This window comes from Kitasatospora sp. NPDC058444, assembly GCF_042721415.1.
Classification (GTDB): domain Bacteria; phylum Actinomycetota; class Actinomycetes; order Streptomycetales; family Streptomycetaceae; genus Kitasatospora.
Genome location: NZ_JBHXLL010000061.1, coordinates 1 through 44,819 on the forward strand (window position 1 = coordinate 1; position 44,819 = coordinate 44,819).

Sequence of the window (44,819 nt, forward strand, 5' to 3'; positions counted from 1 at the left end):
TTGGGGTGGCGGGCATGGTCCGGCGGCCGGCCCCCCCGGTGGGGGGCCCCACCGGGTGGGGGGGGGGGGGGGGGCGGGGCCCCCCCCCCCCCCCCCGCCACGATGTAGTCCAGACCCCTGGAGCGCAGGGCATGGCGGAAGGCCGCCGACTGGCCGTAGCCCGCGTCGGCGACCACGACCTGCGAGGCGAGCCCCCAGGCGATCAGTTCGTCCAACATGCCGATGGCCAGCCGCCATTTCTCGACGTGCCCGACCTCCGACGGCAGGCCGGTACGTCGCCGGCGCTCGTCGTCGCGGTCGTCCCAGTCCGGCGGGACGAACAGCCGCCAGGACAACGGGCTGGAAGCCTGGTCGGTGACGGCGTGGACGCTCACCCCGACCTGGCAGAGCGAGCGCTTGCCCAGCGCGCCGCAGTACTGCCGCGACGTGGCTACGGACTGGTCGCCGGCCTTGGGGAACGAGGTGTCGTCGATCACCCATGCTTCCGGTGCGAGGGCGGAGGTCATCTTCCGGGCGATCTGTCGCAGCACCGGCGTGTGGTCCCATGGCGACTGGCTGACGAACTGCCGCAGGGCCTGCATGTTCCCGTCCGGCAGGCGCTCGGCCATGGGCTGGATCGACTTGCGCCGCCCGTCCAGCATCAGCCCGCGCAGGTAGCAATCCCCCTGTCGGCGCTGGTCCTTGCGCGCCAGGGACGCGAACACCTCGGCGACGAACTCGCCGAGGTGTTCGCGGAGCCTCTCCACTTCACCAAGATCCACAGACCGCAGCATGCACTGCTGTGGCCACCAAGATCAAATAAATCTAACGAAGTACTACTAGTACCAACGCCGTTCAGTTAGGACGGTTGGGGCTGCGTCAAGGGTCGGTTGTGAGCATTCTGCACACACACGCAACTGGCCGTGTTCACCATGCACGCGGGGCCCACCAGGTACTCCTGGGCGACGACCTCGCTGACCGTCTCCGGCACCGTGCGGAGGCTGCGGGCAACGGCCGGGGCGGGAAGGACCGCGAGCAGTGGTCCTCGCCGCCCCGGCCGGATTCGGCTGCCGGCCGTCAGGACGCGCGGATCAGCCAGTGCTGGCTGGTGCTGCCGGTGTCGGTCTGCTGCTGGATGGCGGCGGAGTCGGAGGTGGAGTCGCCGTCGACGCCGAGGACGAGGCCACTGCGGACGCCGACGATCTTGACATAGCCGCCGCCGGCGTCGACCAGTCGCCACTGTTGGTTGGTGCTGTGGCCGGGCGTCCACTGGATGATCGGGGTGTCGGGCGCCGTCGAGCCTCCCCGGACGTCCATGGCCAGGCCGGAGTGAACGTTGGTGAACTCCCAGATGCCCGAGCCGACCGGGGCCGGCCGCCAGCGCTGGTTGTCGCCGCTGTGGGAGGTGTACTGGATCAGGGCGACGTCGAGGGCCGTGGACGCGTCGGGGACGTCGACGGCCTTGCCGCTGCGGCGGTTGACGAACTGGCAGACGGTCGGCATCGGGTCGGGGGTGAGGGTGACCGAGCCACCGGACGGGATGGTGACGTCCTTGCTCCAGCCGCCGGTACGGAGGGTGGTGGTGGTCCCGCCGACGCTGTGCAGGGTCAGCGTGGTCACCTGGCCGGCGGTCCAGGAAAAGTCGATGGTGAAGCCGCCGCGGACACCGACACCGGTGACCGAGCCGACGGCGGACCAGGCGGAGGGCAGGGCGGGCAGCAGGTCGACCAGGCCTGGCCGCGAGTGCACCAGCATCTCGATCATGGCCGTGGGCGTGCCGAAGTTGGCGTCGATCTGGAAGGTGGACCTGGAACCCATGCCGTACATGTCGAACATGTTGACGCCGGTGCCGTTGCTGTGGTCGACCGAGGGCTTCATGACGGTGGTGACCAGCTGGTAGGCCTTGTCGGCGTGACCGAGACGGGCCCAGCACAGGGCTCGCCAGGCGCAGGCCCAGCCGAAGCTCTGCATGCCGCGGGCGGTGAGTAGATTGCTGGCGCCGGCGACCAGGTCGGCGGGGCTGGTGCGGGGGTCGATGCGATCGCCGGGGAAGAGGCCGATGAGCGGTGAGAGGTGGCGGTGGCCGGTCTCGCCGAGGTTGGCGTCGGTCATCCACTCCTCCAGCCAGCCGGTGGTCCGGCTGATCTGCGGCAGGTAGAGGCGGTTCTGCAGGTCGGCGACGGTGGCGGCGAAGGCGCTGTCGAGGCCGAGGGTGGCTGCGGCGGTCCGGTAGTTCTGGAAGAGCTGCCAGACGAGTTCCTGGGAGTACGTGATACCGAGTGCGTCGGTGGGGCCGTGCTCGGGAGACCAGTCGTGGTCGTCGACGAGCACCTGTCGGGTGGTTCCGGTGGCGGGGTCGGTGACGGTGGTGATGACCAGGCGCGCCTGCCAGAATTCGCAGGCGCCCTTGAGCAGAGGGTAGATCCGCGCCAGGTAGGCCTGGTCGACGGTGTAGTCGTAGTGCTCGAACAACGAGTTGCAGATCCAGGCGTTGCCGGCCGGGTGCCACCACCAGCCGTTGCCGCCCCACGGATTGGTCGAGATGGCCAGCGTCCAGCCGGCGACCCTTCCGGAGGTGTTGCGGAAGCCGTTGCGGGAGTCCTGGAAGAGCTTCAGGGTGGTGTCCTGCCAGGACGGGAACTGGCGTACGCAGTAGTCCGCGAAGGCGTCGAAGCACTCCGACAGCCCGGCCCGGTCGGCCAGCCAGTAGTTCATCTGGATGTTGATGTCGGTGTGGTAGTCGCCCATCCAGTCCGGGTCGTTGCGGTCCACCCACAGCCCCTGGAGGTTGGCGGGCAGGCTGCTGCGGGAGCCGGTGATGGCCAGGTAGCGGCCGAACTGCAGGTAGGAGGCCTCCAGTTCGGGGTCGGGAGCGGCGCCGGCGGCGGCGCGGGCGGCCAGTCGGGTGGGGGTGTCCATGGCCTTCTGGCTGGCGGTGGAGGCGCCCAGGTTCACGGTCATGGACTGCTGGAGGCGCTGGTAGTCGGCGACATGGGTGGCCAGCAGCGAACCCGCGGGCACGGTGGCGGCGCCGCCGACGACGGCGCGGGCGACGGCCAGCGGATCACGGGCGGAGTCCTTGAAGCCGGTGGCGGCAGCGCCGGCCGCGTAGTTGGTGCCGCCACTGATCACCAGCAGCACCTCGGAGCAGTTCCGGAAGGTGACGCGGCTGCCGGTGGCCGTGACGGTGCCACCGGTGCCCACCGCCTTGAGGACGGTCGCGTACTTCAGGCCGTTGGGCAGGGCGGCGGTGAAGGAGACCGTGGCGCCCTTCGGATCGGCGGTGACGGCCTCACCGCGGGTGCCGGCCAGGGCGAGGCTGCCGGTGTAGCTGCCGTGGCCGCTCTGGCTCAGCCGCACCACGATCACATCGTCGGGGTGGCTGGCGTAGACCTCACGCCGGTAGGTCACCTTGCCGACCTGGTAGGTGGCGGTGACCAGGCCGTTGGACAGGTCGAGGTGGCGCTGGTAGCCGCTGATCGCCGAGGCGGAATGGGCGGGGATGTCCAGGTAGGCCTTGGCGAGCAGGCCGAATGTGCCGAAGTCGTCGGCGCCGTACGGGAACTGGCCGTCGGACCCGAGCGTGGCGTTGAGCCCGCCGGTCCACAGGGTGGCGTCGGTGAGGTAGTACGCGTCGTGTGAGGGGTCGCCGGTGGTCAGGGCGCCGAGCCTGCCATTGCCGATCGGCAGGCCCTGCTCGATGATCACCGCCTCGGTGCCCGGCGAAGAGTAACTGAGCGTGACGGCCTGGGCGTCCGGCACCAGCGAGGCCGAGGCGGGTCGGGCGGCCGCCGCGCGTGCGGTGAACTCCGGTAGCGAGGAGGCGGCCAGCACGGTGCCGAGGGACAGGGCGGCCCGCATGACGCCGCGGCGGGACGGGATGGAGGGGGTCTCGGGGTGGGGGCGGCTCACGATGGTCCTTTCATCGGAGATCGGTCGGCTGGACGTGCCATGCTTGCGGGTGTCTTCGCCGCACCGGCCGCGCAGCCGCTGTCGACCCGGCACCGATCGCGTACGTGCTGCGCTTCTGAAGGGGCGGCTACGAAGGTTCGCGACTGGCTCGACTGGGCGGCCGGGGGGCTTGCGGGAATCTAGCTATCATCGGATGTATCGTCAATGGTTCGCGCGACCCGTTGGGAGATTCTCGTGCCGCGCGGGTGTCGGGCGGGGGATCGGACGGTGCTGCGCGTCGCTCGGGCGACTGTCCTGTCCAGGGAGTTTCCCGGCCGGAGGCAGTACCTATCGCTGCTGATGCCGTCCTGGAGGCGCCGGCCGACCGGGGGAGGACACCCCGGCGGATCTGACGAGATATCCGATGTATTCCTGCCGAAGGTGGGGGTGGAGCGCTGCGTGCCGGGCGCACAGGGCTGGAGAACCGAGGCCTCGCGCGTTACGCGGTACCGGTGTCGAGGCCGGGGGAGTCGGTCAGGATTCCGGTGGCCAGCCAGTCCTCGACGGTGGCCACGTGCACGGCCTGGGCGCTCTGGTCGAGGATGGCGCGCAGCTCGGCCAGGCGTTGCTCGGTGATCCGGTAGGCCGCGAGCGCGGTGGCCTGGGGTTCCAGCAGCCTTCGTACCTGGAGGAGCTGTCCAGCGGTGTGGCCTCGGGAGGCGTCGGCGGCGAAGGCGAGCGATTCCAGGAGGAGGTGGGGTTCGAGGCCGGAGACGTAGGTGCCGTCGCCCTGCTTGGGCACGAGGATCCGCATCGCGGTGAGTGCGCGGACGGCCTCGCGCAGGGAGTTGCGGGACAGCCCGAGCTGGTCCGCCAGTTCGGCCTCGTTGGGCAGCCGGGCGCCGGGCTGGAGAGCGCCGGAGAGGATCATCTCCTTGATCCGCTCGATGGCCTGATCGGTTACCGACATGTCTGATCCCCTCTGGTGCGGAACGTACGGGCCTGTGGAGCGGCTGTCCTGGCGGTCACGGAACAGGAGGCCGGAGCGGCGCGACCAGTGCCCGACCGGCTGGTGGCGCCGCTCCGGCGGCTCGGGGTCGTCGGACCCGCTACTCCTGCTTCTCGCCGGAGGCGAAGCGCGAGATGATCAGCGCGACGATGATGATCGCGCCGTTGAGGAACTGGTTCCACAGCGGCGGTACGCCGGCCAGGGTCATCACGTTGACCACCAGCTGGAGGGTCAGCACGCCGGTGAGGGCTCCGAAGAGGGTGCCACGGCCCCCGTTGAGGCTGACGCCGCCGATGACGGTGGCGGCGAAGACCTGGAAGATCCAGCCGTTGCCCTGGTCGGCGGAGATGGAGCCGTAGTGGCCGGTGTAGAGGATGCCGGCGAAGGCGGCGAGCATGCTGCCGAGGGTCAGCACGGCCCAGGTGATCCGGTCGACCCGGATTCCGGCGGCCCGGGAGGCCTCGGCGTTGCCGCCGATCGCGTACAGCGCGCGACCGTGGCGCAGCCAGGCGAGTGCGCTGCCGCCGGCCAGGAACAGCAGCGCGCAGATCCAGATCGCCGCGGGGACGCCGAGCCAGCTGGTGCGGCCGAGGTAGGTGAACGAGCCGGGCAGGTCGACGATCGACTGGCCCTGGGAAATCGCGACCTGGAGGCCGCGCAGCAGGGTGAGCGCGCCGAGCGTGACGATGAAGCCGTTGAGGCGCAGCTTGAGGATGAGGAAGCCGTTGATCGCGCCGATGAGGGCGCCGACCAGCAAGCACAGCGGGATGGCCGCCCAGGTGGGGAAGAGCCCGAGGCCGAGGAAGCGCGCCCCGTGGTCGGGCAGGACCAGCCAGACGGCGATGACCGGAGCGACGCCGATCGTGGACTCCAGGGAGAGGTCCATCCGGCCGGCGATCAGGATCAGCGCCTCGGCCAGGACGAGCAGGCTCAGTTCGGTGGCCTGCTGGCCGACGCCGAGGAGGTTGTCGGAGGTGAGGAAGGCGGGTGAGACCGCGAAGCCGATGATGCCCAGGACGAGCAGGACCGGGACGAGTGACAGGTCGCGGTAGCGAGCCAGGTCGATGCGGAGGCGGGCGGGCGCCGGGACGGCGGCGGCCGGGTTCGCGCTGACCTCAGTGGTGGGAGTCATTGTCTTCCTTCGTGTCGGTCGGGCCGGCCATGCCCTCCATGGCTGCGACCAGTTGTTCGTCGCTCCAGCCGTGCTCGAACTCGGCGACGACACGGCCGTGGAACATGGCCAGGACGCGGTCGCAGACCCGCAGGTCGTCGAGTTCGTCGGACACGATCAGGGCGCTCTTGCCGGCGTCGGCGACCTCGCGGACGGTGCCGAGCAGGGATTCCTTCGACTTGATGTCGACGCCGTTGGTGGGCCGGATGGCGACCAGGACGCGCGGCTCCGTGGCGAGCGCGCGGGCGATGACGACCTTCTGCTGGTTGCCACCGGACAGGGCGGCCACCGGGGTCGAGGGGCCGGGTGTCTTGATGTCGAGGTCGTTGATCATCCGCTGGGCGAAGGTGCGGGTCCGTGAGGGCAACACCGTGCCGAAGGGGCCGAGCTGGTCGGTGACGGTCAAGGTGGCGTTCTCCGCGACGCTGCGTTCGGGAATGAGGCCCTGGATGTGGCGGTCCTCGGGAACGAAGCCGATGCCGGCGGCGAGAGCGGCGGGAACCCTGCCGGTGCGGACCTGGTGGCCCGCGACGGTGATCGTGCCGGCCTGGGGGCGGTGCAGGCCGGCGATGGTCTCGCCGAGCCGGACGTTTCCGCTGGCGGCCGCGCCAGCGAGCCCGACGACCTCGCCGGCCCGGGCGATGAGGGAGAAATCCTGGTAGGCGCCGGTCAGGCTCAGCCCGGAGACGTCCAGCAGCGGGGCACCCCCGGAGGAAGTCCTGCCGGTCACTGACCATGTGGGCTCGCTGCCCCGGGCGCGCTCACCGGTCATCGCCTCCACCAGGGCCTGCTGGCCGAGTTCGGCCACCGGCGCGGTGACGATGTGCCGGGCGTCGCGGTAGACGGTGACAGTGGTGCAGAGGTCGTAGACCTCCTGCAGGTGGTGGGAGATGAACAGGAAAGCGACGCCCTGTTGTTGGAGGGCGCGAAGCTTCTCGAAGAGCTTCTCGATGCCGCGGGCGTCGAGCTTGGCGGTGGGTTCGTCGAGGATGATGAACCGGGCGCCGAGCGAGAGCGCGCGGGCGATCTCCACGAACTGCCGCTGTTCGACCGTGAGGTCCTCGGCGCGCGCGGTCGGGTCGACGTCCACGCCGTATTCCGCGAGCAGGTCGCTCGCACGCCGACGCAACTGCCTCCAGCGAACCGGGCGTAGCGCCCCGGTGCTCTGCCGGTCGAGGCTGTGTCTGTTCAAGAACAGGTTCTCGGCGACGGTCAGTGCCGGGATGATGGTGGAGCGTTGGTAGACGCAGGCGACCCGTGAACGCCAGGCGTCGGTGTCGCCGGGGGCGGGGGCGGGTTCGCCGTTCAGACGCAGGGTGCCGGTGTCGGGGCTCTGGAGGCCGGTGAGGATCGAGACGAGTGTGGACTTGCCCGCGCCGTTGCGGCCGACCAGGGCGTGTGATTCACCCGGTGCGACCGAGATGCGGGCGTCGCTGAGGGCGACGGTGGCGCCGAAGCGCTTGCTGATTCCGTCGGCCTCGACGACGGGGCCCTGGTTGGGGCTGGGGTCCGCCATGGCGGGGGTGTCCTTTCCGCTGGGTCTCCTGAGCGGCGGCCCGGGACGGGATGTCCGCCGGGCCGCCGCTCACGGGGTGTCGAAGGGATTACTTGCCGACGTTGTTGCCCCAGAGGCTCTTGTCGTCGACGTTGTCCTTGGTGACCAGCGGCGCGGGAAGCTGGTCCTCCATGCCGTTGGGCAGCTGGATGATCGTCGACTGGTGGTCGGTGGGACCGGGCTGGAAGGTCTTGCCCTCGGCGCCGGCCTGCGCGTAGAAGAGCGCGTACTTGGCGTAGAGGTCGGCAGGCTGGGAGACGGTGGCGTCGATGTCACCCTTGCGGATCGCGTCGAACTCCTGCGGGATGCCGTCGTTGGAGACGATCGCGATGTGGCCGCTCTGCCCGGCGGGCTTGAGCAGGCCCTTCTGCTGGAGCAGGGCGAGGGTCGGCTGCAGGAACACGCCGCCGGCCTGCAGGTAGATGCCGCCCAGGTCCGGGTTGGCGGCCAGGGTGGACTGGAGCTTTGCGGAGGCGACGTCGCCCTTCCAATCGGTCGCCAGCTCGATCACCTGGATGCCGGGGAACTTCTCCTTCATGCACGCGGCGAACGCCTCGGAGCGGTCGCGGCCGTTGATGGAGCTCAGCGCGCCCTGGAGCTCGGCGACCTTGCCCTTGCCGCCCAGCTGCCGGCCGAGGAACTCGCAGGCCTTGGTGCCGTACGCCTTGTTGTCGGCGCGGACCACCATGTACACGTTGCCCTTGTCGGGGCGGGTGTCGACGCTGACCACCGGGATCTTCTTGGCGGACAGCTGGTCGAGGGTGGAGGCGATCGCACCGGTGTCCTGCGGAGCCATCACGACGGCCTTGGCGCCGGTGTTCTGGAAGACCTGGACGTTGGCGACGAGCTTGGTGACGTCGTTCTGGGAGTTGCTCACCGGCAGGGTGTGCAGGCCCTGGGACGAGGCGTCCTGCTTGACGTACTGCGCGTAGGAGTTCCAGAAGTCGGAGTCCGCGCGGGGCAGGTCGACGCCGATGGCCGGCTTGCCGCCGGAGGCGGACACGTTCGAGTCGCTGCCGCGGTTGCAGCCGGTGGCGAGCCCCGCCAGGACGACCACGGCGGCGGCGGTGGCCGCGACTCTGGAGGAGCGAGTGTTCATGGTGCTGATCTCCTTGGCTGGGGTGGCAGGCGCGCCTGAGGCGATGGGTTCGCGACCGTGCAGCCCGGCGCAGTGGGGGTGGCCGGCCCGCGGTTGTGGCGGTCCGTCACGCCTGGCAGCGGAGCTTTCAGCCTGCAGTCATCGGATGGCTTGTGGCAGTGAGGACCTTACGAGCCTGACATCTGACTGACAAGAGGAGACCTCGGATGACTTCCAACCGTGACATCCGGGCCTCCCGGGCGAACGCAACGGCCCTGAACTGAGCGACCTGAGCTGTGAATATGGGGAACGCGGCCGGATCTGCCGATAATCATCGGAGGACTTCTTGCGGTGGCGCGGTCGCTGCTCGTATGGTCAGGGCACCGCAGAATCATCCGATGTGTTGGTGGCTGCGAAGCCTCCGTCCTCGGCGCGACGACAGGAGAGAAGACATGAGACTAGGGCGCATCGGCGCACCGGGAGCCGAGACTCCGGTCGTCACCGACCGGACAGGCGCCACGTTCGCGCTCACGGCCCTGACCGCCGACATCGACGGGGCGTTCCTCGCCTCCGGAGGGATCGACCGGGTCCGGGAGGCGCTGGCCGAAGGCTCGCTCCCGACCGTCGACACCGACGGGCTGCGCGTCGGCGCCCCGGTCGCACGACCGGGGAAGGTGGTGTGCGTCGGGCTCAACTACCGTGACCACGCGGAGGAGACCGGCGCGGCCGTCCCGGAGCGGCCGGTGGTGTTCATGAAGGACCCGTCCACCGTGGTCGGTCCGTACGACCGGGTGCTGATCCCGCGCGGCTCGGTGAAGACCGACTGGGAGGTCGAACTCGCGGTCGTGATCGGGCGCGAGGCCCGGTACCTGGAGAGCCCGGCCGAGGCGGGCGCCCACATCGCCGGGTACGCGGTCAGCAACGACGTGTCGGAGCGGGAGTTCCAGCTGGAGTACTCCGCGCAGTGGGACCTCGGCAAGTCCTGCGAGACCTTCAACCCGCTGGGCCCCTGGCTGGTGACGCCCGACGAGATCGGAGACGTCCAGGCGCTGGGCCTGCGACTCGCCGTCAACGGCGAGGCGCGGCAGGACGGCGACACCAAGGACATGATCTTCGATGTCGCGTACCTCGTCTGGTACCTCAGCCAGTACATGGTGCTGCGCCCCGGCGACGTCATCAACACCGGCACTCCGGCCGGCGTGGCCCTCGGCCTGCCCGGTACCCCCTACCTGCGCGACGGCGACGTGGTCGAGCTGTCCATCGACGGCCTCGGCACCCAGCGGCAGACTTTCATCAACGCCTGAAAGGCCACGAGTTGTCCACCACCACGGCGCGGATCACCGCTGTCGACACCTATGACATCCGCTTCCCCACCTCGCGCGAGCTGGACGGCTCCGACGCGATGAACCCGGACCCGGACTACTCCGCCGCCTACGTGGTGCTGCGCACCTCGGCGGGCGGCCATGAGGGCCACGGCTTCACCTTCACCATCGGACGCGGCAACGACGTCCAGGTCGCCGCCATCGACGCGCTGCGCGAGCACGTGATCGGGCGTGAGGTGGCCGAGCTGTGCGCCGACCCGGGCTCGCTGTACCGCGACCTGATCGGCGACAGCCAGCTGCGCTGGCTCGGCCCGGAGAAGGGCGTGATGCACATGGCCATCGGCGCCGTCGTCAACGCCGTCTGGGACCTGGCGGCCAAGCGCGAGGGCAAGCCGCTGTGGCAGCTGCTCGCCGACGCCGACCCCGCATGGCTGGTCTCCCAGGTCGACTTCCGCTACATCAGCGACGCCCTCACCCCCGACGAGGCCCTGGAACTGCTGACCAAGGGCAAGGACGGTGCCGCCGAGCGGGCCACCGAGCTGCTGCGCCGCGGCTACCCCGCCTACACCACCTCGCCCGGGTGGCTCGGCTACTCCGACGAGAAGCTCACCCGCCTCGCGGAGGAGGCGGTGGCCGACGGCTTCACCCAGATCAAGCTGAAGGTCGGTGCCGACCTGGCGGATGACATCCGGCGCTGCCGGGCTGCCCGCGCGGCCGTCGGCCCGGACATCCGGATGGCGATCGACGCCAACCAGCGCTGGGGCGTGGCCGAGGCGATCGAGTGGACGAAGGCGCTCGCGGAGTTCGACCCGTACTGGATCGAGGAGCCGACCAGCCCGGACGACATCCTCGGCCACGCCGCCGTCCGCGGCGGCGTCCACCCTGTCAAGGTCGCCACTGGCGAACACGTGCAGAACCGCATCGTCTTCAAGCAACTCCTCCAGGCAGAGGCGATCGACGTCCTCCAGCTGGACTCCGCCCGCGTGGCCGGCGTCAACGAGAACCTGGCCGTTCTGCTGCTCGCCGCCAAGTTCGGTGTCCCGGTCTGCCCGCACGCCGGCGGTGTCGGCCTGTGCGAGCTGGTCCAGCACCTGTCGATGTTCGACTACGTCGCGCTCAGCGGAACGGTGGAAGACCGGGTCATCGAGTTCGTCGACCACCTGCACCAGCACTTCCTCGACCCGGTGCGGATCGATGACGGCCACTACCAGGCGCCGACCGCGCCCGGGTTCTCCGCCACCATGCACCAGGCCACCATCGACACCTACCGTTACCCCGACGGCGCGTTCTGGGCCGCCGACCTGGCCGCTGCGGCGTCCATGACCATCGCGGAGGCGCGAGCATGACCACCGATCTGCACGGCCTCACCGCCCTGGTCACCGGCGGTGCCTCCGGCATCGGCCTGGCCACCGCCCAGCTGCTCGCCGAGCGCGGCGCGGATGTCGCCGTGCTCGACCTTGACCCGAGCGGCATCCCCGTCTCGCTGCACGGCTTCACCGCCGACGTCAGCGACGACGCCTCGGTCCGCGCCGCCGTCATCGGCGCGGCCGAGGCGCTCGGCGGCATCGACATCCTGGTCAACAACGCCGGCATTGGTGCCGCCGGGACGGTCGAGGACAACGACGACGAGCAGTGGCACCGCGTTCTGGACGTCAACGTCCTGGGACTGATGCGGGTCACCCGCGCCGCTCTGCCGCACCTGCGCCGCTCCAAGCACGCGTCAGTCATCAATACCTGCTCCATCGCCGCCACCGCCGGACTGCCGCAGCGCGCCCTGTACTCGGCCAGCAAGGGCGCGGTGCTCTCGCTCACCCTGGCGATGGCCGCCGACCACGTCCGCGAGGGCATCCGGGTCAACTGTGTCAACCCCGGCACCGTCGACACCCCGTGGGTCGGCCGCCTGCTGGACGCCGCCGCCGACCCGGCCGCCGAACGCGCGGCCCTCAACGGCCGGCAGCCCACCGGTCGGCTGGTCACGGCGGAGGAGGTGGCCGCCGCCATCGTCTACCTCGCCTCCCCGGCCGCCGGCAGCACCACCGGCACTGCGCTGGCGGTCGACGGCGGCATGGCCGGGCTGCGGCTGCGACCGGAGCCGACGGCATGAACCTGCGGCACAACCCGCTCGGGCGCGGCACAGTACGGGTGAGCGAACTCGGCTTCGGCGCGGCGGCGATCGGCAACCTGTTCACGGCGGTGAGCGACGAGCAGGCAGCCCAAGTCGTGGCTGCCGCCTGGGAGGCCGGTGTCCGGTACTTCGACACCGCCCCGCACTACGGACTCGGCCTGTCCGAACGGCGGCTGGGTGACGCCCTGCGGGCCATGCCCCGGGACGAGTACGTGCTGTCCACGAAGGTCGGCCGCATCCTCGAACCGGTCACTCCCGACGGCGACGACCTCGCCAACGACCTCGCCAACGACCTCGCCAACGGCTTCGCCAACGACCTCGCCAACGGCTTCGCCGTTCCCGCAGACCATCGTCGGCGCTGGGACTTCAGCGCCGAGGGCGTGCGCCGGTCGATCGAGGAGAGCCTGACCCGGCTCGGCCTCGACCGGATCGACCTCGCCTACCTCCACGACCCCGACGACCATGCCGAACAGGCCCTCACCGAGGCCTACCCGGAACTGGAACGCCTGCGCGCCGAGGGCGTGATCGGCGCGATCGGCATCGGCATGAACCAGGCCGACCTGCCGGCCCGCTTCGTCCGGGAGACCGACATCGACGCCGTCCTGCTGGCCGGCCGCTACAGCCTCCTCGACCAGCGCGGCCTGGCCGAACTGCTGCCGCTGGCCGCCGAACACGGCGTCGGTGTGGTGGTCGGAGGGGTCTTCAACTCCGGCCTGCTCGCCGACCCGAAGCCTGGTGCGACCTTCGACTACGCCGCGGCCCCCGATGAACTCGTGGATCGAGCTTTGCGGTTGAAGTCCATCTGCGAGCGGCACGGCGTCCCGCTGCGCGCCGCAGCATTGCGCTTCCCGTTCGGCCACCCGGCCGTCGCGTCGGTCCTGGTCGGCACCCGCAGTGCCGCCGAGGTGCGGGACGCCGCCGCTATGCTCAACCACCCCGTCCCGGAAGGGCTGTGGACGGAGCTCAAGGAGCGCGGGCTGCTGCCCGCCGAGGCACCGACCCCCGGGGAGGCGGCGTAGATGCGGATCGCCCTGTTCATCACCTGCTTCAACGACACCATGTTCCCCGGCACCGGCCGGGCCGTCGTCACCGTGCTGGAACGCCTCGGTCACACCGTCGAGTTCCCGCAGGAGCAGACCTGTTGCGGCCAGATGCACGTCAACACGGGCTACCGCCGGGAGGCCGTCCCCCTGGTGGAGCGCTTCGCCCGGACCTTCGCCGACTACGACGCCGTCATCACCCCGTCCGCGTCCTGTGCCGGCATGATCCGCGACAGCCACCCCGTGCTGGCCGCGCAGTACGGATGTGCCCGGCTCCAGGCCGAGGTCGCCGAAGTGGTGCCCCAGGTCCACGAGTTCACCGAGTTCCTCACCGACGTCCTCGGCGTGACGGACGTCGGCGCCCGCTTCCCGCACAAGGTCGCCTACCACCCCACCTGCCACTCCCTGCGCGGCCTGCGCCTGGGAGACCGGCCGGAGCGTCTGCTGCGCGCCGTCAAGGACCTGGATTTGGTCGACCTCCCGGCCGCCGACTCCTGCTGCGGCTTCGGCGGCACCTTCGCCGTCAAGAACGCCGAGACGTCCGGTGCGATGCTCGCCGACAAGATGCGAGGCGTCCTGGACAGCGGCGCCGAGGTGCTGTGCGCCGCCGACAACTCCTGCCTGCTGCACATCGGCGGCGGCCTCTCCCGCCAGGGCAGCCAGGTTCGGACCATGCACCTGGCCGAGATCCTCGCCGCCACCGAAGGAGTCGCGCGATGAGTGGCAACACCGAGCGCGGTGTCGTCTGGCTCGGCTCCCCGGCTTTCCCGGACGCCGCGCGCGAGGCGCTGAAGGACACCCAGCTGCGCGCCAACCTGAAACGGGCCACCGGCACCATCCGCGACAAGCGCCTCGCCGTCGCCTCGGAGCTGGACGACTGGGAGGCGCTGCGCGTGGCGGGCGCCGCGATCAAGAAGCGCACCGCGCGCCATCTCGACCGCTACCTGCTGCAGTTGGAGCAGTCCGTCACCGCGGCGGGCGGCACCGTCCACTGGGCGTCGGACGCGGCCGAGGCGAACCGGATCGTCACCGAGCTGGTCCGGGCCACCGGTGAGACGGAGGTGGTCAAGGTCAAGTCGATGGCGACCCAGGAGATCGGCCTCAACGAGCACCTCGCCGACGCCGGGATCACCGCCTACGAGACCGATCTCGCCGAGCTGATCGTCCAGTTGGGCGACGACCGGCCCTCCCACATCCTCGTCCCCGCGATCCACCGCAACCGCACCGAGATCCGCGACATCTTCGCCGCCCGGATGGGGCAGTGGGGCCGGCCCGCCCCCGAGGGGCTGAGCGACGACCCGGCCGAACTCGCCGAGGCGGCACGCCGCCACCTGCGGGAGAAGTTCCTCACCACCAAGGTCGCCGTCTCCGGCGCCAACTTCGCCGTCGCCGACACCGGTTCCGTCGTGGTGGTGGAGTCCGAGGGCAACGGCCGGATGTGCCTCACCCTGCCCGAGACCCTGATCACCGTGATGGGCATCGAGAAGGTCGTCCCCACCTGGACGGACCTGGAGGTGTTCCTCCAACTGCTGCCGCGCTCCTCCACCGGCGAGCGGATGAACCCGTACACCTCCACCTGGGCGGGCACCACCGACGGTGACGGCCCGTCCGAGTTCCACCTGGTCCTGCTCGACAACGGCCGCACCGACACCCTGGCCGACACCGTCGGCCGCCAGGCCCTCGCCTGCATCCGCTGCTCGGCCTGCCTCAACGTCTGCCCGGTCTTCGAGCGCACCGGCGGTCACGCGTACGGCTCGGTCTACCCCGGGCCGATCGGCGCCGTACTCACCCCGCAGCTGGTGGGCGTGGAGAAGGCGGCTTCGCTGCCGTTCGCCTCCACCCTCTGCGGGGCCTGCTACGACGCCTGCCCCGTGAAGATCGACATTCCCGAAGTCCTCGTCCACCTGCGGGCCGAGGTCGTCGAGGCCAAGCGGGCCGCCACACGCCTGCCCACCGCCGAGGCGGTGGCGATGAAGGCCGCCGCCGCCGTCCTCGACTCCCCGCACCTGCTCGCCGCCGCCCAGAAGGCGGCCTCCCTCGGCGGGCGGGCGATCGCCCGGAAGGGGCGGATCGGACGGCTGCCCGGACCGCTGCACGGCTGGTCCGACACCCGCGACACCCCCGCACCGCCCGCCCAGTCCTTCCGCAGCTGGTGGCGCGAGAACAAGGAGGAACAGTGACGAGCAGCCGCGAGGCCGTCCTCGGCCGCATCCGCGCCGCCCTCACCGACGTCCCGGCCGATGAGGCCCCGGCCGATGTGCCCGTGCCCCGTGACTACCGCCGCAGCCACACCAGGCCGGGCGAGAACACGGTGGCCCTGTTCGCCGAGCGCGTCGCCGACTACCGGGCCACCGTCACCCGCACCGACCCGGCCGCACTGCCCGCCGCCATCGCCGCCGCCCTCACCACGCGCGGCGTACGGCAGCTGGCCCTGCCCGGCGGCTTTCCCATCGAACTGCTGCCGCCCGGCGACTGGGAGTGGCACCCAGAACCCCTGGACGTCCCCCAACTCGACGCACTGGACGGGGCGATCACCCTCGCCGCCGCCGGCATCGCCGTCACCGGCACCATCGTCCTCGACGCCGGCCCCGGCCAGGGCCGCCGCGCCCTCACCCTCGTCCCCGACTACCACCTGTGCGTCGTCCGCGCCGAACAGATCGCCGACGACGTCCCCGACGCCCTCGCCCGCCTCGACCCCACCCGGCCGCTCACCTTCATCTCCGGCCCGTCCGCCACCAGCGACATCGAACTCAACCGGGTCGAAGGCGTCCACGGCCCCCGCACCCTCGACATCGTCATCGTCGACCCCGCCCAACCGGAGCAGCACGCATGAGGATCGCCCTGCACACCCGCGTCCGCGAGGACCGGATCGAGGAGTACGAGGACGCCCACCGCGCTGTGCCGGACGAGCTCACCGCCGCCATCCGCGCCGCGGGCGTCTCGTTCCGGACGATCTGGCGCAGCGGCCGCGAGCTGTTCCACCTCCTGGAGTGCGAGGACTACGCCCGCCTGCTCGCCGAACTGGAGCACCTGCCGGTCAACATCGCCTGGCAGGCCCGGATGGCCGAACTCCTCGACGTCGTCCACGACTACTCCGAGGACGGCGCCGCCGCCTGCCTCCCGGCGGTGTGGCAGCTGTGACCGTGACCACCCGGCCGATCATCGACGCCCACCACCACGTCTGGGACCTTTCCGCCCGCCCGCAGCCGTGGATCACCGGCGAGGCCCTCGCCCCGCTCGACCGCTCCTTCTCCGCCGCCGACCTGGCCGCCGAGGCCCGGGCGGTCGGTGTGGTCGGCACCGTCGTGGTCCAGACCGTCTGCGTCCCCGAGGAGACCCCGGAGCTGCTGGCCCTCGCCGCCGGCAGCGACCTGGTCGCCGGAGTCGTCGGCTGGATCGACCTCACCGCTCCCGACATCGCCGACCGGATCGCCGACCTGCGCGAACTGCCCGGCGGAGAAAGGCTGGTGGGCATCCGCCACCAGGTCCAGGATGAGCCCGACCCGAACTGGCTGCTGCGCCAGGACGTCCGGCGCGGGCTGCTCGCCGTCGCCGCGGCCGGCCTCGCCTACGACCTCGTCGTCAAACCGCACCAGCTCCCCGCCGCCGCCCTCGCCGCCGCCGACCTCACCGGGCTGACCTTCGTCCTCGACCACCTCGGTAAACCGCCCATCGCCACCGGCGCGCTCGCCCCCTGGGCCGCCGACCTGCGCCGCCTGGCCGCCCTGCCCAACACCGTGTGCAAGCTCTCCGGCATGGTCACCGAGGCCACCCCCGGCAGCTGGCGGACCGAGGACCTCAGGCCCTATGCCGGCACCGTGCTCGATGCCTTCGGCCCGCACCGCCTGCTGTTCGGCTCCGACTGGCCGGTCTGCACCCTTCAGGCGGGCTACCACGACGTTGTCCGGATCGCCGACGGCCTCACCGGCCGGCTGGCCCCGGACGAGAAGGACGCGGTGTTCAGCCGCAACGCGATCCGGGCGTACGGGCTGCGGCCGCCCGAACTGCTCGACGACGGGGCGTGAGAGGCCCCGGGTGACCGGACCACGAGCGGTCGGCTCCGACCGTGCGAGTACGGCGTCGGTGTCCGGCCGCCGTTTTCGAAGCCGCGTTCGATCAGCGCGGCGAGGACTATGCTGCAAGGCACATGACCATGGGAGGCGCACAGTGCCAGTCACTGACGAGGCGATCGAGAAGATCAAGGCGATGATCGTCAGTGGCGAGCTCCGCCCCGGCTCTCGCCTTCCGAGGGAGGCCGACCTCGCCGAGCGGCTCGGCCTGTCCCGCAACTCCTTGCGCGAGGCGGTCAAGGCCCTCTCGCTCATCCGGGTGCTCGACGTACGCCAGGGCGACGGTACCTATGTGACCAGCCTGGAACCGAACCTGCTGATGGACGCGCTGGGTTTCGTCGTCGACTTCCACCAGGACGACACCGTTCTGGAGTTCCTGGAGGTCCGCCGCATCCTGGAGCCCGCCGCCGCGGCCATGGCCGCCCGGGTGATGTCCGAGGAGGACATCGCGGCCCTGCGCGAGGTGCTGGACGGCCTCAGCGACGACGCCACGCTCCAGGAGCTGATCGACAACGACCTCGACTTCCACCGCCGGATCGCCGCCGGGTCGGGCAACACCGTGCTCTGCTCGCTGATCGACGGCCTGTCCGGGCCGACCGCACGTGCGCGGATCTGGCGCGGACTGACAGAGGAGGGGGCGGTCGAGCGCACCCGCCAGCAGCACCACGCCATCCTCGACGCCATCACCCGCCGCGCTCCCGAGCTCGCACACTCCTGGGCGACGGTCCACGTGGCAGGCGTCGAGCAGTGGCTGCGCGACACCCTCGGAACGGCCGGTTCCCCACTCGGCTGACCCTCGACGCGAAGCAAGCGGCACGGCCTCACCTCAGTACCGGCCCCGAAGACGTCGTAGTGCGTGGGTACTGTGATCCGATCGCTGTTCGCCGAGCCCGGGAATCAGGGTGAGTGCTCCGGGGTGTCGATCGGCTCGGGAAGGCCGCGGAGGGGTCGGGCGTTCGCGATGCCCTGGTGCGATTGGTGGGCGAGGTCCGTGCCACGCGGCCCTACTGCCCCCACATGGGCGCCCACCTCGGCTTCGGTGGCACCGTCGAGGGCGACACGCTGGTCTGCCCGTTCCACCGCTTCGCGTTCGGGGCCGACGGCTCCTGCGTCAGCGATCCGGACGGCGTACCGCTGCGCACCCGGGTGGAGCCGCGGCCCCGGCTTGCGCCCGGGGACCAGTCCGTCGGCATCTACCGGCACTGGGCCCGCCAGTTCTACCCGCCCGGCGCGAACTGACCGGCCCGCCCGCCCGTCCGGGGCGTGGGCCGATCAGCAGCACAGTGCGCACTCACCATGGCCACCCCCCGGGTTGCGAGCCCGAAACGAAGCGCAGCCGCGGCGGTCCGGCCAGGTCGACGTGGCGGAGGCCGCAGGGTACTGCCGATTGCGGTCGCCGATCCCTCGAAGAAGTTACCGCCCGACCGGCTGCACCGGGACGGCGGAGCGGCGTCGACGAGCCGCTCGCGAGGGAGGGCCCGGTGCTCCGGGCCATGGTCGCGCCGGGCCGGTGGGCAGCGCCGCGCGACGGCTACGCCTGGTGCGGCGGCCGAGACCACACGCCGCGCCCCCGTCCAAGCCGGACTCCTCGACGTCACCCGCATCCACGTCCCCGTCGAGGAGTGGCACTTCAAGATCGATGACGTCACCATGGCCCGCGCCGACATCGCCGCGACCCGCACCGTCATGACCCACGTCCACCCCGAAGGCGTCGACTGGCCGGCCGTACGCCTCGCCCTCACCGCACCCGCCCGCCGACTTGCCGACGGCTAGGCCCTCGCCGACATCTTCGAAGAAGGCTGGATGCCCGTCCTCGCCTCCATCCACCGCCAGATCGACCTCTGGCAGCGGACCGACGAGACGCTCGGCCCCGAAGCGGTCCTGCGCATGCTCACCCTGAACGGTTCCCGCAGCGAATCCGTCGGCGAATGGCGGGGATCCGGCTGGTACGAGACCGCGTGGTCCGGCGCGCGGCGGTAGCGGCGCGTGCCCGGACCGCTCAGCCGAGCAGGAGTTCGGCGGCCGGGGTGTGGTTGCCGGTCGCCGAGGCGCCGGCCATGGCCGAGGCGGCTGTTGCCGGGGCGGTGCCGGGCGGTACGACCAGCAGCAGGAAGTGGTCCTGGAAACCCCGGGTGATGCTGATCGTCGCTTCGCTGCCGGGGAACCAGTTGATCCTGATCGTCAGGCCGTTCGCCGCGATGGACCGGGGCACGCCGTCCCAGACCGAGGTGTCGAGGCCGACCCGGACGATGCGTCCGAAGTGGGCGCCGAGCGCCGTGATCAGGTCCGGCAGTTCGGTGAGGACGTGGTTCGAGCGGGGCCACCAGGCGCCGTCGAAGACGCCCTCCCGCGACATCGTCGGCTCCAGCACCAGGCGAGGCAGCAGCGGGGCACCGGGCACCGTCCACGGCCCAGGAGAGGAGGAGGCGGGGAAAGGAATCGGCATCATGCGAAGCCGCCCGTCCGGTCCACGAGGGACCCGTCATGACCCAGGGCGACGTCGGCGCTGATGCCGGTGTGCGGAATGTCCTCGGTTGTCTGCCTCCCACGCTACTCCGCAGCGGGCTCCTCCGGGCCGCCGGCCATCGGAGTAGCCTCGGGGACATCCAGGGCATCCCGCACTCCGGTCTCCGTTCCGGCTTCGTTCTGGGTGAAGGCCAGCCCGGCGGCCCCAGCGGGCAGCCGGAGACGGGAACGGTGAACACCGTGACCACTCACTCTCCGCAGTCGGTACGGCCCGGCCACGGCCTCACGGTCGCCGACGCGATGGACCCCTGCGACTACCAGATAGCCGACGACAGCACCGTCGACCAGGCCGACGACGTCCTGCGCGGCGCCCACCTCGAGTACCTGCTGGTCCGCGATCACGACGGCCGGTGCGAGGGGTTGGTCACCCGCACCGGACTCCACCCGTTCCTGAACCGCTCCTCGTACACCGGACGGACCGCGATCAGCGCCACCACCCACCAGCGCGGCCCGTTCGCCTGGCCGACCATGGGCCTGGCCCTGGCCGCGATCGCCATGCGGATCAAGCGTCTGGCGGTCTGGCCCGTCGTCGACGAGGACGGCTACATCCTCGGTGTCCTCATGGCTGACCGTGTCACCAGCCTCCTGGCGGGCAAGGCCGCCTGACCTGCCGCCTTCGTCGGAGGCGCGGCTCCGGGGCCGTGGGGGTTTTCCCTCCGTCGTCACGGCGGCGGGATGCCACGCGACGACGGAGGTTGTTCGAAGGGCACGACGAGTTCGGCCCGGACGGCCTTGCCCGGTGTTCGGGGGCGTCCGGGGTCAGAGTTTGAACATCGCGGTGTACGGCTGGGTGATGCGTTCCTGTCGCGCTCCGAAGTCGACGAGCACCGCGGTGTCGCCGTCCCCTTCGACATCGATGACTCGGCCGAGGCCGTACGCGTCATGGGTGACCCGGTCACCGACGGCGAAGTGCTTGGGTGGCGCCTGAGCGCGGGGTTTGAAGGGGCTGGTGGGCAGAGGGCGGCGACCTGCTGCAAATTTCGTCATTCCGGCCAGTATGCGCCTCGAAGTGCGGGCGTGGGACTTTCCGGGGTGTGCTGGTCGGGGACTGCCCGTGAATTCCGTACACATCATCCAGCGCGTCCTCGCGAGTGGCGGCGGTCGGGCGGGGTGCGGCGTGCCGCAGGAATCCCTGGCAGTGGCAGTGGCAGTGGCAGTCGTCGGTTCGGAGCGGGACCGGCCGCATGGTCAAGAGGCTTGCTCGCCAGGCATGTTCACGGCCGTCCCGGCTCGGAGCGGCGGTTCGACGGGACGGCACCGGCAGAACCGGTGGGTGAAGCATGCCTCCGTGGCGGGCCGCGGCCTGCTACAGTCGACTCAGTTGCAGTAGTGGTTCCCATGAACTTTGTGTGCGCCTGCCCTTGTGTTGCAGGCGCATTTTTTGTTCCCCGGCTCTTTCCCCGGTGGGCGCTCCATGCGGTGACTCGAAGCCCACGCTGTGTGTGCTTCGGACAGTCCCTTGAAGGAGATTTCTTAATGGCTAATGGCACTGTGAAGTGGTTCAACTCGGAGAAGGGCTTCGGCTTCATCGAGCAGGAGGGTGGCGGCCCCGACGTCTTCGCCCACTACTCGAACATCAACGCCAACGGCTTCCGTGAGCTGCTCGAGGGCCAGAAGGTCGAGTTCGACGTCACGCAGGGCCAGAAGGGCCCGCAGGCCGAGAACATTCGCCCGCTGTAGTTCTTCTGCCACGGCACCCGCCTGGTAGCGAGGGGCCCGCACCGCGCACATGCCCGGTGCGGGCCCCTCTGGCATCGCGCCACGGCACATCCCCCGGCCGTTCAGGCCCCTGGCTCCGCCACCGGCGGCCACCCCCCACACGGGACGCATCGCGCCGCGTCCGGACCGCCGCCCCGCCGTGACAGCTCACGGTTCGAGGTTCTCCGCTCCCGCCTTCCGTGGTGAGCGCCGACCGTAGGTGACGTGCCGCACGGTTCCACCGTCCACGCTCCGCCCGTCACACTTCCGGCCCGTTCCCTTGTGGTCTCCGCCCGGCGCTCCGCGCCACGGAGCCTTCCCCGTGACGTGCCGCCCCGAGGAAGGTCCTCCGCATGGCCCGCTCCAGTCGCCCCTCCTACCACGACGCCGACGTCCGTTCCAGCGGCGGCCGGCCCTCCAACGGTCGGCGTCCCTCCGGCCGGAGCACCCCTCGGGGCCCGTCCACGAAGGGCGAGTTCGCGATGCCGGTGAGCACCACCCCGGCACTGCCGGCCGTCGAGTCCTTCGAGGAACTGGACATGCCGAAGGCGTTGCTGTCGGTGCTGGCCGGCGAGGGCGTCACCGTGCCGTTCCCGATCCAGGCCGCGACGCTGCCGAACTCGCTGGCCGGCCGCGACGTCCTCGGCCGGGGCCGGACCGGTTCCGGCAAGACCATCGCGTTCGGCCTCGCCGTGCTGGCCCGCACTGCCGGGCAGAGGGCCGAGCCGCGTTGCCCGCTGGCCGTGGTGCTGGTCCCCACCCGTGAACTCGCACAGCAGGTCACCGAGGCCCTCACCCCCTACGCCCGCGCGGTGCGCCTGCGGATGGCGACCGTGGTGGGCGGGACGTCGATGAGCCGCCAGGCATGGATGCTCAACCGCGGGGCGGAGGTCGTGGTGGCCACCCCGGGCCGGCTCAAGGACCTGGTTCGGCGTGGCGACTGCCGGCTGGACCGGGTCGGCGTCACGGTGCTCGACGAGGCCGACCAGATGACCGACATGGGCTTCCTGCCGCAGGTCACCGAACTCCTCGACCAGGTCGCCGAAGGCGGCCAGACGATGCTGTTCTCCGCCACCCTGGACCGCAACGTCGACCGCCTGGTGCGGCGCTTCCTCAAGGACCCGGTCACCCACTCGGTGGACCCGTCCGCGGGAGCGGTCAGCACCATGGAGCACCACGTGCTGCACGTGCAGAACTCCGACAAGAACGCCACGATCGCCCACATCGCGTCCCGCGACGGCCGGGTGATCATGTTCATCGACACCAAGCACGGCGCGGACCGCCTGGTGGAGGACCTGCTCGCGAACGGGGTGAAGGCCGCGGCCCTGCACGGCGACAAGTCCCAGCCCGAGCGCACCCGCACCCTGGAGCAGTTCCGCACCGGCGAGGTGACCGCGCTGATCGCGACCAACGTCGCCGCCCGCGGCATCCACGTCGACGGGCTCGACCTCGTCGTCAACGTGGACCCGCCGGGCGACCACAAGGACTACCTGCACCGGGGCGGGCGTACCGCCCGGGCCGGGGAGTCCGGCACCGTCGTCACCCTCGTCCTGCCCAATCAGCGCCGCGCGACGGCCCGCATGATGACCACCGCCGGTATCACCCCCGTCACCACCAGGGTCAGCTCCGGCGGCGAGGACCTGGCCCGTATCACCGGCGCCCGCGTGCCCACCGGCATTCCCACCGTGATCGCCAACCCCGTCGTCGAGCGGCCGCGCCGCGGCCCGTCCACGAGCCGCGGCCGCCGCGGACGTCCCGCCCGCACCGCCGACGGCACCAGGGCCGCCTCCGGCCGCGACGGTCAGGGCTCCTCCGGCCGACGTCGGCCGGCCAGGCGCGCCGCACCTGCCGCCTAGCACCGCGCGGGTCCGGCTCGCGGTGCGGACCGGGCCCGCGCGGCCACGCCGGTCGACGCGCGACCGCCGGGCGCCGCATCCGGGGCTGGGCGAGGTCGTCGAGGCCGTCGGGTGCGTTCTGCTGCAGGAGGTTTCGAGGGCTTCGCGGGCAGAGGCTCACCGGCCGAGGGGCTGGAGGACCTTCACGATCGCGGCTGATGGGAGGACCGGTGGCGGCGACGCCCTCGGCCGGGAGAACGGGGGTCGAGCGCGCAGAGCACGCCATGGCGGCAGGCGGAGGGGCACACACGCTCGGCGGCGGCCCGGCAGGACACCGGGGAGCGGTTGGGCACCTTCTTCAAGACCTGCGAAAGGTGCCATTCGACAGTGCGGGGGCTGATGAACAGCCGGGTCCCGATCTCGGCGTTGGTGAGGCCGTCGCGGACCAGTCGGACGATCTGGCTCTCCTGTGCCATGAGTTCGCTCGCGGCGACGGCCGCGGCATGGTCACGGTCATCCCGGCGGCTTGGAGCTCGCGCGCGGATCGGGCCGCGAACGCCGTCATGCCCATGGTGGTGAACAGGTCGTACGCGGTTCGCAACTGCGTTCGGGCCGTCTGGCGGCGGCGCTCGCGGCGGAACCATTCGTTGTACAGGAGGTGCGTACGGGCGAGGTCACCACGTAGCCGGGTCCGGGAGAGCCGGTCGATGGCCTCCCGGTACCGGTCCTCCGCTTCGTCGGTGCCGCCCACGAGGGCCAGGGCGCGGGCTTCGACGCCCAGGGCCCAGTTTGTGCCGCTCGGGCCGGTCACCTCGGTGAGGCGTCGCAGGGCGTCCGCCGCCTCGTCGGGTGCCCCGGCGCGGGCGGCGGCCTCGATGAACTCGGACAGTGCCCAGGTCGCTCCGCCCACCTCCAGCGGCCGGCTTCCCCTGCCCGCTTCGCGCGCCGTCGCCAGCGCGTCCTGGTAGCGGCCGGTGCTGTCGGCGACGACAGCCCGTGCGAGGTTGCCCATCACGGGTCCGTTGCCCTCACCCCGTCGCAGCGCCTCGGCCTCCGCGGTCCGGCTCAGCCGGGCGACCTCGGCCTCGTGGCCCTGCCACGCGGCGAGCAGCAGGGCGCCGTACAGCGGCGGCGGGGTGCCGACGGCCTCCGAGACCAGCTGCGCCTTCTCCACCAGGGCGGACGCGAGGTCCAGCTCACCGACGCAGGTGTGCATGACGGTACGCATCGTCAGGGCGAGCGGCAGTGCGGCGGTCTGGCCGGTCCGTCCGGTGAGCTTGAGGTACGTGCCGGAGAGTTCGTCCCAGCCCTCCTGGTCCCACAGGCCGACCGCCGTCGCGCCGGCCATCCACAGCCACCGCAGTCCGTCCGGTTCGGGGAGTCCGGGGTCGCGGAAGGCGGCGAGCGCCGTCCTGAGGATGTCGACGCCGGCGGCGTGCCCGAGGGCGATCCGGGTGGCCGTGCCGTCGAGCAGGAGGTCGACGGGGCGTGGCGGGTGCGGGGCGGGCGGGGCGTCGAGGGCAGCCCGGCTCATCTCGGCCTGGCCGCCGGCGTCCTGGGGCCCGGCGAACATGGCGGCGCTGATGGCTTCGAGATAGGTGTCGCGGGCCAGCTCGACGTCATGCGGTTCGAGCTGGCGGGCGGCCCGCAGGAACAGGGAGGCGGTGTCGCGTCCGCGCTTGGTGGCGAAGGCGATCTGGGCCCGCAGCAGGTCGAGTTCGCCCTGTCGGCGCTCGTCGACGGGGCCTGCCTCGACCATGGAGAGCAGTCGCAGGGCGTCGTCGGGGCTTCCGGCGGCCCGGGCCGCCCGTGCGGCGTGCAAGGCCCGCTCTCGACGGCGGACCGGGTCGGGGGTGAGTTCGGCCGACCGCGACATGAACGCCGCGGCGGCGGCCAGGCCCCCGCGGACCCGCGCTCGCGCGGCGGAGCGTTCCAGGTCCTCGGCGATCCCTTCGTCGGGGCCCTGGGCGCCCCGTGCCGCGTGCCAGGCGCGGCGGTCGGGGTCCGTCAGCGGGTCGGTGGCGTCCGAGAGCGCGCGGTGCACGGCGCAGCGTTCGTCGTGGGTCGCGTCCCAGTAGACGGTGGAGCGGACGGTGGGGTGCGAGAAGGCGACCCGGTCGGAGATCACGATGAGACCGAGGGCGACGGCGGATGAGGCTGCCGCCGCGCTCAAGCCAAGGCGCTCGGCCGCGCGCCACAGGAGGACCGGATCGCCGGTCGGCTCCGCGGCGGCCGTGAGGAGCAGGCGGCGGGTTTCGGGTGGGAGTCCCGCGATGCGGCCGACGTGGGCGGCCCGGACGCGGTCGTTGACCGGGGCCGCGCGGGGCAGGCCGAATCCGCCCGCGTACTCCGTCGGCGTCGACTCCTTGGGCAGCTCGACCCGGGCGAGCGGGATCCCGCGGGCTTCGGCGACGATCCGGTCGACGACCTGCTCGTCCCAGCGGCCGGGCAGGAGCGACATGAGGAGTGACCGCGCCGCTTCGTCGGGCAGCCCTTCCACGAGGAGCTCGGGGACTCCTCTCGGCCGGCTGTCCCCGTCCGCCGCGCGTCCGGGGTCCGTACGCCGAAGACGACGGCGACCGATTCGGCCCGCAGCCTTCGCGCGGTGAACGCCAGGGCCTGCATCGACGCTCGGTCGAGCCAGTGCGCGTCGTCCACGACGCAGAGCAGTGGCCGCTCACGGGCGGCCTCGGTCAGGATGCCGAGCGTGGCCAGGGCGACCTGGAAGCCGTCCGGGGGACGCACCGAACCGAGGCCGAGTGCCCCCTGCAGGGCGTCGCGTTGACCGGCCGGCAGCACGTCGACCTGGTCGGTCATCGAGGAACACGGCTGGTGAAGGCCCGCGTAGGCCAGCTCCATCTCGGCCTGCACACCGGTGACGCGGATGATCTGAAAGCCCTGCGCGCCGGCGACGAGGTGGTCGAGCAGGGTCGTCTTGCCCACGCCCGCTTCACCCCGGACGGTCAGGGACCGGCTCTCGCCGAGCGAAACGGCCGAGAGCAACTCGTCGAGCAGCGCGCACTCGGCGCTTCGTCCCAGCACATGAGGCGGTGACACCGTCCGTTTGGCCCCTTCTCTTCGCCGAGGTCGAGCTGATTCGCCGTCCGGCGATGACGCACATTGTGCGATACCGAGTCCTACGGCGAGACGGTGAGACGGCGAGCGGCGGGTACCCCAGGGGTTTGACCAGGGGTCACCCCTGGTACGCGGGCCCCGCTCCCAGGGAATAGTCATGCACGTCCTTCCCCGGGGTCTCCCCGGGGCTCAAGAAATCGAGGCGCCATGAAGCAACCAACGACCGAGGCCCGCCGCTCCGGGCAGTCGCCTCCCGTCGTGCCGCACGTCGACGTCACGCTCACCGTCAACGGCACCGCGTACGCCCTCCGGGTCGACGCACGCGTCACCCTCCTCGACGCGCTGCGTGACCACCTGGGCCTCACCGGGGCGAAGAAGGGATGCGACCAGGGCGCCTGCGGTGCCTGCACGGTCATGGTCGACGGGAAGCGCGTGGTGGCCTGCCTCGTCCTGGCCGCCCAGTGCGAGGGCCGGGAGGTCACCACCATCGAGGGGCTGTCCCGGGACGGCCGGCCGCACCCGATGCAGGCCGCCTTCGCGCGCCACGACGCGTTCCAGTGCGGTTACTGCACTCCGGGACAGATCATGTCCGCGGTCTGCCTCGTCGCCGAGGGGCGGGCCGGTACCGACGAGGACATCCGCGAGTTCATGAGCGGCAACCTCTGCCGCTGCGGCGCCTATCCGAACATCCGCGCGGCCATCCGCGATGTCACCGGGGAGGGCTGATCGTGTACCCCTTCGCCTACGCCCGGGCCACCGACGTCGCCCGGGCGGTCGCCGACGCCACCGCCGACCCGCACACCTCGTACCTCGCCGGCGGGACCACGCAGTTGGACCTCATGAAGGACGGGGTGGTGCGGCCCGGGCGGCTCCTCGACATCACCCGCCTCCCGCTCGGCGGCATCACGCACACCGGGACCACGATCCGGGTCGGTGCGCTGACGACGATGGAGGAACTCGCCGCCGACACCGTCGTGCGTGACCGCCTGCCGTTCGTCCGGGAAGCCCTGCTGCTCGGGGCGTCGACCCAGCTGCGCAACATGGCCACGATCGGTGGCAACCTGCTCCAGCGGGCCCGCTGCCGCTACTTCCGGGACCCCGCCGTCCCGGCCTGCAACAAGCGCGATCCCGGGTCAGGATGCGCTGCCGTCGACGGCAGCCACCGCATGCACGCCATCCTCGGCACCAGCGACCACTGCATCGCCCTGCACGCCTCGGACGTGGCGGTGCCCCTGGCGGCCCTCGACGCCGTCGTCCACCTCCAGGGGACCGACGGCCCGCGGTCGGTCCCGCTCACCCGGTTCCACCTCCCGCCGGGAGACACCCCGCACGTCGAGAACGGGCTGCGGCACGGCGAGCTGATCACCGCGGTCGAGATTCCGCTGCTCCCGGCCGCCGCGCGCTCGCACTACCTCAAGGTCCGTGACCGGGCCTCGTACGAGTTCGCCCTGACCTCGGCCGGCGTGGCCCTCGTCCTGGAGGACGGGCTCGTCCGGGAGGCGCGCGTCGCGCTCGGCGGCGTGGGCACGGTGCCCTGGCGTGCCTGGGGCGCCGAGGAGGTGCTGCGCGGCTCCCGGGCGACCACGGAGGTGTTCCGCGCGGCGGCGCGGGCCGCCCTGGAAGGCGCCCGGCCCCTGCCGGGCACCGCGTTCAAGGTGGACCTGGCCGAGCGCACCCTCGTCCGCACCCTCGAGACGGTGGCAGGAGCACGATCATGACGACTCTCGGAACCGCTGGCATCGTCGGCGCGGGCATCGACCGCGTGGACGCCCCGCTGAAAGTCACCGGAGCGGCGCACTACCCCAACGACTTCTCCCTGCCGGGCATGGTCCACGCCGCCCTGGTGGGCAGCACCGTCGCCGCCGGACGCATCCGGGACATCGACGTGTCGCGGGCCGAGGCGGCCCCGGGCGTGCTGGCCGTCATCACCCACCTCACCGCGCCCGAGCTGGCGCGCGGTCCGCTGACGCTCCTGGGCGGATCGCCGCCGGCGCCGCTGCGGGACGACCGGATCCTCCACCACGGCCAGCACATCGCCGTCGTCGTGGCCGAGAGCGCCGAGCAGGCGCGGCACGCGGCACGGCTGGTGCACGTCGACTACGAGACGACCGAGGCCGTGCTCGACCTCGACGACCCCCGGGCCGAGATCGTCGACGATCCCTGGGGACTGGACACCCGCAAGGGCGACGTCGCCGCCGGCTTCGCCCGGGCCGACGTCGTCGTCGAGGACACGTACACCACCCCCGACAACACCAACAACCCGCTGGGGTTGATGACGACGCTGGCCTCGTGGCAGGGCGACGCACTCACGGTGCACGACTCCACCCAGTGGCCGCACAACGTCCGCACCACGCTGGCCGTCGTCTTCAAGGTGCCCGAGAGCGGCATCAGGGTCCTCGCGCCGTTCGTCGGCGGCGGCTTCGGAGCCGGTCTGCGGGTGTGGCCGCACGTCATCCTCACCGTGCTGGCGGCCCGGCAGGTCGGGCGGCCCGTCAAGCTCGTCCTGACCCGCCCCCAGATGTTCACCTCGGTGGGACACCGGCCGAACAGCGTGCAGCGGATCAGGATCGGCGCCACGCGCGACGGCGACCTCCTCGCCGTCGAGCACCACGGCCTGTCCTCGGTGGCCATGGAGGACGACGACTACGAACCGGTGTCGTTCGGCTCGGCCGTCGCCTACGCCTGCCCCCACGTGCTCACCGAGGACAAGCAGGCGCGGCTCAACATCCCCTGCCCCGGCTCCATGCGGGCGCCGGCCGAGGGCCAGGGCAACTTCGCCCTGGAGTCGGCCATCGACGACGTCGCCCACGCCGTCGGCATGGACCCCGTGGAGTTCCGCCTGCGCAACCTCGCCCACGAGCACCCGCTGTCGGGCCTGCCCTGGTCGAGCAACGCGCTGCGGGAGTGCTACCTGCGGGGCGCCGAGCGGTTCGGCTGGTCCCGGCGCACACCGGAACCCGGTTCGATGCGGGACGGGCGCTGGCTCGTCGGCTACGGCCTGGCCGGCGTCTCCTACCCCTTCTACCAGGTGCCCTGCCAGGCACGCGTCTCGGTGCGCCGGGACGGCTCGGCCCACGTGCGCAGCGCCGCCGTCGACATCGGAACCGGTACCTACACGGTGATGACCCAGCTGGCGGCCGGGCTCCTCGGCCTGGAGGTCGACAGGGTCCGCTTCGACCTCGGCGACTCCGACATGCCGTACGCGCCCCAGGCGGGCGGCTCCGGCCTCACCGGTGCGCTCGCCAACGCCGTCCACACGGCGTGCCGGCGGCTGGTGCGGGAGTTCCTGGACGTGGTGGCCGACGACCCCGCCTCCCCGCTGCGCTGGGCAGCGCCCGGCGACGTCACCGTCACCGGCGGACGCCTCCACCGCACCGGGGACACGGCCAGGGGAGAGTCCTTCGTCGACATCCTGGCCCGCCACGGACTGGAGGAGCTGAGCGCCGACGGCAGGAGCACACCTCCCCGGTCCGAGGACCTGGGCATGGCCCTCGCGGGTGCCTTCGGCGCGAAGTTCGTCGAGGTACGCGTCGACCCGGCCCTCGGCCTGCTGCGCGTCGCCCGGGTGGTGTCCGCGATCGACGGCGGGCGGATCCTCAACGAGAAGACCGCCACCAGCCAGATCATCGGCGGCACGGTCGGCGGCATCAGCCAGGCCCTGTTCGAGGAGACCCTCACCGACCGGGGCACCGGGCGCATCGCCAACGCCACCTTCGGCGACTACCTCATGCCCGTCAACGCGGACGTACCCGACATGGAGGTGCTGTTCGTGGGCGGTCCCGACCGCGCGACGGCCGTCGGCACCAAGGGCGTCGGCGAGATCGGTCTGGTCGGGCTCGCGGCGGCCATCGGCAACGCCGTCCGCCACGCCACGGGGCGGCGCCTGCGCTCCCTGCCCTTCACCATCGACCAGCTCATGCTCTGAGCCGCGTTCGTGCTCCGAACTGCGGGGATCCGTAAGGAGGAAGACATTGCTTGACATAGCCGACTCCCTCGACGGGTGGGTCGGGCAGGGCCAGGACTTCGCCGTGGCGACCGTCGTCGGGGTCAGCGGAAGCGCGCCCCGGGAACCCGGCGCCGCACTGGCCGTGAATCGCGAGGGCGCCGCCGTCGGGTCCGTCTCGGGCGGGTGTGTCGAGGGCGCCGTGTACGAGCTGTGCCGGCAGGCCCTGGAGGACGGCCGGCCCGTGCGCGAGAGCTTCGGCTACAGCGACGAGACCGCGTTCGCGGTGGGCCTGACCTGCGGCGGCGTCATTGACGTCCTCGTGGTGCCCGTCCGCTCCGGCGGATCGGAGCGGACGGTGGTCGCCTCAGCCTTGTCCGCCGTCCGCTCGGGCGAGCCGGTCGCGTTGGCCCGGGTCGTCGACGGGCCGGCCGACCTGCTGGGGCACGGGCTGGTCGTCCGGCCCGACGGGTCGTACGAAGGCACCCTGGGCGGTCAGGGCCCGCTCACTCGCAGCGCGGCGGTACGGGCCCGGGCCATGCTCGACGGTGGGCGCACCGGCACGGTCGGCGTGGGCGTGGGCGGAGTGGACGGCGGCCGGCCGCTCACCCTCCTGGTCGAGTCCCGTGCCGCGCCGCCGCGACTGATCGTCTTCGGCGCCGTCGACTTCGCCTCGGCGCTCGTTCGGCTGGCCAAGTACCTCGGCTACCGCGTCACCGTGTGCGACGCGCGGCCGGTGTTCGCGACCCGTGCGCGCTTCCCGGAGGCCGACGACGTGGTCGCCGACTGGCCGCACCGCTATCTGGAGGCCACCGAGGTCGACGACCGGACGGTGCTGTGCGTCCTCACGCACGATGCCAGGTTCGACGTGCCGCTGCTCGAACGGGCGCTGAGGCTGCCGGTCGCCTTGCGACCGCTCGCGGCGTGGAACATGCGGCGGGGAGCGCGCACCCGGGGCGCCGGGCGGGTCCCGGGTGCGTGACGTCCGGCGTAAGGCCATGCACACGCGGGATGGCGCCGACCTCTCAGGCGGGAACGTCGTACCCCGTGGACAGGGAGAGCCCCCGCCAGGCGGCGAGTTCGTCGGCTACCGCCGCGAGTTTGGCCTCTACCCGGGCCACGCAGTCCGCACCGAGGGGCGATCGGCTCGCTCGGCGCGCACCGGACCGGCCGCGGGCTCGTGGGCGAGGTGCGGCAGTGGGTGGACACCCTCACCGGGTGGACCGTCGAACTCGGCTTCGACACCTACGTGTTCTGGCCGGCCGCCGATCCCGAGCGTCAGCTCGCGCTCTTCGCCGACGAGGTCGTGCCCGCCGTGCGCGAGCGCGTCGACGCCCAGCGGAGCGGGCGGTGAAGAGCACTCTGGGGACTCTTCCGACGGCACTGGCCGGGAAGGTGGTCACCTCCGACGACCGGCGCTACCCGCTGCTCCGCTCCACCTACACCACCGTGGGCAGCCCGGCCGCCGTCGTCAGGCCGGAGTTCCCCGGACGACGTCGCCGCCGCGCTGCGCCTCGCACGGGAGGCGGGGCTCCGGGTGGCGGTCCGCAGCGGAGGGCACGGCCTGTCCGGCAGCGGCACCAACGACGGAGGGCTCGTCATCGACCTGGGCGCGCTGCGGCGGGTCGACGTCCTCGACCGCGTCTCCCGGCTGGTCCGCGTCGAGGCGGGCGCCCGCTGGGCCCAGGTCGCCCAGGCGCTCGCCCCGCACGGGCTCGCCATCAGCTCGGGCGACCACGGCAACGTCGGCGTCGGCGGCATCGCCACCGGGGGAGGAGTCGGCTGGCTCGTCCGGCAGTACGGACTCACCATCGACCACACCCGCGCCGTAGAGGTCGTCCTGCCCGACGGCACGTTCATACGCGCCGACGCCGAGAACGAGCCCGAGTTGCTGTGGGTGATGCGCGGAGCCGGCGCCGGAGCCGGGATCGCGGTCGCCTTTGAGATCGAGGCCATGGAGCTTCGTGACGTCGGATACGTGCAGCTGGCCGTGACCGTCGACCCGGCCGGGGAGACGCTGCGGCGCTGGGCCGACGTCATGGAACGGGTTCCGCGCGAGCTTTCGACCGCGGTGACGCTGGCCTCGCGGGGCACCAGCACCACGGCGTTCATCACCGCTGTGGTCGCCTCGGACAAGCCAGCCGTCATCCGCGACGCTGTCCAACCGCTGCTCGGCATCGGTGACGTGACGGCCCAGGAAGCCCATGTGGCCCCCTACACGGCGCTGGTCCCTGCCCAGCACCTGCACGCCAACACCGGACAGATGCCGTCCAGCACGACCAACGGACTGCTTACGACCATGACCCCGGACGCCGCACGTGCCCTGGTCACGGCATGGGCCGCCCCCGATCCCGTCCTGATCCAGCTGCGCTCGCTCGGCGGCGCGAGCCACGATCCCGCCCCCTCGGCGACGGCGTTCGCACACCGCCACCAGAACACCCTCGTCGTCGCCTCGGCGTTCTCCCCAGACGGCCCCGGGGTACTCGCCGCCGCCTGGGCCCCCATCGCCCCGAACGTCGACGGCGCATACGTGAACTTCGAGAGCGCCCCCGACGAAGCCACCTTCGCCCGTGCCTACCCCGGACCGACCGGCACCCGCGTCACCGGCCTCTGGAACCGCTACGGCCCCGACGGCACCCTGCGCTCCGCACCTTGAGCACCAAGGAGAGAACAGTGAGCTTCCCCTTCCCCGTCCCCGACAAGAGCGACCCGCGCTGGACGCGCGAGGGCGGCGTCCACGTCCGCCGCGGTGAGGGCACCGCGCGCTGGCTCGCCGGCGACACCTACACGATCAAGGCGACCGCCGACGACACCAACGGCGCCCTGGGCTTCGCCAAGGCCGTCGTCCCGCCGGGCGGCGGACCGGTCGCGCACGCCCACGGCAACGAGGACGAGGCCTTCTACCTCCTGGACGGCGAACTGGAGTTCCTCCTGGGCGCGAGGACCTTCACGGTCACCAGCGGGGACTTCGTCTTCGTCCCGCGCAACACGCGTCACCGGTTCAAGAACGTGGGCGACAAGGACGCGACGTTCCTGTTCCTGTACACCCCGGGCGGCCACGAGCGGTTCTTCCTCAGGAACGGAGACGCGCCCGTCGAGGGCGAGGCGTCACTCCCCTGGGGACCGGAGCGGTACGCCGCCCTGGTCGACGGGCTCCTCGCGGAGAACGTGACGATCCTTCCCGAGGACTGACCCGCAGCAGCGCTGCACCGCCCATCCACCACCCGGTGCGGGCCGCCCCGAGGAGACGCCCGCACCTCGACAGGAGCTTTTCCGATGTTCATCGCCACCCTGGTCGTCAGCACCCTGTTCGCCCTGGTCCTGCTCTTCTCCGCGTACGGCAAGCTCGTCCGGGACCCCCAGCAGATGAAGACGCTCGAACACGTCGGATTCCCGGCGCGGCGGGTGCCCCTGCTGGCGGCGGCGGAGATCGCCGGCGTCGTGGGCATCCTCATCGGCCTCGCCTGGCCGCCCCTTGGCGTGGCCGCCGCCCTCGGGCTCATCGCCTACTTCACCGGCGCCGTCGTCTCCCACCTGCGGATCCGTGACTGGCGGATCCTGCCTTCGGCCGTGCTCCTGCTCGTAGCAGTGGCGACGCTCGTCCTGCGCCTCGCCTCGCGCTGAACGGTCCTGTCCAACCCTGAAGAGAAGGAGAGAGTGGCCATGACGTTCGGAATCCCGGCCGTGCCCGACAAGGACGATCCCCGCTGGACCCGCCGCAACGGCGTCTTCGTCCGCCGCGACGAGGGCGTCACCAAGTGGATGATCGGCGACACCACCACCGTCAAGATCAGCTCGGCGCAGACCGGCGGCGCCCTGGGCGTCCTGGAGACGTCCGTGCCACCCGGCGGCGGCGCGATCCCGCACGCCCACGGCCGCGAGGAGGAGGGTTCTACGTTCTCTCCGGGGACTTCGACTTCGTCAACGGCGACGAGATCGTCAAGGCGGGGCCTGGGGACCTCCTCTTCGTCCCCCCGGGGAAACCGGCACGGTTTCACCAACACCGGTGACCTGCCCGGCCGACTGCTCACCTTCATCATGCCCGGCGGACACGAGGGCTTCTGGCTCGACAACGGCATCGACCCGGAGCCCGGCAAGGCGGCGCCTCCCCTGACCCCGGAGGACCTCGTGGCCCTCACGGCGGAGCTGGCCGGGCACCAGGTGACGATCATGCCCGACCGGGAAGTCCTGACCCCCTCACAGGGAGTCCACGAGCCCGCCGTCGATGACGAAGTCGGCGCCCGTGATGTTCGCGGCGCCGGGGCCGGCGAGGAACAGGACGAGGTCCGCGACCTCCGCCGGATGGGTGAAGCGGCCGGTCGCGGACTGGGCCGCGGCGGCGCGGGCCACGTCGTCGGGGCCGACACCACGGGACCGTCCGACCGTGGCGGCGACGCCATCGGCGCCCTGCCACAGCGCGGTCTCCACCGGGCCGGGGCCGATCGTGTTCACCCGTACGCCTCGTGGTCCCACCTCCTTGGACAGGGCCTTGCAGAAGTTGGTCAACGCGGCCTTGGCGGCGCCATAGTCGATGACCAGGGGGTCCGGCAGCCGGGCGTTGACCGAGGAGACGGTGACGATGCGTCCTGCGCCGGAGGCGAGCAGGTGCGGCAGGGCGGCCCGGGTGGCGCGGACGGCGGTCATGAGGTTGACGCTCAGGGCCCAGTCCCAGTCCTCGTCCGTCACGCTCAGGAAGCCGTCCACCCTCGGGCGCACCGCTCCGACGTTGTTCACCAGCACGTCGATGCCGCCATGGAGCCCGGTGGCCCTGGTGATCAGCTCGGCCGGACCGCCCGGAGTCGCGAGATCGACTTCCACGACGGTGAGGTCCGCGCCCTGCCTGACGTGCGCGTCGAGGGCCTCGGTGCGTGCCCGTGATCCCGCGACGACGTGGCATCCCGCCGTGAGGAACGCCTCGGTGATCGCGAGCCCGATGCCGCGTCCGGCCCCGGTGACGACGACGGTCCGGCCGGCCAGACCGCCGTCGTCACCGGGCCCTGCCGCTCGCGACGGTGTGGAAGGGGTCATCGCAGGGTCTCCACGGTCTGTCTTGCCGGCCCGCTGAACGCGGTCCCTGCCGAGGTGCTGCGCAGCCGGCGTCCGTGAACGAGGACGACGGGGATCGAGGTTGTCACGGCTGGAGCCTCTCTGCCTGATGCTGTTCGGGTGCGGTTGCCGCCTGGGGTGCCGACAGACACGCATCGGGCCGGGCCGTCGAGCCTCGGAGCGGTGGGTGCGGGGGAGGGCGAGCAGACGGATGTGGAGCGTGGTCAGGCTTCGCCGTGGGCTCGGCCGGGGTCATTGGGGTGGGATTCGAGCGGGGTCACGGTGAGTGTCATCCACGGGCGCAGCGGGAGGGCGTCGAGGACCTTTCCGTGGAGCTCCTCCTCGTCGGCGGCGCGCCAGATGCCGATGCTGCGCAGCTCGCCGATCGGGCGCCAGAGTCGGGCCAGGTGGCCGGCGGCGGCGAGTTCGCGGGCGCGCTGGGCCTCGGCGGCGCGGCGGCGGTCGACCTCCTCCTGGGGGGTGCCCTCGGGGATGGTGGTGGTGATCTCGACCAGGAACTCGCGCATGGGGTGACTCCGTTGTTTGGGCGCTGGGCCGGGCCGGGGTGCTGCGGGATGTCGCGCGGTGGGGTGCTTGCCACGACCGGCGTTCTCGCTGGTCGTAGGTGCATCCTCTCAGCGGCCCTGGCATGTGGGGCGGGGAGTTGCGCCAACCGCAGTACTTCGTGGCGTCGCCGAGGAGCTGAAGCTGAACTACGGTGGGTCGCCGAGTTGCTGCCGATCGCCGGGCCGTTGTTGTCCCAGCAGATCAAGGCGCGGGGTCGGGGAGGATCTCGGTGGCGTAGCGCTCCATCAGCTCGGTCGGGGGTTCCGCGATGCTGAGCTGCCGGACGGGTGGGGCGGTTCCGGGCTCGGCCGGGGTGGCGTCGGCGAGGAGGAGTTCCTCGATGCCGCCCGGAGTGAAGAAGAAGATCATCTTGGCTGCGTGGTAGCCGCGGTTGCGGAAGCGGTGCCGGGTGCCGCGCGGGACGAAGAAGAATCCGCCGGGCCCGGCGGTCACGGTCTCGTCGCCGTTGAGGAACTCCAGCTCCCCGGAGATCACGCCGTCGATAGGCTGAGGGAGAACCCCGCTCTCCGCAGGGTCACCGAGACTCCGGTCGGCGGAAGAAGGGCAGGGGAGGTTCATGCCGGGTGGTCGGCCTCGTGGCTACGACGCCGAACTCGCGCTGGAAGCAGCCATGCTGACCTTCTGGACCCGGGGCTACGAGGGCACCGCCATGGCCGAGCTCACGGCGGCCATGGGGATGAGCGTCCCCAGCATCTACGCGGCGTTCGGGGACAAGGAGGCCCTCTTCCGGAAGGCCGTCGAACGCTACATGGCCGGGCCGGGGGCCTACCTTCAGGCAGCCCTCGACCAGCCGACCGCCGAGGCACTGGCGCGCACTCTCCTGCACTCCGCCGTGGAGGCGGTCGCCGGGGAGAGCACCCCGCACGGCTGCCTGGTCGTGCAGGGCGCGCTCGCCGTGAGCCCTCGCTCGGCCGAGGTCCGAAAGTATCTGGCCGACCTCCGGGAGGAGGGGGTGACGTGCCTGGCCGACCGGCTGAGATCCTTCTCCGTCGCCGACGGCCTGCCTCCCGGCTCTGACTCCTCGGCCTTCGCGCGGCTCCTGGTCACGCTCGTCCAAGGGCTCGCTGTTCAGGCCGCCTCGGGTGTGCCGCGCGAAGTGCTCCAAACCGTCGCGGATCAGATGATCAGCTGCTTGCCGCGTCGAGCGGATTGAACCCGCGGAGGTCGGACGGCAGTGGCCCGAAGTGTCGGCGGAACCGACTCAATTTTGTCGCGCACTCGTTGTTGGGCAGCCCCGACTTATCCGGTGCCGTTGCTTCGGGGTCGCCGGCAGGTGTACGGGCGCGGCGGAGGGCCGTACCGTCAGGGTCAGCCGGTTCGAGTTCGATGGCGCGGCGTAGCTGTTCCATGCGCTGGGGCAGGGGGTGCCAGCCGGGTTCTGCGGCCATCTCGGTGTTGAGGTCGTGGATCGCGCGGGCGTAGGCGCGGGCCAGGCCGCGGAAGTGCAGGGGTAGGCCGGGGCGGGGGTGGCCGCTGGGGGCGATGCTCACCCACAGGGCGTCGGTGGTCTCGTTGCCCGGGCCGACGGGTTGGGTGGTGTCGCGTGCGACGAGGTGGCTGCGGACAGCGAGCCAGTGGTGCATCGCGGCCCGGGTGGGGCCGGACAGGCCGACCGGCATGGTGGCGGGCGTGGTGCGCGGGTTGCGGTGCTGGGGGAGGCGGGTGAGGCGGATCGTGCCGCGGTGCAGGTCGACGTCGTCTGTGCGCAGGGCGCAGAGTTCGCCGGCGCGGCAGCCGGTGTCCAGCACGGTGCCGATGATCGCGAGGATCCGGCTGCGGGACTCGGACCGGCCGGGGCGGGCCGAGTGTTCCAGGTGGCCGAGGAGGATGCTGCGCGGGCGGGCGGCGACCACGGGCCGGAGCTCGACTCGCGGCGGGTTGCGGTCCGGGAGCGTGACGGTGATGCCGGCCCGTGCGCCGAGGATGCGGAGGCAGTCCTCCCGGACGCGCATGGACGCGGGTGAGGCTTGGCCCGGTCGTGCGGTGGGCTTGCGCCGCAGCAGGCCCCGCTCGGCGGCTGTGAGGTAGTCGGCGAGGGTGTCCGGCGCGAAGAGCAGGGCGAGTGAGCCGGCGGCCGTGGGCCCGAGCGCGCCCCGCTCCAGGGCGGTGCGCAGTTCGCCGGCGACCCAGCGCAGTTGCTTCGCCCGAGACGTGCCGGTCGACGGTTCGCAGGCACGCTCGACGAGGGCGTCCAGCGTCTCGACCGAGGTGGCTGCTGTCGTCGGGGCGTCCGCCATGAGGTCACCCTAGCGCCGGGTTGGGACGGGGCGGCGGGCTCCTTGCCGGCAGAGGGGCCGGGATGTGCCACAGGGCTCGGGCCTAATAACTGGCTTGAAGCAAGATCCTCGGTGAGAGCAACGGACGGGATGGTGGCTGTCTTCTCCAGCCCGCGCCCCTCCGGTGGTAACCGTCCTTCGGCAACCGGCGAGGGGGGCGTGCCGGGCGTCCGCCGGATCTCGCGGCGGCGCCCGACGATGACTTCGCGGGCGCGGTGAGTGCCTCGATCGTGCCTGGCGGACCATCAGCAAACTCAGCATTGAGTCAGCATTGGTCCTGTCAGGCGCTGTCGCGGATGGTCGAAGGGTGTCATGCGTCGAGTGCGGAAGCGAGTGCCGACAGGGCTGCTTCGGGGATAGTTCAGGGAGGCTCCGGCTCGGGGGTGCGGTGGACCGGGCCGCCGCACCCCCGATTGCGTAACACGCAGGTCAGCGGACGTTTCCGCGAGGCTTCAAGGGGATTCCCGGGAGTTCCGGGGCGGGCAGGCGGTCGCCCGGATAGCCCTCGACGGCGCCGAAGCGGTCGGGGTTCGCGGAGCTCATCCACTCCTCGCGGGCCCGGACGATGTCCTCGTGGGACCGCCCGATGAAGTTCCACCACATGACGATCTGCTCCTCGAAGGGCGTGCCGCCGAGCAGCACCAGCCGGGCGTCGGTCTCGCCGGTGTTGGCGAGGGTGAGGGTGGTGCGGCCGGGGGCGACGTAGCCGAGTTCGGCGGGGCGCAGCGGGGTGTCGAGGAGGCGGACCTCGCCGCTGTCGACCAGGAGGCCGTGCTCGAAGGCGGGGTCGACGTCGAGGGTGACGGTGGCGTGCGGGCGCAGGGTCAGTTCGGCGCCGAGCAGCGGGGTGAAGGTGGGGACGGGGGAGGTGTCGCCGGCGAGGGTGCCGAGGAAGACGCGGGCCTCGCCGCCGTCGAGGGCGACCGGGGCGGGGACGTGGTGGCGGAAGTCGCGCCCGGTGTGCCGGTGCTCCTCGGGCAGGGCGACCCACAGCTGCACGCCGTGCAGGACGGTGGTGGCCGGGGTGGAGACCTCGGAGTGGGCGATGCCGCGGCCGGAGGTCATCAGGTTGACCTCGCCCGGCCGGACGTACGCGTGCACGCCGAGGCTGTCGCGGTGCTCGATCTCGCCGGTGAACAGCCAGCTCACGGTCTGGAGTCCGGTGTGCGGGTGCGGGGCGACGTCCATGCCGCCGGTGGTCGCCACGTCGTCGGGCCCGTAGTGGTCGACGAAGCACCAGGCGCCGATCATGGTGCGGGAGCGCTGCGGCAGGGTGCGGCGCACGGTCATCGCGCGCGGGCCGCCGAGCGGCACGTCCCGGGCGGGCAGGACCTCCACCCGCGGGTCGGCGGCGGGCGTCTCGACGAGGTCGGTCTCGGCGGTGCTCACGGGTGGGTCCCTCCCGGGTGTTAATTAGTTCTAGATTCAACTATCATGCCATGGCAGAGTGGCGGACGACAGTGTGACCAGCCTAAGGAGTCCAGGTGAGTGATGTGACGGTGGTTCCGGCGGACCGGCGGGTGTTCGTCGACAAGCAGAGCCCCCAGGCGTACAAGGCGCTGCTGGCCGCCGCCGAGGCGGCGCGCGAGGTCGCGGCCGAGGCCGGGCTGGACCGCCGGCTGATCGAGCTGGTCAACCTCCGCGTCTCGCAGATCAACGGCTGCGCCTACTGCCTGCACGTCCACACCAGGGCCGCGATCCGCGAGGGCGAGACCACCCAGCGCCTGGGCGTGCTCCCGGCCTGGCGCGACACCGAGGTGTTCAGCGACCGGGAGCGGGCCGCGCTCGGGCTGGCCGAGGCGACCACCTCCCCGGCGGACGCGGCGCTCCAGGAGGCCGCGTACGGCGTGGCGCGCTCGGTGCTGAGTGATGAGGAGATCTCCGCGGTGGTCTGGGTCTCGATCGCCATCAACTCCTTCAACCGGGTGTCCATCCTGAGCAAGCACCCGGTCCGCCCGGCCCCGGCCCGGTAGCCCGTGCCCGACGGAGGGTCTCCGCCGTTCGGCGGACGCCCTCCGTTGGCAGGTGTACGGACGACTCCTCCCGGCGGGGGATGACCGACCGTCAGCGATCCGGCGAGGCTGGGCGGCGAAGGCGGGGAACTGCTCGCCGACGGCGAAGGTGGGGTCGCATGGCACGTCGTACGTTTGTCACCGCTGTTTCCGCGCTGGTGGGGGCGGTCTGTCTGTCCCTGGCCGGGCCGGTGCTCCCGGCGGGGGCCGCCGATGCCGCCGACGTGCGGCCGGGCGCCGCAGATCCGCGGCCGGGCATCGGCGATCCGCGGGCGGCGGCCCTGCGGGCGCTCACCGACGCCGGCGCCGCCGGGGCGATCGCCGAGGTCAGGGACGGGAACGGCGCCTGGCGCGGGGCCTCCGGCGTCTCCGACCTGGCCACCGGCGCGCCGCTGCGCACCGACGGCCGGTTCCGGGTCGGCAGCGTCACCAAGATGTTCACCGCCACCACGGTGCTCCAGCTGGTCGGGGAGGGCCGGATCGGCCTGGACGACCCGGTCGAGCGGCACCTGCCCGGGCTGGTCCCGAACGGCGGGAACATCACCGTCCGCCAGCTGCTCGGCCACCGCTCCGGCCTCTGGGACTCCACCAACGAGAAGGGCGGGGTCTTCCCCGACTGGACGGACCCGGCGGGCATCCGGAACTGGCTGGACCAGGGCGGGCTCACCCGGCACATCACCCCGGCCCAGGTGGTGGCCTCCTCGGTGGCGCACGCGCCCGACTTCCCGCCGGGCACCGGGTACGGCTACTCCAACGTCAACTACACCCTGCTCGGCATGATCATCGAGAAGGTGACCGGGCACGGCTACGCCCAGGAGATCACGGCGCGCATCCTGCGCCCGCTCGGCCTCACCGGCACGTACTTCCCGGGCACGGCCACCGGCATCCGGGGCCCGCACGCGCACGGCTACTGGACGCTTCCCGAAGGCCCGGGCCCGGAGGACCGCAGCGACCGGGACGTGACGGTGGCGAGCGTCACCTGGGCGAACTCGGCCGGCGAGCTGATCTCCACCCTGGCCGACCTGAACCGCTTCGACAAGGCCCTGCTGGGCGGCCGACTGCTGCCGCCGGCCCTGCTGAAGGAGATGGCCGAGACCGTCCCGATCGAGGTCGAGGGCCTGCCGACCGCGGTGGGCTACGGGCTCGGGCTGGCCAGCTGGCAGCTCTCCTGCGGCCCGGTCTACGGGCACAACGGCTCGGTGCCCGGGTACAGCACCCAGCTGTGGACCTCCGGCGACCGGCAGGTGTCGCTGTCCGTCACCCCGCGCGGCGACGAGGCGCAGTTCGTCGCGCAGATGCAGGCGGAGGCCGGCTTCCTGGAGCAGGCGTTCTGCGGCACCGGTCCGGCGACGGGCACGGCGGCGCGCGGGCCGGCCGCCGTGGTGCCGAAGCTGGGCTGACCCCGTCTGCTGCTCGACCCATGTCACTGCTCCGGCCCGTCCGCGCGGGTCCCCGACCGCGCGGGCGGGCCGGAGCGGTGTCGTTTTCGCGGCCACTCTCCCGTGGACCGGGCCACGTCCGCGTCCGGGCCCCGGGCTTCGGGGTTTCCGCCAGGCGGCTCGGATGCGTACGGTGATCCACACACATCCCGGGAGAGGGGCGCGCGCCATGGCGGGGACGGAACAGGGGCCGGAGACGGTGCTGACCACCGAGCGGCTGGTGGTGCGTCAGTGGACCTCGTCCACGGCCGACCAGGAGCGCGCCTTCGACATCTACTCCCGCTGGGAGGTCGCCCGGTGGCTCGGCCGGACTCCGCGGGCCATGGCCGCGCCCGAGGAGGCCCGGGCCTTCGTCGAGCGTTGCCGCATGCGCTCCGCCGACCCGCGCTACGGGGCCTGGGCGATCGAACGGCGCGACACCGGCGCGGTCGCCGGTACGGTCCTGCTGGTGCCGCTGCCGGACGGGGACGGCGAGGCCGAGGTCGGCTGGCACCTCCACCCCGACAGCTGGGGCCAGGGCATCGCCACCGAGGTCGCCCGGGCCGCGCTGGCCAAGGGCTTCGCCGACGGCCTGACCGAGATCCGCGCCGTGCTGGCCCCGGACAACGCCCGGTCGGCGGCGGTATGCCGGCGCCTGGGGATGACCAGTGTCGGGCTGACCGACCGGTGGTACGGGCGGCAGCTCGCGGAGTTCCGCATCGGACCGGGTGAAGGGGCGCAGGCATGACGACGGGGACGGGCATGACGGGCATGACGGGCGTGGTGGGTATGACTGATGTGACGCTGAACCTCTGGCGCCGGCCGCTCGACGAGGTGCCCGCCGAGGTGTGGGACCGTACCGAGCTGACCGTGCTCATCCTCGCGGAGACCGGCATCCGCGAACTCCCTTCCGGCATCGGCGGGTTGCGCAAGCTGCGCACCCTCGACCTCGGGCACAACGCACTGGCCGACCTGCCCGTCGAGCTCTGCGACCTCACCGGGCTCGCGGACTTCCTCTACCTGCACGACAACGCGCTGAGCGCGCTGCCCGAGGCGCTCGGGCGGCTCACCGCGCTGCGCTACCTCAACGTCGGCGAGAACCGGCTCACCGAACTTCCCTCCGCCATCGGGGAGTTGTCCTCGCTGATCGAGCTGCGCGCGCAGCACAACCGGCTGGCCGCCCTGCCGGAGTCGATCGTCGGCCTCGGTGAGCTGCGCGAACTCTGGCTGCGCGGCAACGAGTTGACCGGCCTGCCGGACTCGTTCGGCCGGCTCTCCGGGCTGCGCGAGCTGGAGCTCCGGGAGAACGCCCTCACCGAACTGCCGGCCGTGCTCGCCGGGCTTCCGCGGTTGCGCCGCCTCGACCTGCGCGGCAACCGGATCGCCGAACTGCCCGACTGGCTGACCGATCCGGGCGCGCTGCCCGCACTGGAGAAGCTGGACCTGCGGTGGAACGAGGTACGGCCGTCGGCCCGGCTGCTGGCGGCGCTGGCCGCGCGCGGATGCGTCGTGCTCTTCTGAACCACCGGTCTCCGAACCGCGGGAGAGAAACAGATCACCATCGGCAGTGCGGAGCTGTTACCGTGGAACGCATGAAGCGCGCTGCACTCGTCACGACGACGCCGGAGAGAGTCCCGGCGCGCTGACTGCTGACCTAGTCCGAAGCCCCGGGGCGAGTGCCCCGGGGCTTCGCCGTTTCCCGGACCCACTCGCCCGCAGACCCGAGTGGAGACCACCGCCATGCACGACCACCAGATGCAGGACCGCCCGCCGCGCGACCGTCCGATGCGCGACCACCCGGCACACGACCACCGCAAGCTCGGCCGCGAACTCGACCTCTTCGACACCGACCCGCTGATGGGGTCCGGCCTGCCGTACTGGCTCCCCGACGGCGCCGCGATCCGGCACTCCCTGGAGGAGTTCATCCGCGGCCGCGAGCGCCGGGCCGGTTACCGCCACGTCTACTCCCCGGTGCTCGGCAAGCGCGAGCTCTACGAGATCTCCGGCCACTGGGCGCACTACCGCGAGGACATGTTCCCACCCATGGAACTGGGCTCCGAGGAGATGGTGCTGCGCCCCAGCCTCTGTCCGCACCATGCGCTGATCTACCGTTCCCGCTCCCACAGCTACCGGGAACTGCCGCTGCGCATGGCGGAGTTGGGCGGCATGTACCGCTCCGAGCTGTCCGGGGTGCTGGGCGGATTGACCAGGGTCCGGGCGATCCAGCTGAACGACGCCCACGTCTTCTGCTCCCCGGAGCAGGCCGCCGACGAGGCCGTTGCCGCACTGGAGTTGATCCGCGAGGCACACCGGGCGCTGGGCGTCGCCCCCGTCCGCTACCGGCTCTCGCTGCCCGGTGCGGGTGGCAAGTACGTGGCGGATCCGGAGCTCTGGGAGCGCGCCGTCGCCCTGCTCACCGAGGTGCTGGAGCGCTCCGGGGTGCCGTTCGAGGCGGCGGAGGGCGAGGCCGCGTTCTACGGGCCCAAGATCGACGTGCAGATCGCCGACGGCGCCGGGCGCGAGTTCACCCTCTCCACCGTGCAGATCGACTTCCACCAGCCCGAGCGGTTCAACCTGCACTACATCGGCGCGGACGGCGCCAAGCACCGCCCGGTGATGGTGCACCGCAGCGTGATCGGCAGCGTCGAGCGGGTGGTCGCCCACCTGATCGAGCTGTACGGCGGCGCGTTCCCGGCCTGGCTCGCGCCCGTCCAGGTGGTGCTGCTGCCCGTCTCCGAGGCCGAACTGCCGCAGGCCGAACGGTTCCGGCAGCGCTGCCTGGACCTCGGGCTGCGCGCCGAGGTCGCCGGGCCCGAGCACGGCAGCCTCGGCGCCCGGATCCGCGAGGCCCGGCTGGTGCCGTACCAGGCGGTGATCGGGGCGAAGGAGGCCGTGGACGACCGGGTCGCGCTGCGGCTGCGGGACGGCCGGCGGCTGGAGCCGCTGCCGGCCGAGGAGGCGTGGGCGCGGATCGGCGCGCTGGTCGCGGCGTGTGAGGCGGAGTTGTGGGCGGAGGGCGACTCCGGGCGGCCGTAGGCACTGACGCCGGACTCCGCTCGTGGGGCCGTCGGTCACCGCGCCGGTGGCGTACGTACGACTAGTGCGCTGCGCGGTGTGTCGGCCGGGCCGCGGATGGCGGCCGCCCGTCGAATGGGCCGGGCG

The 44,819-nt window shown here is 72.0% G+C and carries 43 protein-coding genes and 3 pseudogenes; 30 read left to right on the plus strand and 16 right to left on the minus strand.

The features are described from left to right. The 6 genes from ACFWP2_RS36500 to ACFWP2_RS36525 all read right to left on the minus strand — a co-directional run. A partial coding sequence (locus ACFWP2_RS36500) for an IS701 family transposase (protein WP_380459823.1) occupies positions 1 to 761 on the minus strand: 761 nt, incomplete at its 3' end. A gap of 295 nt (positions 762 to 1,056) precedes the next feature. Next, positions 1,057 to 3,840, minus strand: a complete 2,784-nt coding sequence (locus ACFWP2_RS36505; protein ID WP_380459901.1) for a glycoside hydrolase N-terminal domain-containing protein — start codon at positions 3,838 to 3,840, stop codon at positions 1,057 to 1,059. Between the two features lie 529 nt (positions 3,841 to 4,369). Next, entirely contained in the window at positions 4,370 to 4,840 is a 471-nt protein-coding gene (locus tag ACFWP2_RS36510; protein ID WP_380459825.1) for a FadR/GntR family transcriptional regulator, read from the minus strand. A gap of 139 nt (positions 4,841 to 4,979) precedes the next feature. Next, positions 4,980 to 6,011, minus strand: coding sequence for an ABC transporter permease (locus ACFWP2_RS36515; RefSeq protein WP_380459827.1), 1,032 nt, complete (start codon positions 6,009 to 6,011; stop codon positions 4,980 to 4,982). Next, positions 5,995 to 7,566, minus strand: coding sequence for a sugar ABC transporter ATP-binding protein (locus tag ACFWP2_RS36520; RefSeq protein WP_380459829.1), 1,572 nt, complete (start codon positions 7,564 to 7,566; stop codon positions 5,995 to 5,997). Before ACFWP2_RS36520 ends, ACFWP2_RS36515 begins: the two co-directional genes overlap by 17 nt. 88 nt (positions 7,567 to 7,654) lie before the next feature. Then, positions 7,655 to 8,704, minus strand: coding sequence for a sugar ABC transporter substrate-binding protein (locus tag ACFWP2_RS36525; protein WP_380459831.1), 1,050 nt, complete (start codon positions 8,702 to 8,704; stop codon positions 7,655 to 7,657). Positions 8,705 to 9,135: 431 nt separating this feature from the next. Here ACFWP2_RS36525 and ACFWP2_RS36530 point away from each other — a divergent pair, with 431 nt between their 5' ends. The 13 genes from ACFWP2_RS36530 to ACFWP2_RS36590 all read left to right on the plus strand — a co-directional run bounded on the left by ACFWP2_RS36530 (position 9,136) and on the right by ACFWP2_RS36590 (position 19,220). Further along, complete coding sequence (locus ACFWP2_RS36530) at positions 9,136 to 9,987, plus strand: fumarylacetoacetate hydrolase family protein (protein ID WP_380459833.1); 852 nt, start codon at positions 9,136 to 9,138, stop codon at positions 9,985 to 9,987. Positions 9,988 to 9,998: 11 nt separating this feature from the next. Continuing rightward, positions 9,999 to 11,351 (plus strand): L-fuconate dehydratase, encoded by a 1,353-nt coding sequence (locus ACFWP2_RS36535; RefSeq protein WP_380459835.1) that lies wholly within the window; start codon positions 9,999 to 10,001, stop codon positions 11,349 to 11,351. Then, on the plus strand, positions 11,348 to 12,109 hold the full coding sequence (locus tag ACFWP2_RS36540) for an SDR family NAD(P)-dependent oxidoreductase (RefSeq protein ID WP_380459837.1): 762 nt from the start codon (positions 11,348 to 11,350) through the stop codon (positions 12,107 to 12,109). The genes ACFWP2_RS36535 and ACFWP2_RS36540 overlap by 4 nt, the downstream gene beginning before the upstream one ends. Next, entirely contained in the window at positions 12,106 to 13,149 is a 1,044-nt protein-coding gene (locus tag ACFWP2_RS36545) for an aldo/keto reductase (protein ID WP_380459839.1), read from the plus strand. The genes ACFWP2_RS36540 and ACFWP2_RS36545 overlap by 4 nt, the downstream gene beginning before the upstream one ends. Beyond that, positions 13,150 to 13,890, plus strand: coding sequence for a (Fe-S)-binding protein (locus ACFWP2_RS36550; protein WP_380459841.1), 741 nt, complete (start codon positions 13,150 to 13,152; stop codon positions 13,888 to 13,890). It begins immediately after the preceding gene. Then, positions 13,887 to 15,350, plus strand: a complete 1,464-nt coding sequence (locus tag ACFWP2_RS36555; RefSeq protein ID WP_380459843.1) for a LutB/LldF family L-lactate oxidation iron-sulfur protein — start codon at positions 13,887 to 13,889, stop codon at positions 15,348 to 15,350. Before ACFWP2_RS36550 ends, ACFWP2_RS36555 begins: the two co-directional genes overlap by 4 nt. Then, positions 15,347 to 16,003 (plus strand): lactate utilization protein C, encoded by a 657-nt coding sequence (locus ACFWP2_RS36560; RefSeq protein WP_380459845.1) that lies wholly within the window; start codon positions 15,347 to 15,349, stop codon positions 16,001 to 16,003. The genes ACFWP2_RS36555 and ACFWP2_RS36560 overlap by 4 nt, the downstream gene beginning before the upstream one ends. Further along, positions 16,000 to 16,311 (plus strand): L-rhamnose mutarotase, encoded by a 312-nt coding sequence (locus ACFWP2_RS36565; protein ID WP_380459847.1) that lies wholly within the window; start codon positions 16,000 to 16,002, stop codon positions 16,309 to 16,311. Before ACFWP2_RS36560 ends, ACFWP2_RS36565 begins: the two co-directional genes overlap by 4 nt. A gap of 2 nt (positions 16,312 to 16,313) precedes the next feature. Further along, positions 16,314 to 17,195 carry an amidohydrolase family protein gene (locus tag ACFWP2_RS36570; protein ID WP_380459903.1) on the plus strand — a complete coding sequence of 294 codons (882 nt, stop codon included), beginning with the start codon at positions 16,314 to 16,316 and terminating at the stop codon, positions 17,193 to 17,195. 142 nt (positions 17,196 to 17,337) lie between these two features. Next, positions 17,338 to 18,033 carry a FadR/GntR family transcriptional regulator gene (locus ACFWP2_RS36575; protein ID WP_380459849.1) on the plus strand — a complete coding sequence of 232 codons (696 nt, stop codon included), beginning with the start codon at positions 17,338 to 17,340 and terminating at the stop codon, positions 18,031 to 18,033. A gap of 224 nt (positions 18,034 to 18,257) precedes the next feature. Then, positions 18,258 to 18,479 (plus strand): Rieske 2Fe-2S domain-containing protein, encoded by a 222-nt coding sequence (locus ACFWP2_RS36580; protein ID WP_380459851.1) that lies wholly within the window; start codon positions 18,258 to 18,260, stop codon positions 18,477 to 18,479. Positions 18,480 to 18,890: 411 nt separating this feature from the next. Next, positions 18,891 to 19,013, plus strand: coding sequence for a hypothetical protein (locus ACFWP2_RS36585; protein WP_380459853.1), 123 nt, complete (start codon positions 18,891 to 18,893; stop codon positions 19,011 to 19,013). 30 nt (positions 19,014 to 19,043) lie between these two features. Next, positions 19,044 to 19,220, plus strand: a complete 177-nt coding sequence (locus ACFWP2_RS36590) for a hypothetical protein (protein ID WP_380459855.1) — start codon at positions 19,044 to 19,046, stop codon at positions 19,218 to 19,220. Positions 19,221 to 19,239: 19 nt separating this feature from the next. Here the strand turns inward: ACFWP2_RS36590 and ACFWP2_RS36595 are convergent, their stop codons facing one another. Then, complete coding sequence (locus tag ACFWP2_RS36595) at positions 19,240 to 19,689, minus strand: DUF5994 family protein (RefSeq protein ID WP_380459857.1); 450 nt, start codon at positions 19,687 to 19,689, stop codon at positions 19,240 to 19,242. Between the two features lie 257 nt (positions 19,690 to 19,946). On the opposite strand from ACFWP2_RS36595, the gene ACFWP2_RS36600 reads away from it, so the two are divergent. Next, complete coding sequence (locus ACFWP2_RS36600) at positions 19,947 to 20,372, plus strand: CBS domain-containing protein (RefSeq protein WP_380459859.1); 426 nt, start codon at positions 19,947 to 19,949, stop codon at positions 20,370 to 20,372. Positions 20,373 to 20,525: 153 nt separating this feature from the next. On the opposite strand, the gene ACFWP2_RS36605 is transcribed toward ACFWP2_RS36600, so the two are convergent. Beyond that, a complete protein-coding gene (locus tag ACFWP2_RS36605) occupies positions 20,526 to 20,753 on the minus strand; it encodes a hypothetical protein (protein ID WP_380459861.1) in 228 nt (75 codons plus the stop codon). Between the two features lie 489 nt (positions 20,754 to 21,242). Here ACFWP2_RS36605 and ACFWP2_RS36610 point away from each other — a divergent pair, with 489 nt between their 5' ends. Next, positions 21,243 to 21,446, plus strand: a complete 204-nt coding sequence (locus ACFWP2_RS36610; RefSeq protein WP_045694210.1) for a cold-shock protein — start codon at positions 21,243 to 21,245, stop codon at positions 21,444 to 21,446. A gap of 371 nt (positions 21,447 to 21,817) precedes the next feature. Beyond that, on the plus strand, positions 21,818 to 23,320 hold the full coding sequence (locus ACFWP2_RS36615) for a DEAD/DEAH box helicase (protein WP_380459863.1): 1,503 nt from the start codon (positions 21,818 to 21,820) through the stop codon (positions 23,318 to 23,320). Positions 23,321 to 23,502: 182 nt separating this feature from the next. Here ACFWP2_RS36615 and ACFWP2_RS36620 read toward each other — a convergent pair whose 3' ends face one another. The 3 genes and pseudogenes from ACFWP2_RS36620 to ACFWP2_RS36630 all read right to left on the minus strand — a co-directional run. Continuing rightward, positions 23,503 to 23,775 carry a helix-turn-helix transcriptional regulator gene (locus tag ACFWP2_RS36620; RefSeq protein ID WP_380459865.1) on the minus strand — a complete coding sequence of 91 codons (273 nt, stop codon included), beginning with the start codon at positions 23,773 to 23,775 and terminating at the stop codon, positions 23,503 to 23,505. After that, positions 23,658 to 25,760, minus strand: a complete 2,103-nt coding sequence (locus ACFWP2_RS36625) for a LuxR family transcriptional regulator (protein WP_380459907.1) — start codon at positions 25,758 to 25,760, stop codon at positions 23,658 to 23,660. The genes ACFWP2_RS36620 and ACFWP2_RS36625 overlap by 118 nt, the downstream gene beginning before the upstream one ends. A 167-nt stretch (positions 25,761 to 25,927) precedes the next feature. Next, positions 25,928 to 26,533 (minus strand): annotated as a pseudogene (locus ACFWP2_RS36630) (AAA family ATPase); the annotation flags it as partial. A gap of 48 nt (positions 26,534 to 26,581) precedes the next feature. Here ACFWP2_RS36630 and ACFWP2_RS36635 point away from each other — a divergent pair. From ACFWP2_RS36635 to ACFWP2_RS36670, 8 genes and pseudogenes are all read left to right on the plus strand, one after another. After that, the gene (locus tag ACFWP2_RS36635; protein WP_380459867.1) at positions 26,582 to 27,100 is read left to right on the plus strand and encodes a (2Fe-2S)-binding protein; all 519 of its coding nucleotides are present in this window, start codon (positions 26,582 to 26,584) and stop codon (positions 27,098 to 27,100) included. Positions 27,101 to 27,102: 2 nt separating this feature from the next. Then, positions 27,103 to 28,092, plus strand: a complete 990-nt coding sequence (locus ACFWP2_RS36640; RefSeq protein WP_380459869.1) for an FAD binding domain-containing protein — start codon at positions 27,103 to 27,105, stop codon at positions 28,090 to 28,092. Then, positions 28,089 to 30,299, plus strand: coding sequence for a xanthine dehydrogenase family protein molybdopterin-binding subunit (locus tag ACFWP2_RS36645; protein ID WP_380459871.1), 2,211 nt, complete (start codon positions 28,089 to 28,091; stop codon positions 30,297 to 30,299). The genes ACFWP2_RS36640 and ACFWP2_RS36645 overlap by 4 nt, the downstream gene beginning before the upstream one ends. 46 nt (positions 30,300 to 30,345) lie before the next feature. After that, a pseudogene (locus tag ACFWP2_RS36650) lies at positions 30,346 to 31,224 on the plus strand (XdhC family protein); the annotation flags it as partial. 294 nt (positions 31,225 to 31,518) lie between these two features. After that, a complete protein-coding gene (locus tag ACFWP2_RS36655) occupies positions 31,519 to 31,671 on the plus strand; it encodes a hypothetical protein (protein ID WP_380459873.1) in 153 nt (50 codons plus the stop codon). A 141-nt stretch (positions 31,672 to 31,812) separates the two neighbouring features. Further along, positions 31,813 to 32,973, plus strand: a pseudogene (locus ACFWP2_RS36660) (FAD-binding oxidoreductase); the annotation flags it as partial. A 17-nt stretch (positions 32,974 to 32,990) separates the two neighbouring features. Next, entirely contained in the window at positions 32,991 to 33,509 is a 519-nt protein-coding gene (locus ACFWP2_RS36665) for a cupin domain-containing protein (RefSeq protein ID WP_380459875.1), read from the plus strand. A gap of 84 nt (positions 33,510 to 33,593) precedes the next feature. After that, the gene (locus ACFWP2_RS36670) at positions 33,594 to 33,941 is read left to right on the plus strand and encodes a DoxX family protein (protein WP_380459877.1); all 348 of its coding nucleotides are present in this window, start codon (positions 33,594 to 33,596) and stop codon (positions 33,939 to 33,941) included. A gap of 573 nt (positions 33,942 to 34,514) precedes the next feature. Here ACFWP2_RS36670 and ACFWP2_RS36675 read toward each other — a convergent pair. From ACFWP2_RS36675 to ACFWP2_RS36685, 3 genes are all read right to left on the minus strand, one after another. Then, entirely contained in the window at positions 34,515 to 35,345 is an 831-nt protein-coding gene (locus ACFWP2_RS36675) for an SDR family NAD(P)-dependent oxidoreductase (RefSeq protein ID WP_380459879.1), read from the minus strand. A 242-nt stretch (positions 35,346 to 35,587) separates the two neighbouring features. Further along, positions 35,588 to 35,890 carry a muconolactone Delta-isomerase family protein gene (locus ACFWP2_RS36680; protein WP_380459881.1) on the minus strand — a complete coding sequence of 101 codons (303 nt, stop codon included), beginning with the start codon at positions 35,888 to 35,890 and terminating at the stop codon, positions 35,588 to 35,590. A gap of 241 nt (positions 35,891 to 36,131) precedes the next feature. After that, a complete protein-coding gene (locus tag ACFWP2_RS36685; protein ID WP_380459885.1) occupies positions 36,132 to 36,425 on the minus strand; it encodes a cupin domain-containing protein in 294 nt (97 codons plus the stop codon). 136 nt (positions 36,426 to 36,561) lie between these two features. On the opposite strand from ACFWP2_RS36685, the gene ACFWP2_RS36690 reads away from it, so the two are divergent. Then, the gene (locus ACFWP2_RS36690) at positions 36,562 to 37,104 is read left to right on the plus strand and encodes a TetR/AcrR family transcriptional regulator (RefSeq protein ID WP_380459887.1); all 543 of its coding nucleotides are present in this window, start codon (positions 36,562 to 36,564) and stop codon (positions 37,102 to 37,104) included. Here ACFWP2_RS36690 and ACFWP2_RS36695 read toward each other — a convergent pair. Then, positions 37,076 to 38,188, minus strand: a complete 1,113-nt coding sequence (locus ACFWP2_RS36695) for a hypothetical protein (RefSeq protein ID WP_380459889.1) — start codon at positions 38,186 to 38,188, stop codon at positions 37,076 to 37,078. The genes ACFWP2_RS36690 and ACFWP2_RS36695 overlap by 29 nt on opposite strands. A gap of 468 nt (positions 38,189 to 38,656) precedes the next feature. Next, complete coding sequence (locus ACFWP2_RS36700; protein ID WP_380459891.1) at positions 38,657 to 39,616, minus strand: pirin family protein; 960 nt, start codon at positions 39,614 to 39,616, stop codon at positions 38,657 to 38,659. A gap of 95 nt (positions 39,617 to 39,711) precedes the next feature. Between ACFWP2_RS36700 and ACFWP2_RS36705 the strand changes: the two genes are divergently transcribed. From ACFWP2_RS36705 to thrS, 5 genes are all read left to right on the plus strand, one after another. Next, complete coding sequence (locus ACFWP2_RS36705) at positions 39,712 to 40,200, plus strand: carboxymuconolactone decarboxylase family protein (RefSeq protein ID WP_380459893.1); 489 nt, start codon at positions 39,712 to 39,714, stop codon at positions 40,198 to 40,200. A gap of 158 nt (positions 40,201 to 40,358) precedes the next feature. Next, positions 40,359 to 41,639, plus strand: coding sequence for a serine hydrolase domain-containing protein (locus ACFWP2_RS36710; protein ID WP_380459895.1), 1,281 nt, complete (start codon positions 40,359 to 40,361; stop codon positions 41,637 to 41,639). Positions 41,640 to 41,847: 208 nt separating this feature from the next. Continuing rightward, entirely contained in the window at positions 41,848 to 42,405 is a 558-nt protein-coding gene (locus ACFWP2_RS36715; RefSeq protein ID WP_380459897.1) for a GNAT family N-acetyltransferase, read from the plus strand. Continuing rightward, positions 42,402 to 43,178 carry a leucine-rich repeat domain-containing protein gene (locus ACFWP2_RS36720; RefSeq protein ID WP_380459899.1) on the plus strand — a complete coding sequence of 259 codons (777 nt, stop codon included), beginning with the start codon at positions 42,402 to 42,404 and terminating at the stop codon, positions 43,176 to 43,178. Before ACFWP2_RS36715 ends, ACFWP2_RS36720 begins: the two co-directional genes overlap by 4 nt. Positions 43,179 to 43,442: 264 nt before the next feature. Beyond that, on the plus strand, positions 43,443 to 44,693 hold the full coding sequence (thrS, locus tag ACFWP2_RS36725; protein ID WP_380459905.1) for a threonine--tRNA ligase: 1,251 nt from the start codon (positions 43,443 to 43,445) through the stop codon (positions 44,691 to 44,693). Positions 44,694 to 44,819 lie beyond the last annotated feature (126 nt).

Bases quoted from the DNA above. Each gene is read 5' to 3' on its own strand.
- ACFWP2_RS36580 (WP_380459851.1), top strand. From the start codon at position 18,258: ATGGGCGCCCACCTCGGCTTCGGTGGCACCGTCGAGGGCGACACGCTG.
- ACFWP2_RS36590 (WP_380459855.1), top strand. From the start codon at position 19,044: ATGCCCGTCCTCGCCTCCATCCACCGCCAGATCGACCTCTGGCAGCGG.
- ACFWP2_RS36565 (WP_380459847.1), top strand. From the start codon at position 16,000: ATGAGGATCGCCCTGCACACCCGCGTCCGCGAGGACCGGATCGAGGAG.
- ACFWP2_RS36715 (WP_380459897.1), top strand. From the start codon at position 41,848: ATGGCGGGGACGGAACAGGGGCCGGAGACGGTGCTGACCACCGAGCGG.
- ACFWP2_RS36695 (WP_380459889.1), bottom strand. From the start codon at position 38,188: ATGGCGGACGCCCCGACGACAGCAGCCACCTCGGTCGAGACGCTGGAC.
- ACFWP2_RS36720 (WP_380459899.1), top strand. From the start codon at position 42,402: ATGACGACGGGGACGGGCATGACGGGCATGACGGGCGTGGTGGGTATG.
- ACFWP2_RS36515 (WP_380459827.1), bottom strand. From the start codon at position 6,011: ATGACTCCCACCACTGAGGTCAGCGCGAACCCGGCCGCCGCCGTCCCG.
- ACFWP2_RS36645 (WP_380459871.1), top strand. From the start codon at position 28,089: ATGACGACTCTCGGAACCGCTGGCATCGTCGGCGCGGGCATCGACCGC.
- ACFWP2_RS36595 (WP_380459857.1), bottom strand. From the start codon at position 19,689: ATGATGCCGATTCCTTTCCCCGCCTCCTCCTCTCCTGGGCCGTGGACG.
- ACFWP2_RS36555 (WP_380459843.1), top strand. From the start codon at position 13,887: ATGAGTGGCAACACCGAGCGCGGTGTCGTCTGGCTCGGCTCCCCGGCT.
- ACFWP2_RS36585 (WP_380459853.1), top strand. From the start codon at position 18,891: ATGGCCCGCGCCGACATCGCCGCGACCCGCACCGTCATGACCCACGTC.
- ACFWP2_RS36620 (WP_380459865.1), bottom strand. From the start codon at position 23,775: ATGGCACAGGAGAGCCAGATCGTCCGACTGGTCCGCGACGGCCTCACC.
- ACFWP2_RS36545 (WP_380459839.1), top strand. From the start codon at position 12,106: ATGAACCTGCGGCACAACCCGCTCGGGCGCGGCACAGTACGGGTGAGC.
- ACFWP2_RS36615 (WP_380459863.1), top strand. From the start codon at position 21,818: ATGGCCCGCTCCAGTCGCCCCTCCTACCACGACGCCGACGTCCGTTCC.
- ACFWP2_RS36505 (WP_380459901.1), bottom strand. From the start codon at position 3,840: ATGCGGGCCGCCCTGTCCCTCGGCACCGTGCTGGCCGCCTCCTCGCTA.
- ACFWP2_RS36605 (WP_380459861.1), bottom strand. From the start codon at position 20,753: ATGACGAAATTTGCAGCAGGTCGCCGCCCTCTGCCCACCAGCCCCTTC.
- ACFWP2_RS36680 (WP_380459881.1), bottom strand. From the start codon at position 35,890: ATGCGCGAGTTCCTGGTCGAGATCACCACCACCATCCCCGAGGGCACC.
- ACFWP2_RS36520 (WP_380459829.1), bottom strand. From the start codon at position 7,566: ATGGCGGACCCCAGCCCCAACCAGGGCCCCGTCGTCGAGGCCGACGGA.
- ACFWP2_RS36675 (WP_380459879.1), bottom strand. From the start codon at position 35,345: ATGACCCCTTCCACACCGTCGCGAGCGGCAGGGCCCGGTGACGACGGC.
- ACFWP2_RS36710 (WP_380459895.1), top strand. From the start codon at position 40,359: ATGGCACGTCGTACGTTTGTCACCGCTGTTTCCGCGCTGGTGGGGGCG.
- ACFWP2_RS36540 (WP_380459837.1), top strand. From the start codon at position 11,348: ATGACCACCGATCTGCACGGCCTCACCGCCCTGGTCACCGGCGGTGCC.
- ACFWP2_RS36530 (WP_380459833.1), top strand. From the start codon at position 9,136: ATGAGACTAGGGCGCATCGGCGCACCGGGAGCCGAGACTCCGGTCGTC.
- ACFWP2_RS36510 (WP_380459825.1), bottom strand. From the start codon at position 4,840: ATGTCGGTAACCGATCAGGCCATCGAGCGGATCAAGGAGATGATCCTC.
- ACFWP2_RS36690 (WP_380459887.1), top strand. From the start codon at position 36,562: ATGCTGACCTTCTGGACCCGGGGCTACGAGGGCACCGCCATGGCCGAG.
- ACFWP2_RS36670 (WP_380459877.1), top strand. From the start codon at position 33,594: ATGTTCATCGCCACCCTGGTCGTCAGCACCCTGTTCGCCCTGGTCCTG.
- ACFWP2_RS36550 (WP_380459841.1), top strand. From the start codon at position 13,150: ATGCGGATCGCCCTGTTCATCACCTGCTTCAACGACACCATGTTCCCC.
- ACFWP2_RS36635 (WP_380459867.1), top strand. From the start codon at position 26,582: ATGAAGCAACCAACGACCGAGGCCCGCCGCTCCGGGCAGTCGCCTCCC.
- ACFWP2_RS36525 (WP_380459831.1), bottom strand. From the start codon at position 8,704: ATGAACACTCGCTCCTCCAGAGTCGCGGCCACCGCCGCCGCCGTGGTC.
- ACFWP2_RS36625 (WP_380459907.1), bottom strand. From the start codon at position 25,760: ATGTCGCTCCTGCCCGGCCGCTGGGACGAGCAGGTCGTCGACCGGATC.
- ACFWP2_RS36610 (WP_045694210.1), top strand. From the start codon at position 21,243: ATGGCTAATGGCACTGTGAAGTGGTTCAACTCGGAGAAGGGCTTCGGC.
- thrS (WP_380459905.1), top strand. From the start codon at position 43,443: ATGCGCGACCACCCGGCACACGACCACCGCAAGCTCGGCCGCGAACTC.